This is a genomic window from Proteus penneri (genome assembly GCF_003144535.1).
GTDB lineage: Bacteria > Pseudomonadota > Gammaproteobacteria > Enterobacterales > Enterobacteriaceae > Proteus > Proteus penneri.
Genome location: NZ_PHFJ01000010.1, coordinates 57,672 through 115,342, shown reverse-complemented (window position 1 = coordinate 115,342; position 57,671 = coordinate 57,672). Strand labels below are relative to the sequence as shown.

The 57,671-nt window shown below is 36.3% G+C and carries 57 protein-coding genes and 2 pseudogenes (2 of these 59 cut by a window edge); 22 read left to right on the top strand and 37 right to left on the bottom strand.

The features are described 5' to 3' along the window. The 5 genes from CUB63_RS12635 to CUB63_RS12615 form a co-directional block, all read left to right on the top strand. Positions 1-42 carry the final stretch of a DUF4056 domain-containing protein gene (locus CUB63_RS12635; RefSeq protein WP_006536245.1) on the top strand. Its footprint begins 1,113 nt before the window's first position, so 42 of the gene's 1,155 nt are visible here — the last part of the coding sequence; its start codon lies off the left edge, out of view; its stop codon occupies positions 40-42. A 275-nt stretch (positions 43-317) separates the two neighbouring features. Further along, entirely contained in the window at positions 318-1,112 is a 795-nt protein-coding gene (locus tag CUB63_RS12630) for a protein bax (RefSeq protein ID WP_109848176.1), read from the top strand. 171 nt (positions 1,113-1,283) lie between these two features. Further along, positions 1,284-2,702 carry an MBOAT family O-acyltransferase gene (locus CUB63_RS12625; RefSeq protein ID WP_072064423.1) on the top strand — a complete coding sequence of 473 codons (1,419 nt, stop codon included), beginning with the start codon at positions 1,284-1,286 and terminating at the stop codon, positions 2,700-2,702. Further along, entirely contained in the window at positions 2,689-3,891 is a 1,203-nt protein-coding gene (locus tag CUB63_RS12620; protein WP_109848175.1) for an SGNH/GDSL hydrolase family protein, read from the top strand. Before CUB63_RS12625 ends, CUB63_RS12620 begins: the two co-directional genes overlap by 14 nt. Next, positions 3,866-5,098 (top strand): SGNH/GDSL hydrolase family protein, encoded by a 1,233-nt coding sequence (locus CUB63_RS12615; protein WP_072064424.1) that lies wholly within the window; start codon positions 3,866-3,868, stop codon positions 5,096-5,098. The genes CUB63_RS12620 and CUB63_RS12615 overlap by 26 nt, the downstream gene beginning before the upstream one ends. Positions 5,099-5,179: 81 nt before the next feature. Here the strand turns inward: CUB63_RS12615 and CUB63_RS12610 are convergent, their stop codons facing one another. From CUB63_RS12610 to gntR, 4 genes are all read right to left on the bottom strand, one after another. Then, positions 5,180-6,106, bottom strand: a complete 927-nt coding sequence (locus CUB63_RS12610) for a methyl-accepting chemotaxis protein (protein WP_072064425.1) — start codon at positions 6,104-6,106, stop codon at positions 5,180-5,182. A 149-nt stretch (positions 6,107-6,255) separates the two neighbouring features. Next, positions 6,256-7,593, bottom strand: a complete 1,338-nt coding sequence (gene gntU / locus CUB63_RS12605; protein ID WP_072064426.1) for a gluconate transporter — start codon at positions 7,591-7,593, stop codon at positions 6,256-6,258. Further along, complete coding sequence (gene gntK / locus CUB63_RS12600) at positions 7,590-8,144, bottom strand: gluconokinase (RefSeq protein WP_072064427.1); 555 nt, start codon at positions 8,142-8,144, stop codon at positions 7,590-7,592. The genes gntU and gntK overlap by 4 nt, the downstream gene beginning before the upstream one ends. Before the next feature lie 289 nt (positions 8,145-8,433). Continuing rightward, positions 8,434-9,429: a gluconate operon transcriptional repressor GntR gene (gene gntR / locus CUB63_RS12595; RefSeq protein WP_072064428.1), complete on the bottom strand. Its 996-nt coding sequence runs from the start codon at positions 9,427-9,429 to the stop codon at positions 8,434-8,436. Positions 9,430-9,660: 231 nt separating this feature from the next. Between gntR and CUB63_RS12590 the strand changes: the two genes are divergently transcribed. The 6 genes from CUB63_RS12590 (at position 9,661) to CUB63_RS12565 (ending at position 16,313) form a co-directional block, all read left to right on the top strand. Continuing rightward, positions 9,661-10,692 carry an ABC transporter substrate-binding protein gene (locus CUB63_RS12590; RefSeq protein WP_109848174.1) on the top strand — a complete coding sequence of 344 codons (1,032 nt, stop codon included), beginning with the start codon at positions 9,661-9,663 and terminating at the stop codon, positions 10,690-10,692. Further along, complete coding sequence (locus tag CUB63_RS12585) at positions 10,689-11,684, top strand: FecCD family ABC transporter permease (RefSeq protein WP_109848173.1); 996 nt, start codon at positions 10,689-10,691, stop codon at positions 11,682-11,684. Before CUB63_RS12590 ends, CUB63_RS12585 begins: the two co-directional genes overlap by 4 nt. Further along, positions 11,684-12,478: an ABC transporter ATP-binding protein gene (locus tag CUB63_RS12580; RefSeq protein ID WP_109400081.1), complete on the top strand. Its 795-nt coding sequence runs from the start codon at positions 11,684-11,686 to the stop codon at positions 12,476-12,478. Before CUB63_RS12585 ends, CUB63_RS12580 begins: the two co-directional genes overlap by 1 nt. After that, positions 12,465-13,289 carry a class I SAM-dependent methyltransferase gene (locus CUB63_RS12575; RefSeq protein ID WP_109848172.1) on the top strand — a complete coding sequence of 275 codons (825 nt, stop codon included), beginning with the start codon at positions 12,465-12,467 and terminating at the stop codon, positions 13,287-13,289. The genes CUB63_RS12580 and CUB63_RS12575 overlap by 14 nt, the downstream gene beginning before the upstream one ends. Further along, on the top strand, positions 13,286-14,134 hold the full coding sequence (modD, locus tag CUB63_RS12570) for a ModD protein (RefSeq protein ID WP_109848171.1): 849 nt from the start codon (positions 13,286-13,288) through the stop codon (positions 14,132-14,134). Before CUB63_RS12575 ends, modD begins: the two co-directional genes overlap by 4 nt. A 220-nt stretch (positions 14,135-14,354) precedes the next feature. Beyond that, positions 14,355-16,313 (top strand): TonB-dependent receptor plug domain-containing protein, encoded by a 1,959-nt coding sequence (locus tag CUB63_RS12565; protein WP_109848211.1) that lies wholly within the window; start codon positions 14,355-14,357, stop codon positions 16,311-16,313. 99 nt (positions 16,314-16,412) lie between these two features. Here the strand turns inward: CUB63_RS12565 and CUB63_RS12560 are convergent, their stop codons facing one another. The 17 genes and pseudogenes from CUB63_RS12560 to CUB63_RS12480 all read right to left on the bottom strand — a co-directional run bounded on the left by CUB63_RS12560 (position 16,413) and on the right by CUB63_RS12480 (position 34,107). After that, positions 16,413-17,498 (bottom strand): IpaD/SipD/SspD family type III secretion system needle tip protein, encoded by a 1,086-nt coding sequence (locus CUB63_RS12560; RefSeq protein ID WP_109848170.1) that lies wholly within the window; start codon positions 17,496-17,498, stop codon positions 16,413-16,415. A 2-nt stretch (positions 17,499-17,500) separates the two neighbouring features. Further along, complete coding sequence (locus CUB63_RS12555; protein WP_006536270.1) at positions 17,501-18,352, bottom strand: hypothetical protein; 852 nt, start codon at positions 18,350-18,352, stop codon at positions 17,501-17,503. 22 nt (positions 18,353-18,374) lie between these two features. Further along, positions 18,375-20,654: a type III secretion system translocon subunit SseC family protein gene (gene sctE, locus CUB63_RS12550; protein ID WP_157955984.1), complete on the bottom strand. Its 2,280-nt coding sequence runs from the start codon at positions 20,652-20,654 to the stop codon at positions 18,375-18,377. Position 20,655: 1 nt separating this feature from the next. Beyond that, positions 20,656-21,163: pseudogene (sicA, locus tag CUB63_RS12545) on the bottom strand (type III secretion system translocator chaperone SicA). Positions 21,164-21,298: 135 nt separating this feature from the next. Then, positions 21,299-22,357 carry an EscU/YscU/HrcU family type III secretion system export apparatus switch protein gene (locus CUB63_RS12540; RefSeq protein ID WP_109848168.1) on the bottom strand — a complete coding sequence of 353 codons (1,059 nt, stop codon included), beginning with the start codon at positions 22,355-22,357 and terminating at the stop codon, positions 21,299-21,301. Then, the gene (gene sctT, locus CUB63_RS12535) at positions 22,350-23,123 is read right to left on the bottom strand and encodes a type III secretion system export apparatus subunit SctT (protein WP_006536278.1); all 774 of its coding nucleotides are present in this window, start codon (positions 23,121-23,123) and stop codon (positions 22,350-22,352) included. Before sctT ends, CUB63_RS12540 begins: the two co-directional genes overlap by 8 nt. A 5-nt stretch (positions 23,124-23,128) precedes the next feature. After that, positions 23,129-23,383 (bottom strand): type III secretion system export apparatus subunit SctS, encoded by a 255-nt coding sequence (gene sctS, locus CUB63_RS12530; RefSeq protein WP_006536279.1) that lies wholly within the window; start codon positions 23,381-23,383, stop codon positions 23,129-23,131. Then, positions 23,383-24,042 (bottom strand): EscR/YscR/HrcR family type III secretion system export apparatus protein, encoded by a 660-nt coding sequence (locus tag CUB63_RS12525; protein ID WP_109400090.1) that lies wholly within the window; start codon positions 24,040-24,042, stop codon positions 23,383-23,385. The genes sctS and CUB63_RS12525 overlap by 1 nt, the downstream gene beginning before the upstream one ends. Before the next feature lie 4 nt (positions 24,043-24,046). Further along, positions 24,047-24,988 (bottom strand): FliM/FliN family flagellar motor switch protein, encoded by a 942-nt coding sequence (locus CUB63_RS12520; RefSeq protein WP_109848167.1) that lies wholly within the window; start codon positions 24,986-24,988, stop codon positions 24,047-24,049. Beyond that, positions 24,988-26,271 (bottom strand): hypothetical protein, encoded by a 1,284-nt coding sequence (locus CUB63_RS12515; protein ID WP_109848166.1) that lies wholly within the window; start codon positions 26,269-26,271, stop codon positions 24,988-24,990. The genes CUB63_RS12520 and CUB63_RS12515 overlap by 1 nt, the downstream gene beginning before the upstream one ends. Positions 26,272-26,291: 20 nt before the next feature. Then, positions 26,292-26,714: a type III secretion protein gene (locus CUB63_RS12510; RefSeq protein WP_232240008.1), complete on the bottom strand. Its 423-nt coding sequence runs from the start codon at positions 26,712-26,714 to the stop codon at positions 26,292-26,294. Then, complete coding sequence (sctN, locus tag CUB63_RS12505) at positions 26,698-27,999, bottom strand: type III secretion system ATPase SctN (RefSeq protein ID WP_109848165.1); 1,302 nt, start codon at positions 27,997-27,999, stop codon at positions 26,698-26,700. The genes CUB63_RS12510 and sctN overlap by 17 nt, the downstream gene beginning before the upstream one ends. 2 nt (positions 28,000-28,001) lie before the next feature. After that, positions 28,002-28,415, bottom strand: a complete 414-nt coding sequence (locus CUB63_RS12500) for an InvB/SpaK family type III secretion system chaperone (RefSeq protein WP_109848164.1) — start codon at positions 28,413-28,415, stop codon at positions 28,002-28,004. Positions 28,416-28,424: 9 nt separating this feature from the next. Further along, positions 28,425-30,521 (bottom strand): EscV/YscV/HrcV family type III secretion system export apparatus protein, encoded by a 2,097-nt coding sequence (locus tag CUB63_RS12495; protein ID WP_109848163.1) that lies wholly within the window; start codon positions 30,519-30,521, stop codon positions 28,425-28,427. Positions 30,522-30,556: 35 nt separating this feature from the next. Further along, complete coding sequence (gene sctW, locus CUB63_RS12490; RefSeq protein ID WP_109848162.1) at positions 30,557-31,645, bottom strand: type III secretion system gatekeeper subunit SctW; 1,089 nt, start codon at positions 31,643-31,645, stop codon at positions 30,557-30,559. A gap of 4 nt (positions 31,646-31,649) precedes the next feature. Then, positions 31,650-33,368 carry a type III secretion system outer membrane ring subunit SctC gene (gene sctC, locus CUB63_RS12485; protein ID WP_109848161.1) on the bottom strand — a complete coding sequence of 573 codons (1,719 nt, stop codon included), beginning with the start codon at positions 33,366-33,368 and terminating at the stop codon, positions 31,650-31,652. Continuing rightward, a complete protein-coding gene (locus CUB63_RS12480; protein WP_109848160.1) occupies positions 33,352-34,107 on the bottom strand; it encodes a helix-turn-helix domain-containing protein in 756 nt (251 codons plus the stop codon). Before CUB63_RS12480 ends, sctC begins: the two co-directional genes overlap by 17 nt. A gap of 298 nt (positions 34,108-34,405) precedes the next feature. Here CUB63_RS12480 and CUB63_RS12475 point away from each other — a divergent pair, with 298 nt between their 5' ends. The 7 genes from CUB63_RS12475 to CUB63_RS12445 are packed head-to-tail and all read left to right on the top strand — an operon-like array spanning position 34,406 to position 38,531. Then, positions 34,406-35,485, top strand: a complete 1,080-nt coding sequence (locus CUB63_RS12475; protein ID WP_109848159.1) for a hypothetical protein — start codon at positions 34,406-34,408, stop codon at positions 35,483-35,485. A 50-nt stretch (positions 35,486-35,535) separates the two neighbouring features. Further along, positions 35,536-35,790 (top strand): type III secretion system needle filament subunit SctF, encoded by a 255-nt coding sequence (gene sctF / locus CUB63_RS12470; RefSeq protein WP_006536302.1) that lies wholly within the window; start codon positions 35,536-35,538, stop codon positions 35,788-35,790. A 24-nt stretch (positions 35,791-35,814) separates the two neighbouring features. After that, a complete protein-coding gene (sctI, locus tag CUB63_RS12465; RefSeq protein ID WP_006536303.1) occupies positions 35,815-36,096 on the top strand; it encodes a type III secretion system inner rod subunit SctI in 282 nt (93 codons plus the stop codon). 2 nt (positions 36,097-36,098) lie between these two features. Beyond that, positions 36,099-36,869, top strand: coding sequence for a type III secretion system inner membrane ring lipoprotein SctJ (gene sctJ / locus CUB63_RS12460; protein ID WP_109848158.1), 771 nt, complete (start codon positions 36,099-36,101; stop codon positions 36,867-36,869). After that, positions 36,844-37,410, top strand: coding sequence for a type III secretion protein (locus CUB63_RS12455; protein ID WP_109848157.1), 567 nt, complete (start codon positions 36,844-36,846; stop codon positions 37,408-37,410). Before sctJ ends, CUB63_RS12455 begins: the two co-directional genes overlap by 26 nt. Then, positions 37,391-38,080 carry a type III secretion protein gene (locus CUB63_RS12450; protein ID WP_109848156.1) on the top strand — a complete coding sequence of 230 codons (690 nt, stop codon included), beginning with the start codon at positions 37,391-37,393 and terminating at the stop codon, positions 38,078-38,080. Before CUB63_RS12455 ends, CUB63_RS12450 begins: the two co-directional genes overlap by 20 nt. Continuing rightward, positions 38,070-38,531, top strand: a complete 462-nt coding sequence (locus CUB63_RS12445) for a hypothetical protein (RefSeq protein ID WP_072064455.1) — start codon at positions 38,070-38,072, stop codon at positions 38,529-38,531. Before CUB63_RS12450 ends, CUB63_RS12445 begins: the two co-directional genes overlap by 11 nt. On the opposite strand, the gene soxR is transcribed toward CUB63_RS12445, so the two are convergent. Next, the gene (soxR, locus tag CUB63_RS12440) at positions 38,532-38,981 is read right to left on the bottom strand and encodes a redox-sensitive transcriptional activator SoxR (RefSeq protein WP_006536309.1); all 450 of its coding nucleotides are present in this window, start codon (positions 38,979-38,981) and stop codon (positions 38,532-38,534) included. A 109-nt stretch (positions 38,982-39,090) separates the two neighbouring features. On the opposite strand from soxR, the gene CUB63_RS12435 reads away from it, so the two are divergent. The 4 genes from CUB63_RS12435 to CUB63_RS12420 all read left to right on the top strand — a co-directional run bounded on the left by CUB63_RS12435 (position 39,091) and on the right by CUB63_RS12420 (position 44,382). Then, positions 39,091-39,513 (top strand): DoxX family protein, encoded by a 423-nt coding sequence (locus CUB63_RS12435; protein WP_109400105.1) that lies wholly within the window; start codon positions 39,091-39,093, stop codon positions 39,511-39,513. 46 nt (positions 39,514-39,559) lie between these two features. Beyond that, a complete protein-coding gene (locus tag CUB63_RS12430; RefSeq protein ID WP_109848155.1) occupies positions 39,560-40,666 on the top strand; it encodes an efflux RND transporter periplasmic adaptor subunit in 1,107 nt (368 codons plus the stop codon). 12 nt (positions 40,667-40,678) lie between these two features. After that, the gene (locus CUB63_RS12425; RefSeq protein ID WP_109848154.1) at positions 40,679-43,756 is read left to right on the top strand and encodes a MexW/MexI family multidrug efflux RND transporter permease subunit; all 3,078 of its coding nucleotides are present in this window, start codon (positions 40,679-40,681) and stop codon (positions 43,754-43,756) included. Positions 43,757-43,935: 179 nt separating this feature from the next. Next, positions 43,936-44,382 (top strand): hypothetical protein, encoded by a 447-nt coding sequence (locus CUB63_RS12420; RefSeq protein WP_109848153.1) that lies wholly within the window; start codon positions 43,936-43,938, stop codon positions 44,380-44,382. Between the two features lie 108 nt (positions 44,383-44,490). Here the strand turns inward: CUB63_RS12420 and CUB63_RS12415 are convergent, their stop codons facing one another. The 15 genes and pseudogenes from CUB63_RS12415 to CUB63_RS12345 all read right to left on the bottom strand — a co-directional run. Then, positions 44,491-44,817: a DMT family transporter gene (locus CUB63_RS12415; RefSeq protein ID WP_109848152.1), complete on the bottom strand. Its 327-nt coding sequence runs from the start codon at positions 44,815-44,817 to the stop codon at positions 44,491-44,493. Positions 44,818-44,897: 80 nt separating this feature from the next. Then, positions 44,898-45,314, bottom strand: coding sequence for a DMT family transporter (locus tag CUB63_RS12410; protein WP_006536318.1), 417 nt, complete (start codon positions 45,312-45,314; stop codon positions 44,898-44,900). 35 nt (positions 45,315-45,349) lie between these two features. Further along, entirely contained in the window at positions 45,350-46,054 is a 705-nt protein-coding gene (locus CUB63_RS12405; RefSeq protein WP_109848151.1) for a hypothetical protein, read from the bottom strand. A 17-nt stretch (positions 46,055-46,071) separates the two neighbouring features. Then, positions 46,072-46,659: a phosphate propanoyltransferase gene (locus CUB63_RS12400; protein ID WP_373273826.1), complete on the bottom strand. Its 588-nt coding sequence runs from the start codon at positions 46,657-46,659 to the stop codon at positions 46,072-46,074. Between the two features lie 56 nt (positions 46,660-46,715). Next, entirely contained in the window at positions 46,716-47,207 is a 492-nt protein-coding gene (locus tag CUB63_RS12395; protein ID WP_109848150.1) for a BMC domain-containing protein, read from the bottom strand. A gap of 13 nt (positions 47,208-47,220) precedes the next feature. Continuing rightward, positions 47,221-48,173 (bottom strand): annotated as a pseudogene (cutD, locus tag CUB63_RS12390) (choline TMA-lyase-activating enzyme). 100 nt (positions 48,174-48,273) lie between these two features. Further along, positions 48,274-51,702: a choline trimethylamine-lyase gene (gene cutC / locus CUB63_RS12385; RefSeq protein WP_109848149.1), complete on the bottom strand. Its 3,429-nt coding sequence runs from the start codon at positions 51,700-51,702 to the stop codon at positions 48,274-48,276. Positions 51,703-51,758: 56 nt separating this feature from the next. After that, positions 51,759-52,907, bottom strand: a complete 1,149-nt coding sequence (locus tag CUB63_RS12380; RefSeq protein WP_109848148.1) for a 1-propanol dehydrogenase PduQ — start codon at positions 52,905-52,907, stop codon at positions 51,759-51,761. 7 nt (positions 52,908-52,914) lie between these two features. Then, complete coding sequence (locus CUB63_RS12375) at positions 52,915-53,178, bottom strand: EutN/CcmL family microcompartment protein (RefSeq protein WP_072064466.1); 264 nt, start codon at positions 53,176-53,178, stop codon at positions 52,915-52,917. Between the two features lie 26 nt (positions 53,179-53,204). Further along, positions 53,205-54,872 carry an acetaldehyde dehydrogenase (acetylating) gene (locus tag CUB63_RS12370; protein WP_109848147.1) on the bottom strand — a complete coding sequence of 556 codons (1,668 nt, stop codon included), beginning with the start codon at positions 54,870-54,872 and terminating at the stop codon, positions 53,205-53,207. Positions 54,873-54,945: 73 nt separating this feature from the next. Then, positions 54,946-55,224: a BMC domain-containing protein gene (locus CUB63_RS12365; RefSeq protein ID WP_006536328.1), complete on the bottom strand. Its 279-nt coding sequence runs from the start codon at positions 55,222-55,224 to the stop codon at positions 54,946-54,948. 14 nt (positions 55,225-55,238) lie between these two features. Beyond that, the gene (locus CUB63_RS12360) at positions 55,239-55,523 is read right to left on the bottom strand and encodes a BMC domain-containing protein (protein WP_006536329.1); all 285 of its coding nucleotides are present in this window, start codon (positions 55,521-55,523) and stop codon (positions 55,239-55,241) included. 20 nt (positions 55,524-55,543) lie between these two features. Continuing rightward, entirely contained in the window at positions 55,544-55,822 is a 279-nt protein-coding gene (locus CUB63_RS12355; RefSeq protein WP_004249182.1) for a BMC domain-containing protein, read from the bottom strand. 730 nt (positions 55,823-56,552) lie between these two features. Next, a complete protein-coding gene (locus tag CUB63_RS12350; RefSeq protein ID WP_006536331.1) occupies positions 56,553-57,071 on the bottom strand; it encodes a FidL-like protein in 519 nt (172 codons plus the stop codon). Continuing rightward, positions 57,071-57,671 carry the 3' portion of a transcriptional regulator gene (locus CUB63_RS12345; RefSeq protein ID WP_109848146.1) on the bottom strand. 254 nt of this gene lie beyond the right edge of the window, so 601 of the gene's 855 nt are visible here — the last part of the coding sequence; the start codon falls outside the window, past its right edge; its stop codon occupies positions 57,071-57,073. The genes CUB63_RS12350 and CUB63_RS12345 overlap by 1 nt, the downstream gene beginning before the upstream one ends.

Below are 57,671 nucleotides of genomic sequence, written 5' to 3'. Positions count from 1 at the left end.
ATTGATAATAAAACTAGACCAAAAACAACAAAAATTGACTAAATAACAAACAAAATTGACACATTAAAAATGCTTAATTTTGCTAAATTTAGGTTAAGTCAGGTCTTTTTTTATAAGATAAATTTAAGTTTAGAACAAAAAAGCACTTTTTGTTAAAAGAAAAAAGCGATTATAAAACGAGGCTTTCCAGTAAAACTTATACACTTTTTTAACAAATCACTCGTAGTTATCCTAATGTGAGGCGATATTTTGTAGATATGAAAAAAGTAATTTGCTAGTATTCGTTCGATTTTTATCCAGTTAAACGAGGAGAAGCAATGCCCTCTCAATTGATGAGGACAAGTGCCGTCTTCGCTTTCTTGATTTCACTACTCTTTACTGGTGTAAGTTTTGCTTCAACCAGTACCGGCAGTTCCCATATACTGCAAGCGTATTCTTTCAAAAGCACGTCAACACCGTTGCCAGATTTGAAAAAATACCCTTCGGGAACACAGCGTAAGAAAGCGTTTTTAAATGTCATAGTTCCTATTATTGACAATGTTAATAATAAGATTTTGAAAGATCGTGAGTGGTTAACCGCCCAACGTAAAGCCCAGCACTGGGGCAGCGCAGATTTGAAAAAATTGCGTGAGATCTGTCAATATTATGGCGTTACATGTACCAGCCCGAAAAAGGTAAATTGGGATTCGTTATTAACTCGCGTTGATATTATTCCGACACACTTTGTCGCAACGCAAGCTGCAACAGAATCTGGCTGGGGAACATCGAAGTTGGCACAACAAAATAATAATCTATTCGGTATGCGATGTGGGAGTCAGTCTTGCAATAACGTTCCATGGAAAACCAAAGGCTATGCAGCCTACCCTGATATTGAAGGCTCAGTGATTGCTTATATGCGTAATCTCAATACGCACCGCGCCTATAATTCATTGCGCTCCTCAAGAGCACAGCAAAGAATGACGCAGCAACAACTCGACTCTCGCCAGTTAATCACTGACTTGAAAGGTTACTCAGAATTGGGTTCAAGTTATAACGATTATCTGACCGAAATGTTCGACTCAAATAAAAAACTGATCACTCAAGTTCAGTTGCAGTCGAAGCAAGATAGTTAAGCTATTAAGCTTTAACAAGCTTTCATCTGACAAAAAGCCACTTTTCTTTTTAGAGAAAAGTGGCTTTTATTTATCACAAGATAATCTTTTGATTGAAAGCCTGCTTAGAATTCATAATATATGTGGTAACACGTTTGGTATGACTTTTAAATCACACCCTTAGAGCCATTTATGAATTTTTTTTCATTCGAGTTTCTCGGAGCCTTTGTTAGCTTTTTTGTTCTATATTGGCTCTTCCAAAAGCACGTCAAGATCCAAAATATTCTACTGATTACAGTTAGTTATGCTTTTCTGTTTTATGCAGATTATCGTCCTGCGATTATCTTATTAAGCTATACACTGTTTATTTATTTACTGGCGAACATATTAACTAAGTACACATCTTCTAAAGTCATATACTGGCTATTAGGGTTACTCGTTGCGGTCTATTTTACCGCCTTTAAATATTACTCATTTTTTCAAGAAACACTGACGCAAACATTCCAGCAATGGGGGCTCAGTATTGAGCTGCCTCTTATTGAGTTGCTTGCACCATTAGGGCTCTCTTTCTATATTTTCCATTCAGTCAGTTATGTCGTTTCTGTTTGCCGAAAAGAGATCCCTAAAGCGCCATTTTTGGATGTCGTTCTTTATTTATGCTTTTTCCCAAGTATTGTCGCGGGACCAATTAATCGCGCTAAAGAATTTCTCCCGCAAATTCAGGCGCCAACACGTAAAATCATTGATTATAAAGGGGCGATAATGCTGATTGTTTTAGCTATCGCAAAACTCTTTTGGTTAAGTGGTTGGTTCTCAACAAACTATGTCGATCCGGTATTTAATGCCCCCGATTTAGCGCAAAGTGGGCAAGTATTGACGGCTGTTTATGCCTATGCATGGCATATCTATTTTAACTTCTCGGGTTACACCAATCTTGTTACAGGTATTGCCTTATTACTAGGTTTTGTCGTACCTCGTAATTTTAATGCGCCTTATTTAGCGATAAACTTAGCTGATTTTTGGCGTCGGTGGCACATCAGTTTATCTACCTTTATTCGTGATTACGTCTATATTCCTTTAGGAGGTAATCGTAAAGGAGTGATTAGACAGAACTTTAATGCCTTTGCTGCAATGGTGATTTCTGGATTATGGCACGGCGCTGCCATGACTTTCATTATTTGGGGCGCTATTCACGGGATTGGTGTGGTGTTATTGAATATTAAACACCGCCTCTTTCCAACGAAAAAAAATGCTCCTCCTAGTGCGTTATCGTCATTAAACATGTTGTTGTCGTGGATAATCACTTTTCACTTTGTTTGCTTTGCATGGATATTTTTCCGCAGTCAAACCGTGGGAGATGCGTTGGTCTTGATCCAGCAACTCTTTAGTGTGGGAGCTTGGGCATCACTACAAGCTGAAGGCTTAACCCTCTTTATGTTCTGGGGACTTTTTTTACTTTACCCTTGCTTTGTGACATTAAGGGATATTGTGGCTCGTCTTGAGAAAAGAGTGCCGTGGTATGTTTATCCTCTACCACTTGCGTTGATCCTCACGATTATTTTTATGTTGTCTCCAGATGGGGTGCCAGGATTTATTTATGCCAGCTTTTGATTTCTGCTCAAATTTAAAAAAGACAGCAAAAGTCGCCTTAATGGTACTCTTTAGTACTATCCTGTTGATTTGGCTAAACCAAACATCACTAGAGCGCTTTTGGCAGCAACAATATCACCGCCCAGCACCTTGGTCTGGGCTTTCTCACTATTATGCTTGGCAAGTCGGGGGGCAGCTGCGTGATGGCGTATTCGTTGCGGTAGAAAGCTATGGTGATTACCTGCAAGTTAATCATCCTGATAATCAGGCAAAACCAATAGTACAAACCTCAGCGCCTGAGCAACTTCCTGAAGGCTTTGCTGTTGGCCTACACTTCTTTAACGGGTATACGCGACCAGCAACTCAATTAACGCAACGCTTCCCTCAACTGTTAGAGCGTAAGCAAGCAATGAGTGGATTACCCTACCATTCGGTTACGGATGTGTCTGATGACGCCTTACAAGCCTTAAAACCCATCGTTCAGAAAACAGAAATTACCTTATCATCAGAAGACAAAGTGTTATTTGCAGGCGATTCAATGATGCAAGGTGTTGCACCGTTACTTAAGCGTCAACTGAAAACAGATTACAACATCAACAGTATCGATTTAAGTAAACAAAGTACAGGACTTGCTTATCCACGCTTTTTCAATTGGCCACAAACTATTGCGACACGTTTAGCCAGTGATGACTCTATCAAATTATTAGTGGTCTTTTTAGGTCCTAACGATCCTTGGGATATGCCACCTGATGGCGGAGGACGTTACTTAAAATTTGCGAGTGAAGCATGGGAGTCAGCCTACCGAGCGCGTATTGCAAGCATTATAGAAAATGCTCGACAGAATAATGTCACTGTTATTTGGGTTGGACCACCTAATATGCGCAAGCAGAAGTTATCTAAAGGTATGGCATATCTCGATAAACTTTATCGTGAAGAAGCTGAGAAAATGGGCGAAATTTACCTTTCCGTCAATGATATGTTTAAATATGAAAAAGATATTTATTCTGATTATATGGGTGATGGTAGTAGCGGTGTTAAGTTAAGAGCCGGTGATGGCATTCATTTTAGCTTAAAAGGTCAGCAAATTATTGCTCAGCACGTATTCTCACGTATTCATCTTCAAGAAGAAAGCAAAGAAGATAATGCAGCCGATGATATAAAAGATAAAAACACGGTTATTGTAAATGAAACAAATAACGCACATCCTTAAGCGTAAAACGTTAATCAGTAGCTCAATCATACTGGCTTTAGTTTCACTCTTAGTCGCTTGTAACCAAGACACTGAAAAAACAGTAAAGCTCCCCACACCATCCGTATTACCTGCTGATGGTTCAAGACAGCTTTATAACTATCATGATCCTCACTTTGCAGACTTTGTTAAGAAACTCCAGCAAGGTCGCCAAACTGTTCACATTGTCCAGTTAGGGGATTCCCATACTGCGGCTGATTTTTTCAGTGGTAAGTTGCGTGAACGTTTTCAGGCTGACTATGGTAATGGCGGTATTGGTTTTATTCCCCCGACGAATGTAGCTGGTCAGCGTATTGCAAACGTACAATACCAAAGTGACAAAAAAGCATGGACACTGCTTTCTAGCAGAAAAGATAGCGATCCTGATTTCCCATTAGGGGGTTTTATTAGTGAACCTCAAGCGAAATGGGCAAAATTACAGTTATCTGAAAACCCAATAACTCAGCAACGTTATCAGTTACAAGCACTTTATAAAACGCCAACAACAGCGCAAGTGAATGTACAGTCATCGACAAGCAAAGTCCTTTCACTCTCGCAAACACAAGGTAAATGGCAGTTTTCAACCCCGACAACGATGACATTCCCTGTCAGCATTACCGTTAACAAAAACCAGCCTGTTAAATTAGGCGGTTGGTTGATCACCAATCAACAACCTGGGGTAATGCTTTCTTCATTAGGCATTAATGGTGCCACTATCAATATGATGGATAAATGGGGCGCACAGTGGACTGAAACGTTAGGACAATTACATCCTGATATGGTGATTTTAGCTTATGGTACAAATGAAGCTTTTAATGACACCTTTGATTTAATTGCTTATCGCCAACAGCTTACGGATAAAATTCGTCAAATTCGCCAGCAAGCGCCTAATAGCACTATCTTATTAATTGGGCCTTCTGATTCAGTTAAAAATAAAGAAGCCCCTGATTGCCGTTCACAACAACCTCAATGGCTAAGTGATATCATCCGTATTCAAAAAGAGGTGGCACAACAAGAGAAAACACTCTTTTGGGATTGGCGTGATTATATGGGAGGCGAATGTTCAATAAAGGTTTGGGCTCTCTATGATTTAGCAAGACCTGATGGTGTTCATCTTTCTCGTGAAGGTTATGAAAGTAGTGCAAACACACTTTATAGCCAATTAAATACCTTAATAAACAAAAGCTGATCTACGCAGTGCAACACACCAAAAGGAGCTTATCGCTCCTTTTTTATGTTCTTATTTTTATTTATCTAATTAGTCAGCCGCTCAGTTTAATAAAACGTCCACATACTTGATAACATCAACACTGGCTTGTTCCATCTGTTTTATATATTGCGTTACTGCGTCTTGATCACCATTGATATTGGCGCTTAGTGCTAAACGTCCACACTCATGGACTAATTTATGTGGCTCTTCTAAACGACGAAAGGCTTCTTTACCCGCGAATTTCCGTCCATCACCTTGGTAATACCACTTTCCTAATCGACATTCAGTGTGCTGATTAACGCAGTGCTCATCATCATGATTTAATAAATGGATATAAATCGCTTCTTTCCATAAAACATGATCGAGTTTGACGGTATTAAAAAATTGCTGCATCGAAATAAAGGTAAAAATATGTTTAAGCTCGCTTGCTTGCTCTGACAATGATGTTAAATTTTGATGCCCTTCTTCAACCTGTATTTTTATTTGTTGAACCTGCTCTTGGTTTTTTTCTGTAGTTTCTTTAACGGGAATAAAGCGCGCACCTAGATTATTATTAATGCTAGCAATAGAAGAAGCCTGATTTTGGATTTCTAATGATAATTTTTTCATCTCTTGGGCTAAGACGGAAAATCCCGCACCTTCTCGCCCTATATGCCCGGCTTCAATCGCTGAATTGATTGATAAAAGGTTCGCCTGACTAGAAAGCCTATCAATATTGCTAGCGCTCTCTTTAATTTTTTTTAGCCAATCTGAGAAATTTTCTATCTCTCCTCGGCTATGCGTAAAATGTGTATCAACTTCATTTAAAAATTGAGTTAATAAGCGGGAATTATCTAACATCTTGCTGAATAGAAGTTCCATTTCATCGAGTAAATTAAGCTTATCTTGTAGCTTATTACTTGATGCTAAAATCGAATCACGTATAAGCGTGATTGTATGAATATTACAATCCGTGTGTTTAATAAAAAGCGAATTATAGTCAACCATATATGATAGCCCTAAATATGCCCACCGAATAAAGAAACCTATAGGTTAATGAGAAATGAGATATTTTCTGTCATATTTGATAGTTATTTATAGCAATGAAAAAGCGCGTCAAAAGACGCGCTAATAATTTGAAACACAAAGATTAGGTATCAAAGAAATGCGAAGAAAATCATACCAATCACAGCACCTGTTGTGCCAAGAATAGTTTCCATTAATGACCATGTTTTTAAGGTTTGTGCTTCTGTTGCACCAGTAAATTTACCAAACAACCAGAAACCTGAGTCATTGACATGGCTAAGAATAATAGAGCCACCCGCGATACACACTGATAATGCCGCCATTTGAGCGCCACTGTAACCCAACTCATTAATCACTGGTAAAACTAAACCCACTGCGGTTAAACAAGCAACCGTTGCTGAACCTTGAATAACACGTACTGCACCTGCCAGAATAAAACACGCTACTGCGATTGGCATACCTGCGCCAATTAAGGCATTCCCTAATGCAGGGCCAACACCTGAATCTACTAATACTTGCTTAAAGACACCGCCAGCCCCTGTTACCAGTAAAATGATCCCCGCAGGTTGGATTGCAGCAGAACAAATCTCCATTACTTTTTCTTTGCTCATACCACGACGGATCGCAAGACCGTAAATAGCCACTAAACAAGCCACAAGGATTGCAATAAATGGATGACCAACAAATTCAAGAATATTATAGAGCTGAGAACCTTCCTCAACGAAACGTGCACCGATGGTTTTGCATCCCACTAACACTAACGGTAATAACACAAGCGCAAGACTGAAACCAAAAGAAGGCATTTTATTCTGACCTAAACTAGGCTCAGTTAAATCTTTTGGTAATTCTAAGGTAACGTAACGGCTAATAAAGTTACCGAAGATAGGGCCAGCGAGTAACATGCCAGGAATAGCTGCACATAAACCAATTAAAATCATCCAACCAAAATCAGCGTTCATTTGGTCAGCTAACAGCATTGGTGTTGGTCCCGGTAATAAGAAGGCAGCAGCACCTGCAACACCAGCAAACAGAGGGATAGCCATTTTCACCACATTGCCACCAGTACGGCGAGCAACGGCAAATACAACACCAATTAATAAGACAACAGCAACATCAAAGAACAAGGGGAGAGCACAAATTAAACCGGCAATACCTAATGCGTAGTTGGCACGTTTCTCACCAAAGTATTTTAATAATCGGACTGCGATTTGGTCTAATGCTCCTGTTTCATGTAGCACTTTACCAAACATCGCCCCCAGAGCGACGACGATAGAGAGGAAACCTAAAGTCCCTCCCATTCCGTTTTGCATGGTTTGGGTAATTTTCTCCAAAGGCATACCCGAGAAAAGACCCGCGCCAATTGCAACAATCATTAATGCGATAAAAGCATGCAAACGTGCATACATCACAAAAAAGAGCAGTAATAAAACAGAGCCAACTGCCGTTAGCACCAGTGTTAATGTACTCATACCGTTTCCCCTTCAAAAGTCCCTTGAGTGACTGAATTTATCTTATTAATTGCACTTTCAATCACATCATCGAGTGGCATTGAAATATCAATTTCATACACATCGTTTTCAGCTTTTGTTGGCTCTTCTAAGGTTTCAAATTGAGTCACTAACATTTGAGGTTTAAAGAAGTGCCCTTTACGTGCTTTTAAGCGACTTTCAATCAGCTCATAGTCACCTTTTAAATATAAAAAGTGCAGGCATTGATTACCGTCTCTTAACATATCTCGATACTGTTTTTTCAATGCAGAACAAACAATTAACGAAACATTATTAGTTCTTTGCATTGCAAATGCGGCATCATTTAATGCTTGTAACCAAGGTTTACGATCTTCATCATTTAAAGCGTGGCCTGATGCCATTTTAATAATATTTGAGCGAGGATGGAGGAAATCACCGTCCAAAAATGCAGCACCTGTACGTTGTGCTACACCACTTGCGACCGCAGATTTACCGCTGCCTGATACCCCCATTAAGATAAAAACATGGTGTAGGGATTGGGTATCGTTCATAGAATGCTCCTTTAAGGCAGATATTAAGTCTTTTTTGTAATGTTACCCGTAACTGTTACGGGTAACATATCCGAAGTGATAAGGTAAATACAACAACGAAAATCAACTAAGAAGTGAAAATGTGAGGCGACTCGCAAATGAAAGTAAGATGATCTACATACTGACAACAAAATATTGGAGAAGTAACTCGATATTTATTTAAGGCTCAATAAAAAACCCTACTGTTAATTATTTCATAACAATAGGGTTATTAAATGATAAATGTGAATATTATCAATAAGTTAAATTATTATATGCTTTCACCTGTAATAATGCGAAAACCAACATCAATAACTTGTCCTCGAGCAATTTTACCTTTCATTCGTTTAAGCAATAAATCAGCAGCTTGTTGCCCCATTTCATCACGGGGAGTCAAGATACTCGCCAGACGAGGCGTCATTACTTGCCCTACGTCATGTCCGTGAAAACCTGAGATGGCGATATCATTAGGCACTGAAATTCCTAAACGTTGGCACTCAAAAACAGCACCAATAGCGATATCATCATTGGTACAATAAAGTCCGTCTAAATCAGGATATTGTTTACGTGCTGCATGTAATAATTCAGCCCCTAATGAGTAAGATGAGCTTTTTGGCGTCATCACATTACCAATAGGTAAGCCTGCATTTTGCATTGCACTTTCATAGCCTTTTAAACGCATGAGAGTACGTTCATCCTGTCTTGCTCCAAGATAAATAACACGCTTACAGCCACGCTTGATCATTTCACTGACCATCTGTTGTGATGCTTCAATGTTGTCTAAGCCCACAGCAGAGTCAAAACAAGGTGAAACACTATCCATGATTTCCACCACAGGGATCCCTGCTGTTTCTAGCATTTTTATTGTTTTTGGCGTGTGTGTTCTTTCTGCAAGAATAAGTCCATCAATATTATAAGAGAGCAATGAAAGTAGGCGTTCTTCTTCTTTTTCAGCACGATATCCGTAGTGCGCTAACATGGTTTGATAACCGTATTTATCGGTCACTGATTCAATACCACGAATAACTTCAGCAAAAACTTGGTTAGTTAAAGAAGGTAGTAATACCCCAATCGCATGACTGGTAGAATTAGATAAAATATCAGGAGCACGATTAGGAATATAATTAAGACTATCTAACTCGCGCGCAATTTTTTCTCGTAAAGCTTCAGAGACCTGTTCTGGGTTACGCAAAAAACGACTAACCGTCATTTTGGTGACACCAACACGTGAAGCTACATCCTGTAATGAGGGGCGTTTTTTCTTCATTTTATATCGCAACTATCCAAAAACATTCGTATTAATACGCGCTTTAATTTTCCAAGAACACTGATTATAGCCTTAGGTTATACACTATTTCGAATAAAGTTTTTCAGATGTGTGCCTAGATTTGATTTTGACTGATGATCCCTTGACTTAAGCCAAAGGAAATATAGTATTCATCGCTATATAATAAATGAAATAACGATACCAACGTAAAACAATAAAAAGTGTGAACTTATGGCAATCTGTAGACGACAATTTCTAACTTACCTCACAACCATTGCGACATTATCAGCGCTTCCACATTCGGTAAGAGCCGCAATAACCTCGCGTATTGCAGCACAATTTGGCCATGTTCCAGCATCAACCGCGATCCATCGCGTGATCAGTGCGGGACCGCCTACTGATCAATTGTTACTCGCATTAGCCCCTGAAAAACTATTAGGTTTTTCCTCACTTAATTTAGAAAAAAGTTCTTTATTTTCAGATGAATCGCGTAAATTACCCCGTTTAGGACGTTTGTCAGGACGAGGAAGTACCCTCTCTTTAGAAACTTTACTGATGTTAGAGCCCGATATCATTATTGATAGTGGTAATGTAGATGAAACCTATCGCTCATTAGCGAAACGTGTTTCCGATCAAACGGGTGTGCCTTATGTGTTAATTGATGGCACATTAAAAGACAGCCCAGCTCAGTTACGTCAAACAGGCGCTTTATTAGGTGTTACAGAAAGAGCAGAAACATTAGCGCTAATTGCAGAGCAATACCTTAATGATGCAGCCCTATTTGCTTCTGAACAAAAAGCGCACCCGCGTTTTTATCTTGCTCGTGGTGCAAAAGGATTACAAACGGGTGCAAGGCACTCAATTCATACAGAAGCCATTGAGGCATTAGGTTTTGAAAATGTCGTCGATGTTCCTGATTTCACCGGGTTAACGGATGTATCACCAGAACAACTGTTAATGTGGAACCCTGAAATTATCATCACACAAGATGAAAACGCCTATCAGCAAATAATGCAAGACTCTGTATGGAAAAGCATTCAAGCCGTTAAAAACAACAAAGTATTACTGTTTAAAGGTTTACCATTTGGTTGGTTAGATGGCCCTCCGGGTATCAACCGTTTAATGGGAATGCGCCGCCTACAGGGCCATTTCGATCCTCGAATCGAAAAACAAGCGGTTCGCGATCTGCAAAATTACTTTGCTCATTTTTACCATACGCAATTAAGTGCGGAGCAATGTCAGCAATTGCTGGGGTATTCATGAGTCAATCGGCACGCATCACACTTCTTTTGGCGTTATTTTCCATTGTCGCGTTAATTGCGATCACAAGTGGTAAGTATTCACTTACTACCAATGAGCTGTGGACGCTAGTGGGTAATAAATTAACCGGCAATGTAGAATACAGTCGAACTGAAACTGTCTTTTGGCAAATAAGATTTCCTCGCGTTCTGGCGGCAATCTTAATTGGTGGAGGATTGGCGATCGCAGGTGCGGCTTATCAAGGCATGTTTCGTAACCCTTTAGTATCACCTGATATTCTTGGTGTTTCGTCCGGTGCTGGTGTCGGCGCAGTTTTAGGTATTTTTCTTGGGCAATCAATGTTGTCGATTCAACTTTTCGCTTTTGCGGGTGGTTTAGCAACGGTTGCTCTAGTCTACTTTATTGCGAGACTTGCGAAACAACATGATCCAGTGCTTTCGCTTGTATTAGTCGGTATTGCTATCAGTGCACTATGTGGCTCCGCAATCTCATTAATGAAAATTCTCGCCGATCCTTATACTCAATTGCCTTCAATTACCTTTTGGCTCTTAGGTGGGCTTTCGACCATTACAGCTTCTGATCTCATTTCTGTTGCGCCTTTAATGTTAGTGGGTTTTATTCCGTTAATTTTACTGCGTTGGCGTATGAATATACTCAGTTTATCTGATGAAGAAGCCCGAGCATTAGGTTTAAATGTCGAGGTCACACGGCTTATCTTTATTTTGTCTGCGACATTAATCACCGCAAGTGCAGTTTCTATTGCGGGTATTATTGGTTGGTTAGGTTTAATTGTGCCTCATATTGCAAGGTTGTTAGTGGGTGCTAACTTTAGCCAGCAACTGCCTGTTTCCTTGCTTGTTGGCGCTATTATGTTATTAATCACTGATACATTAGCCCGCACGATTGCCAATATTGAACTTCCATTAGGTATTTTAACCTCTGCCATTGGTGCGCCATTCTTCTTAATGTTGTTACTTAGAACGAGGAAAGGCTGATGATCATTGCTAATGCCAATCGACTTTCCATTGGTTACAAAGGTAAATCCTTAATTAAAGATCTCTCCTTTCGTATCGAACAAGGGCAAATAATTTGCTTATTAGGTGCCAATGGTTGTGGAAAAACGACATTAATGCGCACGTTATTAGGTTTGATACCTTGTATTGATGGTGAGATTAATATTGCGGGTAAAACACTAAGTGAGTGGTCACCAACAGAACTTGCCAAAGTCGTGGCGTATGTTCCTCAAGCAACACATATCCCCTTTTCTTTCAATGTTATTGATATGGTTGTCATGGGGCGAGGTGCGCATCTCTCCTTTTTTTCGATGCCTAGCTCACAAGATAAAACGATGGCAATGGAAACCTTAGAAATGCTCTCGCTTTCTCATCTTGCTCACCGAACTTTTGATACCTTAAGTGGCGGTGAAAAACAGATGGTATTAATTGCACGCGCTTTAGTGCAACAACCCAAATTGTTGATTATGGATGAACCCGCAGCAAGCCTTGATTTTGGTAATCAAATCAAATTGCTTACCCAAGTTAAGGCATTAAAAGCATTAGGGATCAGTGTTTTTATGTCTACACATCACCCTCAACATGCCGCTTCTTTGGCAGATGATGTCATTTTACTGACACCTCATGTGCCCGTTTTGCAAGATAGGCCTGACATTTTGCTGACACCCGACAATTTAGCGCACCTTTATGGTGTACAACCAACAGATATTCAGGCGCATTTTCACGCTTACTCTGATAATAAAAATGACCATAGGCAAGAATATGAACACAATTGAAACCACGGATTTTGCTGAACTTTATAAAAACCACATGGTACAGGCTGAAAGAACCAAAAAAGAGCCAGAGCATTGGGATAAACGTGCTGAAAAAATGGCAGAAACCTGTGCCAATCCTAACGATCCCTATTTAATAAAATTCCGTGAAATGATGGATTTTACCGGTGCTGAAACCCTATTAGATGTAGGTTGTGGTCCTGGCTCTATCAGTATTCATGTTGCAGATAAATTCAAAAAAATAATTGGCATTGATTACAGTACAGGAATGTTAGCGGTCGCTAAACGCAGAGCCGAACAAGCAGGCATCAACCACGCAGAATTTATAACGTGTTCATGGGAAGATAGCTGGGATGAGCTTCCTCGTTGTGATATCGCCGTCGCTTCACGTTCAACTTTAGTGATGGATTTAAAAGCTGCATTAATCAAACTTAATCGCCAAGCGAAATTACGTGTTTATACCACTCATACTGTTTCACCAACCTTTGTTGATCAACGCATTATTCGCTTATTGGGTCGTGAGGTTCCTACGCTTCCAACGTACATTTATGCTGTGAATATGCTAAACCAAATGGGTATTCACCCTAAAGTGGATTACATTCGTAGCCGTAATTGTCAGAGTAATTTCAATAGCCTTGAGCAATTTATTGAAGGCATCAACTTCTCCGTAGGGCCTTTAAGTGAAGACGAAATTATACGCCTAACAAATTACTATCATGAAAGCATTGAAAAAGGTGCTTCATTGATTTCGCCAACTCGTGATTGGGCAATGGTTTCTTGGGATGTTGTTCCTGAAAGTGAGCTAACTCTATGATTTATTATCCTGATGCCTTTCTTGATAATTTGTTGATGGAAGATATCCAATATGGCGATCTCACCAGCCGAGCTCTGAATATTGGTAACCAACTAGGCACAATGACTTTTACACGCCGTGAAGCAGGTTGCGTCAGTGGGATCACTCTAGGTTGTCGCTTATTGGAAAAATTAGGATTAGTAGTCATCGCACATCAACAAGATGGCGATTTTGCTAATGCAGGTGATTGCTTAATTATGGCTGAAGGCCGTGCTGATGCACTACATCAAGGCTGGAAAGTGGTACAAAACGTTCTTGAGTGGAGTTGTGGCGTGAGTGATTATATGGCAAGAATGCTAGATATTTATCACCGCTATCAACCTAAAGGGCAAATTGCGTGTACACGTAAAAATATCCCTAATACTAAATTACTCGCGACCCAAGCCGTACTGGCGGGCGGTGGTGTCATTCATCGCCAAGGTTGCTCAGAAACTATTTTGCTCTTTGCTAACCATCGTCGATTTTTGTCAGAGCCTAATAATTGGGCGCAACATGTTAAGCAGCTACGCCAAGCGGCACCTGAAAAATGCATTGTTGTAGAAGCTGATGATATTGAACAAGCAAGAGAGGCGTTAAAGGCACAGCCTGATATTTTACAGCTCGATAAGTTCTCTATTGAAGATATCGCACAGCTACAACAAGAAGTGCCTCACATTGCACCTCACTGCCATCTTTCCTTGGCTGGTGGTATTAACTTAAACACAATTGAAAAATATGCACAGACAGGCATCAACTTACTGGTGACATCTGCGCCTTATTATGCTCCACCGACGGATATTAAAGTTCGCCTTTATCCAAAAGATTAAATAAAGACAACATCTACTGAATGTAAAAAAAGTTATAACAAGGAAATAGTTGTAGTGGCATAGAGGAACATCTTTGCTGAACTTCTTTTATATGAATTTGTTGCTTTATTTTATAAAAAAGCCGAGTGCTAACAGATGTTAGCGCTCTTTTTATTCATTTATTTTTACGCATATCGTTATATAAAAGATTATATATTGATTATAAACTGAGATTGGAATGATGAAATTAAAACCTCTATGCTACTGTTTATCTCTTGCTCTATTACCCAGTATTGCACTTGCTGACACCACTTATGGGCAATCCACTCCTGATTTATTAACTGTTTGGAGTAGTCCTATTGCAGCGAATCCAGATATATTAACGCAAGAACAAATGCTTGAACAAAATAAGGTCAATGCGGCGCAAGCCATTGCAACATTACCCGGTGTTGTAATGCAAAAATCGGGTAACCGTAATGAGTACACCATTAAAATACGTGGTTTTGATAGCCGTCAAGTACCTGTATTCTTTGATGGTATCCCGACTTATGTTCCTTATGATGGCAACTTAGACTTGGCTCGCTTTACCACAAACGATCTGGCAAGCATTGAAGTCAACAAAGGCTATACCTCATTACTGCAAGGCCCTAACTTAATGGGTGGTGCAATTAATATCACCACCGCGACACCGAAAAAACCCTTAGAAGGCAGTATCGCTTATTCTCAAGGTTTTGCCCGTGGTGCTGATTATGCACACAATATGAGTGTACGCTTAGGTGCGCGTAATGATTTAGGCTTTATTCAAATCAGTGGTAGCCAATTAAAGCAACGTTTCACGCCAATCCCAGGTGCTGATGAAAATAATGCAGCGGCAGGAACTCATGGGCGTCGTGATAACTCTGCAACTGATGATAAACGTGGCATGATCAAAGTGGGTTGGACGCCACGCGCTTCTGACGAATATACCCTAACTTATGTAAAACAAGACGGTGAAAAAAATAGCCCACCGAATACAGATCCTAATGCGAAAGGTAAATATAAATATTGGGCATGGCCAGATTACAATAAAGAAAGCTATTACTACAGTGGTATAACACAAATCACCGATGGTATTAATCTACAAAGTCGTGCATACCACGATAAGTTTGAAAATACGCTCTATATGTACCCTAAAAATAATAAAAAAGATGATGTCAGCTATAGCCACTATGACGACTACAGCACAGGTGCCGCATTACAATTAGGCATCGATACGCGTGAAAATGATCTGCTCTCTTTCGCTGCTCACTGGAAAGATGACGTTCACCGTTCTCAAAAAGAGAAAAATGGTGAGTGGATGCGTTATAAAGACAGAACATGGTCTTTAGCAACAGAATATCAATGGGCTGCCACTAATGATCTCGATTTAGTGGGTGCAATTAGCTATGACTGGCGCGATAGTGTTGAGACTGACAAAGGCGCTGATGATAACAAACAAACAGCCTTTAACTGGGAAATGATGGCAAAATATTCATTAGCTAATGATGATGCTGTACGTTTCTCTGTATCTGATCGTAGCCGTTTCCCTACACAAAAAGAGCGTTACACAAGTGAAAAACCCAAAGATGGCTCAAAAGGGATCATCAATCCAGATTTAGATCCTGAACGCGCATTATCTTTCGACTTAACTTATGAAGGACACATTACAGATAAATGGGGTTATCAAACTAGCGTTTACTACAATCGTGTCAGTGATGCAATTATGGCGCATACCGTTTATCGCAATGGCAACGCATTCTTTCAAAACCAAAATAGCGGGCGTGTTGACTATATTGGTTTAGATTTAGGGACTAAAGGTAATGTGACAGATTGGTTAGAGCTTGGCTTAAATTACAGCTATATCCATAGCGATCCGAAACAAGTAACACACATTGAAGGTTTACCAAAACATAAAGCCTATATGTGGATAGCATTTATTCCTGTAGAACAGATTCGCTTTACCATTATGGAAGAAGCACAAAGTTGGACCTATAACCGCATTGATGAAAATGACAAACTGGCAGGCTATGCAAAAACAGACCTCCGTTTAGATTATGATTTTGGGTATGGTGTTTCTGCTAATGCTTCTGTAAATAATCTTTTTGATAAGTCTTATGAATATACTCAAGGTTATATGGAAGATGGTCGTAATTACTGGTTAGGTGTTGAATATAAATTCTAAATTATTTTTTATCAATGTAAGAGCTGATATTTATTCTAATATCAGCTCTTTTTTATCCCTAAAATCACTTTAATTTCCATAATATCACTTTATCAAAAATTAGAAACGTAGAAATCCTTTTGCCATTTCTAGTAATGTATTCATCGTACTACTTACTATTTTAACAAAATTATCATAATTGCTATTGGCAGCACTGTATTTTTTAGAAAGCTCATCAAGATTACTATTTATATTTTTTTCAAATGCATCCATACCATTTTTTAGTAAATTAAATTCTGATGATAAAAGTTTAACAGTTGCATTATCAGGGGACTTATTCATCTCATCCTCTGATGATCCACCTAATACTAAATCTAATAATTTATCAAAACGAGATAAGTCCACCTTGAAATAAATTTCAATTTTAACTGGTGGGCCAGGTAATTGATTTGTACTAAACTTGCCACTTTTAACATCCTTTAATAAATCTTCTATAGCGTCAATAGGCACCATAATTCCATTAGCATATATTCTTTCTCCTCCAATTTCACGATAAAAACGACCATCACTATCTTGTTCGAAAACAAATTCTCCGAAATAAAGATTTTCATTGGAAATAGAACTATATTTATCAATAAAATCTTTTATTTTTTTATAAAAATCTTTTCGTTTAAAATTAATATGGTTATCATCACTTGCTGCACTAACATATTTACTGATACTTGCTAATATCTCTCTTAATTCATTAACAAATTTCATATAATTAGAAAAGGTATCTTTTAAAACATCTAAGTAATCATTTTTACCTGTGATTATAGAATCTTTGACTTCTTTAAAAAAATCATGCAATGAATCAGCATTAGAACTGCTTCTGTCATTAAGTTGAGAGTCTACATATTGAATTTGAGATATATTTTTCTTTAGAATTCTGGCATAAATATTATTTATTTCATATTGACTATCGCAAGAATAAATAGATTCTTCTAATAAATTAACATATTTAATGTTTTTCGGCACTGAAAATAAACCGTCAGCAAGATTATTTTTTAATTTTAATTTAACCCTCTCCTTTTCTATATAAAAATCTTCAATTCTTTTATTTCTTTCATTATTAGATATCAGATCATGTTGTTTATCATTATTATTTAACTCAAGATTGTTATATTTTATTTTATAATTCTCATTATAGTTAATTGAATTTATCACTATTAACCTCTTACATTACTAGAAATCGTTGAAGCAGCATCTTGATTGGCCCGAATAATTGCCTCTATTGCTTGTATTAATGCTTTAATAATATCTGAGGCTTCGCGTTGGATCTCAGAGTTATTATTATCAATTTGTCCTATTGCGTGACCAGCAGATTCTAATGTCTTAATATTTCCATCTATACGTAATGCGTTATTTTGAACAGTATTATCAACTATTTTTGATGTAGGATCTGCCGCTGCTGAAATAAATGAACCTTTAATCATAGTTTTATTCGTTGTCTCATTTGGTGATTTCAACTCACCCATTCCTTTTATAGAGGTAAAAGCACCAATACCATGAATAACCATAGAAACAGCGGCACTTGAAATAGCAGCAGATAATATAAAGTCTGCTTTTTCATATAGATCATCTTTTATTTTATTAGCAAAATCTAATTGCATTTTTATAAAAAAGTTTCCTAACTTTCTTGATGAATCATATTTTTTTATCATAAACAATAGATAATCAATCATTAAGTTAATAATGTTTATCATTTCTTTAGAAATAAAATTAAAAATATTATTATTTATTATATTGTTTTCCTTTAACTGTTTACCTTTGTCTAACTCAATAATTAAAAATTGTAGATCAGGTTTTTCTATTTTTGGTTTCTTTAACTCAGGTATTACAGTATTGACCTGATTTTTTTCTCTTTCTATCCGTTCATTTATCTCTTTTGACCGTCCTCTACTATCAAATATAAAATTATTAATTTTGGTATTTTCCTTAACATTATCATCAAAAATATTTTCTAACTGTTCTTTTATTACAGGTATATTATTCAGTTGATTACTTACATTGAAAGCCATAATGTTGCCCCTATAAAATGAATTAAATATTCATGTTTTTTACAATAATTGCTCGAGTTTTATTACTTGCAGATAAATTATCACTCATGCTCTGCAACATTTCAGTTAATGTGTCTACTTGTTCATGATAACTATCCATAATTTTCTCTATTAATGCTTGGATCATATCTAATATAACTTGTAATTTTTTAGAATCTGCAACAGCTCTAATAATGGCATCAGTAATGAGCGCTGTATATATATTAATAATACTTGAAACTGCTGCTGTGATTAATCTTGATATTAAAAGCATTCTATTCAAAGTATTTAATCCAAATTGGGCAAGATCTTTAGTTAGTAGTTTAGTAATTGATTTTAGAATATCCTTCAATGTCTCCATAATTATTTCTTTAACCATTTTACCTAACATGGCTTCAAGATAATCATTCAAGATTTTCTTTAATATCATTTTAGTTTGTTCAGTAAAAATCTTTTTAGCTACATTAGTCACTGCATTAGCCGCTGGACCAGCAACACAACTTAATGCAACCCCTCCCACTAAAAGTCCAATAGTAATGACAATTTTTACTGCCATTCTTATCTTTTCTTTTATTCTATCTTTAGATTCTTGGATCATTTTTTCAATAGCTTCTTTACTGATACCCATTTTCGATAATATATAAGCCGAGGAAGCATTAAAACAATCCTCAAGTGCATTGGTAATAGCATCAACAAGTTTATCGATAAGTTCACTTACCGCTTTTGTAACAGGAGCCATTGCCTCTTCCATAAATGATTTGTGAGTTATCGCTTGATAAATTTCATCGGCAACCATTAAAGAGACACTAGCTACCATCATCACAACAGCAACACCAAGCAAAGCCAATGAAGCACCCGCCGTGAAAATAGAAGCAGCACCCGCAATAAGTGTTAATAAGGCACCAAGTATCTTTAAGCCAATTCCTGCCCAAAAGTCAGTTTCTCTCTTTTTTTCAAGTTGAGTTTTTTGATCTTCAATTTTTTGTTTTAATGATTTAGTAGTAACTTCCTGAATATCATTAAATATTTTCTGTTCACCCTGAACACGTTGTAAGGTGACTCTTAATGTCAACTCTCGTAATTTTGCTAATAAAAAAGTTAATAATGCCATTCCCGTTAGTGCATGTGATGCAACTTCGAGTTCTATTTTACTTTGCAATTTTGTTAGCTTGTTATAAATATCTTGTGCGCTATCTAATCTGCTATTGATTGATTCATCATGTTTTTTATTAATTAATGAATTTAATTCATCTCTATGTGATGTAATTGAATTAATTTTATCATTACTCAGAGAAACATTTGGTATATATTTAAATGCTTCGTCTAAAAAATTAGTTAATTTATTATATAGTTTATAAATATCATCCAAAGTATAATTTTTAGTGCTCTTAGGTAAACGCATGAAAGGAAAATTATCTTCAAGAAAAACCGCCATTTCCTCTCTGCTATTAATTTTTTTAGCAAGTAATTTACTAACAACCGCATCAGGAATATTATTATTTTTTAAAAAAATAATAATTTCTTTTTTATTTTTAAATTTATTAATCTTAATTTGATTATAGATTTCCATCCAATAATCAGTATAAGCTTCTTTATATTTATTTACATCATCTAAAATAAATTGACAATCATTTTTTAGTCCATTAAAACCTTGAGATAATTTATCTAATTTATCTAGATAATAATCAAGATTATCAATATTTTTTAATTTATCTAAGATACTTTTATTTATTAAATTTTGATATGATAATTGTAGAAAGAGGTAATCATTTGTTCTTTTTGAAGAGGAAATTTTTGATTTATTTGATTCAGTATATAATAGTTGAATTTCTGTTTCTGTTTCTTTTTCTGTAGAATCGATTGAAAAAGTATTTTTGTTTTTTACAATATAATGACTATCATCATATAGATGCTTTTGATTAGCTAAAATCTCTTCTTTTCTATTTGCCTCAATTGGGCTGTTTAATACATCTTCTTTCTTTTGAGGATATTGCTGAGTCTGATATTCTTGCTCTGACGCTGCTTTAATATTAAAATTTAAATCCGATTTAGTATCGATTTTTTTACTACTTTTTTCTTGTTCTATGGGTACTCTTAGAATAGGGTATTCAAAGTTATTTTTATCTTTTAAAATAACCTCATTAATTAACTTCTCATTAGTAACCGTATTAATTATTTGAGCTTGTTTTACACTTTCTTTATTAACTTTTTCAATCTCTTTAGAAGGTGAAAAAGTAGAAACTTTTCGCTCATAGATAATATCATTATTAACTTTACCATTCATATTATTCATCCTTACTTTCATCGATGACTATAAGTGGAATATCTTTTAATGACTCTAAATAAACTATTGCTTTTTCTTTTATTGTTTCATCATTAATATTTTTAACCACTTGATCGAAGCAATACTTTGCTTTCTCTTTTTCACCTAAAGACAAGTTACATTGCCCTGCATAAAATACCGGGCAGATAATCTTTATCTGCATTTAAATAAGCTAACGCATATAGATCAACCGCCGCTTGATACTGTTTTTTTAATTGATTAACTGCAGCAAGTCCCATAATGTAATCAACATTATAAAAATCGTAGAGACATAAAAATTTGAAAATAGCCTCGGCTTCATCCAACTTTCCCTTCTGGTAGAAGTCATAAGCAAATGAGTAGATTCCTTCCATAAATCCTTCTGGAATAGTGCTTTCATCCTTAAGTGTTGTCCCATTTTGAACAATAGAAACAATATAGTTTGCTAATTGATCAATTTCTTTTTCTGACATTTTTTCATATACTGACATAATGTTAATCCTTTCATCTTAGATGAATAATTAATAATAAAATCATAGAATAATTTTCGTTCAATTACTTTAATAAAACACACGCTACTATTTATAAAAATTAATTATTTTTTTTTATATTTATAAAATTATTTATTAATTTATATAATCTATTTCTTCTCTTAATCTTCCATCAATTTCTATTTTCTTCAACCAGATTAAAATATCCATAATATCCAATAAATCTTGATCCATCATGACTTCAAAAAGGTGATATCTATGATAAATTTTCCGTGCTAATTCGGGATATCTTACAACTGGTGTTCCCACTTCTTTTGCATAGGATTTAACAGCTAATGCTTTTGCATTAACGCATTTCAATGAAACTAATGGCATAATTCCATTATCAGGATCGAAATAGATCCCAACTGCTACATGGGTTGGATTAACAATTACCGCAGAAGAATCTCTAATTACTTTCTTCATAGGCTCATCAAGTAATTCTTGATGTAACTGTTTACGTGTTGATTTTATTTCTGGATCACCCTCCATATTCTTATTTTCTTGTTTAACCTCATGCTTTTCCATCATCATATCTTTTAAGAAAAGAAAGAAATCCGTTATAATATTTAAAATAAGAATAGGTAAAGACAATATAAAAAAAACAAATATAAAACTAACAACTAGCGAGCCCCATTTATCAATAACTTGATTTAATCCAGAACGATATAAAAAAAAGATTTCTCGCCCATATACAATAATAAATAAATAGCAAGTAATGATAAATACTACTATAAAAAGCAGTGTTTTTATAAAATCTTTTACTGTTCTTAAACTAAATATTTTTTTAAATCCAGAAATGGGGTTAATACGAGTTAAATCTAGTTTTATTGCTTCAGTGGCAAGTTTAAAACGTGATTCAAATAAAGAAGGAATAGTACCAACTAATGCGGTTACTACTAATATTGGTAAAATGATATCAAAAAAAACTTTTGATATTACTTCAATATAACTTTTTAATGTAATATTAGTAGGATGAAGTAAAAGTGATTGGTAAAAACGAATAAACTCTGTGAAATCAGTCTGATGAAAGATATACATCATCCCAATAATATAAACTAACCCCGAAGTTAGCTCTTTATTTTTAAAGCTTTGCCCTTTTTTAGCTGAATCATCCAGTTTTTTCTGGGTTGGCTTTTCCGTTTTTTCAGCCATGATAAATTTCCATAAATAACTCATAAAAATATCTGTTGTTAAAAAATTCAGATAAATCATTCGTTAACGCAGAGGAAAAAAAGAGGAGCAACGCCGAAAATGCAATGATCCCCTTAATACACAGTGATAAAGAAAAGGCGTTAAGTTGTGGGCAAAATAGAGAATAAACACCCAATGCAACTTCACTTAAAAACATAATAATAAGTACAGGTGAAACTAACACAATTGCTACTCTCACCATCTCGGTTAACCATTTACCAATAAAAGAGTAGCCAATATTTTGATTAAAATAACCGATAGGAAAAACATCATAACTATCTTTTAAGGTATCCATTAAAATAATTAGACCACCAGTATTCATAAAATAGGCAACGCAAAATAATCCTGTCAGAGATGCAAATTCAGAAGATTCAATACCTGTCGTTGGATTGATGGTATCACCAATGCTTGCACCTCGTTGATTATCAATAAACTCACCAAACGCTGAGGCAATCCAAAAAGGTGTCGCTATGAGCATCCCAATTAATATGCCAATCACTAACTCACTGATTAGAATAATTCCCCAGCTATCTCTAATATTATCAGTAATAGGAATGCTAGCTTTTATTCCCATAGCAACATAAAACACGATAATGTATTTCAATAGCTGACTATTTAATACACGGCTATTCAGAAAGGGAATAAACATAAAGACAGGAAATAAGCGAGCAACCAAAAGTAGTAAATCGACCAAATAAACTTGTAAATACCCAAATAGTATCGACATGTTATTTATCCAGATAATCCTATGACTAACATCTCTTTTGCATAGACTAATATTTTATCGCCCATCCAGCCCATTGTTATCAGCAAACAAACAAAGACGCTTACTAACTTTATACCGAAAGGTAATGTTTGCTCTTGAACTTGCGTAATAGTCTGTAATAAACCAATAATTAAGCCAACAAAAGTTGCTACTGCTATCGGAGCAGCGGAAAGCAAAATAACCAGATAGACTGCTTTATTTGCTGCATAGACCATATCCATTAGCTTACCGCCATAAGATCAAGATATTGATTAATCAATCCTTTTGATAATAAAGTCCAACCATCCATTGCAATAAACAAAATAAGTTTTAATGGTACTGATAAGGTTATAGGGCTCATCATCATCATCCCCAAGGCTAATAAAATACACGACACCACCAAATCAATAACAATAAAAGGAAGATAGAGATAAAACCCGATAATAAATGCAGATTTAATTTCACTTAATGCATAAGCTGGCAATAATGAAAGCAAAGAGCTTTCAATATTTTCACTATCACCATGGCTTTCAGGTCTATTTCCTTGTGCTTTTTCAAAAAACTCAAGTAATTCTGGTTCTGAATAACGATATAAATAGCGTTTGTATTCACCTAGCGCTTCATCAGAAAAGCGTTCTAGTGATTCTGGTGATGTTATGCTAATAGGTTCATCAACTAAATACTGATAGCTATTTTTGGCAATTGGCGTCATTACAAATAGAGCCATCATCAATGCAACTGCATTAAGTACCATATTTGACGGAACTTGTTGAACACCAAGCGCATTGCGTGTCATCACTAATACAATTGAAAACTTTAAATAGCATGTACCTGCTGCAATAATAAAAGGTGCTAATGTTGCAAAAGCAAGCGTCAAAATTAAGGTTGTTGGGCTATCCATAAATTTACTCTTGAGCTGAAAAAGAACGTTGTATTTCAACAGCAAAGTTATCGCCAATTTTAACTAATTCACCTGATGCAACGGATATGCCATTTACTTTTATAATAATATGTTGATAAGCATTTTCTGGTAATTCTATTTTATCACCAGGAGCAAGTGCCTCTATCTGTTCTATCAATAATGTCTTACTCGCTAATAAAAAAGAGACAGTAACAGGAATAGAGTTAATAGATTGTAAGTTGACAGAATTATCATGCACTAGAGTTGGTGAAGTAACATCATTATGATCATCAAGATTTTCTTGCTGAAGTTGAATTAGATCATCAAGATCATTTTCATCAGGATCAAACATTTCATTTAATTCCACGCTATTTTCTCCTTTCCATTCAAATCTCATCCATTTCTTTTGCCCAATAACTAACATTGGAAATACTGTCTTAATTAATAAAATATCGCCTTGTAATGCACTTTTAAGTAATGAAAGGGAAATTTGGCTATATCCCCAATAAAAATCAGCGATAGCACCAATTTTCTTTTCTGATATGTTCATCCATTGAAATTTACCTTTAATTTTGTCAATAAATAATTCACCAATATCACTATTGACTACGGGATAACGAATATCAGCAGATTTTCCCAAGCAGACAGTATTTATCTTAAGAGACATCGGCTCTTGTGAAAAAGGAAGCGTAATTTTTGAGAATTTTTCTAATAAAAAAGCACATAAATAAGATGCAGGAACTTGTGTCCAATCAATATTTTTTTCAGGGTAGATCTTAGCCATAACAGTATTCACTAAAATGAACCCACTTAAAGTGCCTAATGTATTTTCACCTTTAATATGAAAATAATAGCTTGATATATCAGTAGGCAATGAATCAAATGATGCGGATAAATATTTCATCGCACTGCCATCATAATCTTCACTATCTAATGACGTATTCATCAATACTCATCCTCTTTATGCTTATCTGCATCAATTGAATTAATATGTGTATAGCTATTTTTCTCATTATTCTCTAAAGATAGTGTTGAACGACCTTGATACTGATTTAAATTTTCAAATGATGCTTGATAAACTCGTCCAGTTGATGCAATTAATCGAATTTGATTTTCTAGTGCAAAGCGAATTTGCACTTGATGATTATTATTTCCCCAACGTTTAAAAACATAAGTTATATTATTAGGTCCAAAGGACGAAGTATCTATTTTATGTAAAATATTCCATGTCGGTAAATTAAGTAATTGCTTACCAGAAAACGATGTTTTTATTTGAGGTATTAACTGAGATTTTGATACATCATCTAAAAACATATTAGCATTTATCAAAGATATATTTTGCAATTGTTCTTGCTTTCTATTTTTTATTTCTGACTTAAGGTCAGAGTCTAAAAAAGCATGATGATCTTTCGGATTTAATTTATTATTTAACAATAACCCTCCATTCTCTAACGAAGTGATTTTATTATCTTCATTCATAGAGCCATGATGTAGTTTTCTCTCTATCAAACTATCATCTAATTTATTTTTTGAGCTTGAGCTTTTACTTAATATTAAATCATCTATATAAATTTTCTTATTACCATCAATATATTTACTTCTATTTTCTGACTCTAGTTTATGTTTCAAGTTATTATTTTTTAGTAATGGTATTGTATTTATATCTTCTTTTTTATCTAATTGACTATCAAATACCAATTTTTCTTGTTGATTTATGTTCTGTTTTTTATTTTTTATTTTACTATTCAGCGTAGACGACACATTTTTAAAATCTATCGGTCTATTTTTTTTATCAATATTATTTATGTTATTATATAAATTATTAGCTTTTATATTGATACCTTGTTTAATTAGCTGCTTTTTTAAATGCGATGGGATAGCTGGCTGCATTATTTGCTGATTGAGTAATAATCCCTCTAGATTTTTAAGCTCATCACTATCCACTTCTAATTCATTTTTGGTGTTTTTCTTTGTGGACAATTTTTCTTTTTTATCCATAACTTCTGCAACATCTTTGTGCTCAATACTATTATCTTTTTTACTTATTAATTGCTGTTGAAAAATAAATTCTTTTTTACTAATTAGAGATAATAGTTGCAGTTTATGTTTAAATTTCTGTAGATTTTTAGACGTTATAGTTTTTAGTTGATATTCATTATTTTTAAAATGAACATCATCATTATAAGTAATCTGAGTTAATCTAACACTATCAGGTATTATTTTGTTCATACAACGCCATCTCCTGTATCTCATTCTGTTCTAAACGTTCTAGATATAGTGTTTTTTTCTAACAGCTTTCTATCAAAATAACGTTGCATTTTCTTTTGTTTCTTAACAGCTACAAGATACTCTTTTTGCAAAGCAATCTTATCTTCTTGTAATTGAATTAATTTATTTTCAATTTCTTTAATTTGGGCATAACATATATTTAATGATGATAAAACAATAGCTTGTTTTCGTCGCTGTTGATTTAATGAGATAAAAGAATAGATACCAACTTTTTCATAAGTCGGTATCTCATTTTTTAACGCATTAGCTAATTGTTGTTGTTCTATTTTTTTATTTTCAGCTTCAATTAATAATTGTTGATATTGGTGCTGTTTTTTTTCTATTTTTTGTTGACGTTTAATAACAGCATTAATAAGAGATTGTTGTTCAAGAGGTAAGCGCATATAGCTTTTCCTGAGTTTCTTGGAATTCAGCCTTTTCTTTAAATGATTGAACTAAAAAACGTTCAATTAAAGCTTGTTTATTGACGGCTTCGTCATTAAGTGCATTATCACCAGCATGATATTCACCAAGTTCTTGCAGTAATTTAATATCTTGTAAACGCATTAAAATTTGTCTTACTTTTAATGCTGCTTGTTGCTGTTTTTCACTCGTGATTTGTTGAAAAACACGGCTTACACTGCCTAAAATATCAATAGCAGGATAATGGCCAGATGCTGCAATTTTGCGCGAAAGATAAATATGACCATCCAAAATAGATCGTACTTCTTCACCTATTGCATCAGGTTCATCATCGCTCTCCAATAAAACAGTATAAAAAGCAGTAATCGAACCGACTTTAGTCACGCCAGGCCGCTCTAAGATTGCAGGTAACTTATCAAATACAGAAGCGGGATAACCTTTACGTACAGGTAATTCACCCGCGGTAAGTGCAACATCACGTAATGCTCGACAATAACGTGTTATAGAATCAATAAATAAGACAACATGCTTTCCCTGCTCACGAAAATATTCTGCAACCGTTGTTGCCACGAGCGCAGCATTACAACGATCAACCGCAGGTTGATCAGAAGTAGAACAGATCAAAACTGTTTTTTTACAGCGACTATCACTTTTCAACTCTTCAACAAATTCAGTGACCTCACGTCCCCTTTCACCGATTAAACCAATAACAAAAATATCAGCTTGTGAAAAACGGATAAACATATTCATTAACATGGTTTTACCTATTCCTGCACTCGCAAATATTCCCATTCGTTGCCCTAATCCACAACTTAATAATCCATCAACAGCTCGCACTCCTGATTGAAAAAGTGTGTTAATAGGCAGTCTGTCATTAAATGATGGAGGATTTGCGTCAACAGGAAATAACTCATTATACGTTTCTTCAGGTGGCTCACTGTGATCAAACCTCAATAAGCAATGCCCTTTAATATCAATCATGCTACCTAATACATTGTTATTTAACGCAACGGAAAAAGATTTTCCTGTTGGCTCTACGACTATCTGTAAAGAATATCCTTGAGAGCTTCCCATCATACTAAGTATTGTTATGCCATTACGAAACCCAATAACAATAGCTTCACCAACAACCTGTTTATTTTCTATACCTGTTTTTATTTGGCAAATTTCGCCAATAAAAACATCACGCAACATCACCTCCAAAATATTTCCTTGTATTCGTGTGGGATGAGCTGCGTAACGAAATGCTGAAAAAAAGTTGTTCATTGTTAATTAATAAATTGCTGATGAATTTGATTCATAACTTGAAAAAATTCATCAATTGCTTTTGCCATTGTTTCACCATTTTGTAGTGCAATAGGCATAAAAGAAGCTCTCAGCTCTAAATCAGACTCCACTTTAACTAAAGCAGGCTGTCCAGGATAAAAACTTTCTGTCTGTACATTAATTTGGTCTAATAAAATACCACTACTATTTTGCTGTAATTGATTTTCATCATATTCACGTAATACAGACCAAATCATAGGAACATCGTCGACAGTTAATAAATTAATATCGGGCATTTCACCAAGGCTAATCGTAATTGTTGAATGGTTATCGATAGATTTTCCATTAGAAAAAAGATCATTACGACCAATGACATTCATAGAGTCGATAATTAAACTAGCAAGATCACAAGACATATTCTTCCCCTAAATAGATTGCAAGACATTTATTTCAATATCTGAAGATAATTCGTCATAGGATAAAACTGAAAGCTGTGAAAACTGCGTCTCTAATAATTTTCTGACAAATCGCCTTATATCTATTGCCGTTAAAACAACATAGTTTTGAATATATTTAATTTCATCAAAAGCAACTGTCATTTTTTCCATAATAAGATCAAGTTCAGCGGGTTCTAAATTAAGAAATGTACCAGAAGAACTCTGTCTTATCCCACTACGAATTATCTCTTCGACTTCGTTAGATAATATAACAACATTAATCTTTCCATTTTTAGAAAAAAAACTACTTATATACCGTGCTAACAATGAACGAATATGCTCAGTTAATAATATTGGGTCTTTTTCCTTTCCACCCCATTGTACTAACCCACCAACAATTGTCTTTATATTTCTAATAGGTATTTTTTCTTGTATTAGTCTTTGTAAAACTTCATTAATGCGTTGGATAGAAACTTGTCTATAACACTCTTTCATTAACTCAGGAGCTCGTTCTTCAACTTTATCAAGGATATTTTTAGTTTCTTGAATACCTAAGAATTCGATGATATTAGATGTCATCAAAGATGAGAACTTATTATAAAAGTAATTCTCTGATTTAATAATTTGATAATCTAATTTGGTGAGTTTCTCTTTTTCTATTTCTTTTACCCAATATCTTTTTATTTTATTGTCTTCTTTTTCAACATACTTTAATCCTAACGAAAAAAATTCATCATTCGGTTCTTCTATATTGATAAGAGAAAATGGGCAATCAAATTCGTCGGCTTTTACTTCATTGATTAAAATGATTATCCTGTCTTCTTCAATTACATCAGAATAGTGGATCACAATATCAGGTAGCAAAACACCATATTGTAAAATAAACTCTTTTTTAAGCCATTTCTCAAAAACAATTTTAGTTAGGTAATCTTTTTTTGTCGTGGAAACAGTAACAATTAAAGGTAAAGTTTCTGCTTGTTCTAAAGAGATCGTTTCTGTAAGTAAACTATTTTCTTCTTCATTTTTCTTTCCTGAAAAAAGATTAGAAATAAGTCCTTTTTTATTTTCTCCCTCTTCATTTTTTCCTCCTTCTTCTGTTGTCGATGATGCTGTGGATTTCTTCTTATTTCCCCTATTTTTTTTAAAGAAATAAAAGGCAATGATCGCAGAAAGAATAAGGAATACCGGTGTTGGAAAACCTGGTAAAAAACCAATAATAAATGCCAGTACCGCTGTCACCAATAAAGCAAAATCTTGAGCTAATAGCTCATTCATTATGCTAAAACCTAAATTTTTATTTTCACCACCAACACGAGTAACAATAAAACCAGCACTAATAGAGATAAGTAATGCTGGAATTTGAGCAACTAAGCCATCACCAATGGTCAGTAATGTGTAGGTATGTAAAGCCTGTGAAATCGATAAATCCATTTGAGCCATACCAACAGAAATGCCACCAATAAGATTGACAAAAATAATAACAATACCGGCAATTGCATCACCTTTAATAAATTTCATTGCACCATCAAATGAACCATAAAGTTGACTCTCTTGCCCTAATTCTTTACGCCTTATTTTTACTTCATCATTAGTAATGATGCCGGATTTTAAATCAGCATCAATACTCATTTGTTTACCTGGCATACCATCCAATGAAAAACGTGCTGCAACTTCTGCAACACGTTCAGAACCTTTGGTAATAACCAAAAATTGCACAATAGTGACAATTGAGAAAACCACAAATCCGACGACCAGATTCTCACCAATAACAAACTCACCAAATGAAGTAATAATTTCACCTGCATCAGCATCAAGTAAAATTAAACGGCTAGTACTAATAGAAAGTGCTAAGCGAAAAAGAGTGGTTATCAGCAATAATGCAGGGAATGTCATGAAATTTAAGATTCGGGTAATATAAAAAGAACTCATAAAAATCAAAAGAGAAATAGTAATATTTAACCCGATAAGAAAATCGACGATGTAAGTTGGAAGCGGAATAATTAGCATCATGATTACTAAAACCATAACAGCTAATACAATAAGTTCAGGACGATTTCTAATGGCAGAAAGAAATTTATAAACCATAATTTATATCCATTAAAATATGTTTAACATTATATTTATATTGATTTTCTTAAGTGGTATTTTTCTATATTTATATATTTATCTATAATATTTTGAATAATCATTTGGCACTCAATTCTAAACTCATCAGATAAAAATAAGTTCTCCGGAAACTTATTAAACATGTTTCTTATTCCCTGTAATAACTTCATTTTTATAGTTATTAATAACTTTTCCCACTCACCTGATAATAATGAGATTAAATATTTATTCATATCTCCTGGATATGTCATGCCATATAATATTAATTGATAGAGTTGTTTTTCTGATATGGTGTTTTTTAACTCTATATTCTTAAAAAAACTCATACTTAATTCTATAAAACTATATAATTCCCTTAGTTTATTGACTCGCTCTAACAATTGTCCAAATTCAGAACTTTGAGCACAACTTGGCATTAAAGATTGCATATCACATAACAAACTTTGGGAAAGAAATGTCAAAATAATTGTGCATTGTTTAATATCATATTCTTCCATCCACATCTGAAAGAAAAAGATCGGTTCTATATCTAAATTAATATAACTTCGATATAAATCTCGTAATACTGTGGGGTTTAATGCTAATAACTTAGCAAATGTTTTGGCTTTTAAAGCAATATTTATCCCTGCTTTAATATTCTTGGCATTTTTCCCCTCAAGTAATCGAGCGATTTCATTTTCTATTCCAGCATCTAACTGAGCACCGAGTTTTTTCTTTCTTAATAACTCGCGTAATACCATAACGAGGTCACTTTCATCAGGAAACATTTGCCGTAAATAAGCAAGAAGCTCCTGAAGACTTTGACCTGACTTTTTAAACATTAACAAAGCTTTATTGAGTTTTTTATCTGATCCATCTTCCGTTATATAGAGTGTACTTTTTCCCCGATTGGCTTTTTTATCTAACCACTTTCCATAGCGTTGAGAAAATTGAGTCACAACCATCGACATATCATCAGCAATATCAGCTAATTGATTTTGGTAATTTTGCTTTTCTGAAATTTTAGGTTGCTTATATTCCGTTTCTTGCTGATTTTTACGGCTAACGTTATTTTCTTTTGTTTCCTGTCTAATCGGTATGGAAGAGTTAATTGGCGCAATCATCACATTACCCCATAAAAGCTTGAAGTTGTTGCAATGCTTGTGTTGTTTTTTTATCCATTGGTTGAAATGGATTTTGGCTTATTGATTCGGATAAATCAGTTTCTGTATTATCTAATAAACGAGGTTGTAACATAAAAATGCGCACCATCTTTTTATTATTATCTGATTTATAACTAAATAACCCGCCAATCAAAGGTATTGAACTTAATACGGGAATTTTAGTTTCAGCATTAATATTATCTTCACGAGTATAGCCACCAATTAGTAAGCTTCCCCCTTCTGAAACTCGTGCGACGGTACTAATATTAGTACGGTTAATTACAGGTAAACTTTCAACCGTCTCATCTTTTGCTTTATCATCTTTTTTTTCTGCCCCATCTTCCAAATTGATGATCATTTCAATTTCTTTATTAGAATTGCCAATTCTTGGCAATACGCTCATCATCGTCCCAAAAGTTGTCGATTCTAATGTTGCAACACGCTCACCTTTAATTTGAGTATAAAAGGTGGTGTTATTATCAAAAATTGCTGGAGTATTTTCTTGAGTTAATAAAATAGGACGAGAAACCATTTTGGCATCGCCATCTTCTGTCAATGCTCTTATTTTTCCTAAGAAATTCAAACCTGATGCAGCACTTAAACTTGATGTATTAAAAAAGAAAGAGTGATTGCCTGAGCTATATCCTGCTTGCCAATCAATACCTAAGCTATCCGCTTTATTTTTTGAAATATCAATAATCCATAGAGATAGTTCAACTTGTCGTTTAGGTTTATCCAGTTGGTCAATCAAGGAACCGACTAATTCCAATCCTTCTCGACTGGTTTTAACTAATAAGCTATTTGCTGCAGGTAAAGGAACCAATTCAACATGATATCTCCCCATTTGTGTAATAACGGGTGTGACTGATAAGTTATTGTCATTATTATCTGTAGGCTGTGAGACCTCACTTTCCCTTTCTACAGTATTATTTCTTGAAGAGTAAGTGCGCTTTATTGGTGTTCCTGCTTGAGACATAAATAACTGCTGGAGTACCGTTGTAATACCTGGTAATACAATTTTTTCATCTCGTAAATAATAAGTTCTATCTTGCACAAAGGTATTTTTTAGTGCAAATACTTGCACAAATTCCTCTCCATAACGAGAGCTACCTGTTGGTACTTGATTACTTATATTTTCATAGATTTGTTCCTGAACCGCATTATCTAGATAGTCAGCAGCCGCTTTAACTAATTTAAGATAAACAGGAGGTCCTGAAATATAAAAAGTACGCTGATCCTGCCCTGAACGTAATGGGAAACGAGCATCAAATAGACCCACATCTTGAAGATATTCTTTGATTTCACTCATTCCAATATTTTTTACTTGGAATAGTTCTTGTTGGATCTCACTATTATCATAAACATAAATAGATTCCCCATCATTGAAATAGAGTAATGACATTCTGCGCACCATCAAATCAAAAGCATCCTGAGGTGAAGAAATATCAAAATTCCCTGTCACTCTTTTTTTCTTTACAGCGTTACTTAAAATAAATGGTTTATCTAATTTATCTGATAACACAAAGAAAAATTGCTCAATACGAGTATCAACAGCAATAAACATATCAGGTTTTTTTACCTGATGTGTGTAGATAACTTTTCCCTCTGCACCTTGAACAGGAAAAGTTAAACTACAACAAATTGATAGCCCAATAGCACAGCAAATATTATTTTTTATTTTCATAGAGAAGGTGACCAATTCGACGAAATTCCGTCGGTGTAATACCAAACAGTGTTTTTATTTCATTAGAAAAATGGGATGCAGAGCTAAATCCATTATCTACTGCAATTTGTGTCAAAGATTCACTTGTTGATAAAGTAGTCAGAATCGATGATGCTGCTCGCCATGAACGTAATTGGCTTTTACCACAATTACCTAAATAACGTTTACAAAGTCTTCTAAAATGCGTGCCTGATACACCATAGCGCTCTCCAATTTGAGCAATATTACTCTTTTTCTCATCTAAATAACTGATGAGATGTAATACAAGCCAATAGCTTTCGCTATGTCTTATGGTGACAAAAAGAGGCTCTAATTGGCTATTCTCTTTTAAAGCTTCGCTAATTAATATGTACTCTAATGATCCCTCTCTACTTTCTATATAAAAAATCTGCTGATTAATATCAAATTCAGTGCCTATTGCTGTCATTTTTGAAAAATCACGAGCATAATCAATAAAGGCTAATAACCTGGCGCAGATAAAAAAAGATCTTTTTTCCATTTTCCAACTTTGATTATCAGACTGAAAAACAACATCACTATTTTTAGCATTATAAATAAAAGCACTTCCTTTTATCATTTTTGTAAATTGTCCATCTCTTATTTTAATTGATGATTCATTATTCAAGGGAATACAAAAAAATAATGAATTCCCCATTAAGATATTTCTATCTCCACTTATTTTTATATCGTTTATCAACATAATTTAAACCTCAAAAATATAAATCAACTCAAAAATGAAAAAGATAACGATACAATATCGCTAACGGAATACAATTTACGTGTTATGATTTGCATGTTCTTCGAATAATACCATCAATAATTAGTGATAAAAATGTATAATTAAAGCAGAAAGTTTATATTTTACAAAATATTTTTATAAAACACACCTTAAATTAGCAAATAAAAAACCTGTTCTTTTTTTAAAAAAAACATTTCAATATTGAAGACCAATATTAATTCACACAATAAATAGGCACGATAACTTCTAGGATATATTTATGCTTTATTATTTATATATTTTGAATGGACCATTAAAGTATACAAAAATATCATTAACTCCAAATGAATATTCAATATCAACATACAACAAGAGAAATAAAATACATAATAATGATGCAAATCAGATTTACATTCCATGCAGTGATGAAGAATTGGTTAAAAAAGTGAATGTCAAACTAAAAAATACAGAAGAAGATCAAAGTACATTAGTTATAGAAGAGAGTGTGATAGCGAATGAAATAGGTGTTGAAATGGATATATATTTTAATAAACCTATTTATTTTAATAATATCCCTATGTTTTTAATTAGTAAAAATGATAACTTGGAAAAAGAGCTATTAGTATTTAAGAATAAATCATCTAACATTACCCCCCGAAAAAAGATAGCTATTATATTGATAATAGTTATCTTTTTTTCATTATTATCTATTTCATTTTTATTTTTTAACAAAAAAGAAGTTAACAACATCATACCAGAACCAACGTTATCAGTAGAAAACTATCACTATTTTTTAGGTTTAAAAAATCATTATTGCCTCTATGACGATAGCGTGCCTGAATGGGTTAAAACAAACAATAATAACAGTCGATATTCATATATAGATATTAAAAAATTAAATCTTATCTTTAATAAAGAGAGTAAAATAACAAACAATATAATAATTAAAAATAATTCAAATCCAATAATATCTTTTGTTTATCATAATAATCATGAAAAAGATAAAATCAGTTCAGTTATTCAACAACAGTTTTCTACCTTTTGCCAACCAACTATCAAAGCCATATCTATTCCTAGTTTAATTGAAGAGGTAAATACACTCTCTTTTATAAAAAAAGTCAGTTATCAAATAAAAGAAGATAAGAATGGGATCACGTTTATATTTGATGATGTTTTGAATAAAGAAAGCAAAATAAAATTTGAGCAATTTATAAAAAAACAAACCTTTATTTTTGGCAGAAAATTTATATTTTACCGTGAGAGTATAGGTAATCCTGATTTAATCAATAAAGCAACTTTACAAGAAGAGAACGGATATATTTTTATTGATAGCCAACACCGTTATTTTCCCAAGGGATAATATTCGGATTTCATTAACATAAAATCATAAATATTCAGAGGATTAATATTATGGCAAATAATTCAGTGACCGATGATGTAAGCTCAATTAAAAAAATAGACGATTACTTTCAAGACCCAGTTAAAAATCAAAGTGATGCATTAAAATCAGCACTTGATGCTTTAAAAGCAGATACCTCGAATGCCGCCGCATTAGCAGACTATCAAGCAAGGTTAGCTGAATACAATATTACACGTAATGCTGAATCAACATCGATTAAAGTCGTTAAAGACTTAGCCATGAGTATTATTGGTAATATGCGTTAATTTTAAATTATATAAAGGATATTTATGGCTATTTTACCTGTTTCTACAGTTAATTTATCTGCGTTATCTGAAACGACAGATAATGAAGATTCATTATCGTCAATAATAACAAAAAATATTGCCAGTAGTTTTCAGTATGAAACTCAAATACATGAAAAACTGGCAACATTAAGTCAGCTTTCTGATGTTCATAGCTATACCAAGCTACAAACCACGCTAAATGATTATACCATTACCATGAATTTAGCCAGTACCTTGGCAAGAAAATCATTGAATATCGTAGAAACCCTACTAAAGGCGCAATAGTGATGAAAACCAGATATTTATTAAGCATGTTATTATTTTGTCTGGTTTCACTATTAACTGGGTGTAAAGAGCAGTCATTATTAACCGGTCTGAATCAGCGTCAAGCAACACAAGTGCAAGCTGTATTACAAAAGCATCAAATAACCAGTACCCAAACCGCATTAGGCAAAGGATTATTTGATGTGTCAGTTAAAAAAGAAGATGTTGCTGTCGCGATTCAAATATTGGAACAGTATCAATTGCCTAGTAATACGCGGGTTGAAATTACCCAAATATTCCCTTCTGATGCATTGGTGTCTTCACCACAGGCAGAAAAAGCACGGTTAATTTCGGCTATTGAGCAGCGATTAGAACAATCATTACTCACCATTGAAAGTGTTATCGATGCAAGAGTGCATATTAGTTATCCTATTTCCCCCTCAGAGCGCATTATTCCTCCTCCTCACGCATCTGCCATAATTTTTTATGAAGACAGTGTGCCTGATGCAGAACAACTTGGTGAAGATATTCGCGCTTTTATTCATAATTCCTTTAACGATATGAATGAAGATAATATTACTGTTCTACTTTATCCACGCAATATCAATAAATTAAATGTATTAAAACCTCTCACTACTGATGAAAATAGTGCTATCACTTTTAATTATTGGTGGTTGTTAGGTCCACTTTTTATTGGCTTACTGTTCATTACAATATTTATTTTTATAAAGTATCGCCAAAAAAAGCTGATGATGAAGGAGAAAAAAGATGACATTCTCTCTTCAACAGTTTGAGAAAATTTCTACCGTGATGTATGAACCATTACAATACATTCACCCAGACAATAAAACAGTAGCAACTCTCGATGATAAACTTATTTGGCAGCAATTTGCTAATTATCAATTAATTAAAGAACATAAACTGATCACTGAAATAGACTGCGATATAGAAACCGACCTTGTCGCCCAAAAACTATTTACTCAATGGTCGTTATTACCTCAATGTGCTCTATTTTTAGGTTATTTTTACTCACCTCAATATATTTTACACTCAGGTGATTACTATCAACTGCCATCATCATTGCAAGCGTTTCTCTCTTTAAGACCAGTCATTTTGATAAATGAGGAAAATAAAAATGATAATAACGAGATAGCCCCTATCACAATAGGTTATCAATTATTATTTACTTTTATTCACTCTATTTCAGTCGCATTAGCACAACGGTTTAAACTCTGTTTTCCTATAAATCAGTCCCAATTAGAGTTATCAACGGATTTATCTTTATCACGCTCACTTTTTCTTTTGGTGCTTAATTATGCTGCGTTCTGTGCATGAAAAACTGCTAGATTATACCTGTGAAGGGGTGCTTATTCGCGCCCGTTATATCCGACAATTGGATAATATCCATAAAATAAATCTCGCGACAAAAAATAATGCGAAAAAACTTATTCGCGATACTGAGAAAAAACTTAAATTACATCATGATGCTGTGGTTAGGCAAGGCTATAGCGAAGGACTGAAAGCACTATTGGGAGATATATTAACCTTGTTCTCTCAGTATCAAACTCATTTATTCAACTATGAAATAAAACAAAGAGAGTTGATCACAAGGACAGTTGCTCAATATTTCCAGTCACCGGATATGCAAATAGAACTAACAAAACAACTTATTGCCGCAAGCCCTTTTGATCATAAACTCACACTTAATATTCCTAAAACCTTACAACCTTATTTAGAAGAAACACTGAGTGATCAAAATATTGAATTAATTCCCCATGATAATACGACAATTTCTGTCAGCGCAGGATCACAAATCCTTTTCTTTGATCCTCCTCTTTTTATGCAAGATCTCAAATCTCAATTTCATCGGCCTTATACTGAAAAAAATCAACTCGCATTTTCTCAAGATCTTAAAACGCGTTTAATTGATTATATTCAACAGTTTGAATTATTAGAAAGCCAAGATGAAAATCAAACTCAAAGAGACCTCCCTAATGAAGATTGATCCTTCCTATACACAGCCACTATCTCATTTATCTTCAAGAATAAATACAGATAAAACAGAAGCAATAGAGAATCAACCAGTGCCCCTTCCTAGGGCTACAGAAAGTGATATTTTAGCGCCTTTTCTTAATCGAGATTTTTATCAGCAATTACAAGATCAAGGCATCAATGATACAAAGGCTATCCTTAATTTCCTAAATCAATATGATGTTATGAATGATGGTAATCAAACACTTAAAGAGAATCGCCAACGAAGCATATTAATGTATGCGCATCAACAGAGTGTATTAGATGATACAGAAAATAAAGAGACTATTAATCAAGCGCTTATTTCATTTCTTTCTTACCAAGGTTTCTATCACCAATTCACACTTGATTTACTGGGTATGACTGATAACCAAGAAGACTATGAGGGATTTTTCAAACCAGATAGTGCATCGTTTTCATTTTGATTATAGGATCTGAGGCCCTGCCCCCTTTTCACCTAAAATATCATCAGGATTGCGCAACGGACAATCACTCAATGATAAACAACCACAGCCAATACAGTGGTCAAGCCCGTTACGTAATCGTTTAAGACGGCGAATGCGTTCATCGAGTCGCACTTTCCAATCCGTTGATATTTCGTGCCATTGTTCTGCCGTTAATTTACTATTTGGCGGGTACTTTCCCAATATTTCTTGGATTTCTTTTAACGGAATTCCCGTACTTTGAGCCGCCTTGATAATTGCCACATAGCGCAATACAACTGGTGGATAACGCCGCTGATTACCTGCACTTCGATAGCTTTCTATCAATCCTTTTTCTTCATAAAAATGTAACGTTGAAATCGCAACACCACTACGTTTTGCTACCTCACCGACGGTAAGTGCTCTATTGAAATCTATTTTCTCTTTTTTCATTCTTTCCTCTTGACCTCAACTTAACTTGAGGTTTTATAGTCCTCTCCTCTCATGAAGTCAAGTCAGTGGGATACCGACTTTTGTATTGAAGATTATTGAGGATAGAAAAATGCCTAATTCAATTGCACGTATTCTTGAAAGCCGCGCTTTATGGTTTATCGCCAGATTACTCATTCTTGTTTTATTTCTCTCCTCTGGTTTTGCCAAGGTGTTTGATTACCAAAATAGTTTGGCTGAGATGCGTGCAGCAGGATTAACTCCAGACTGGTTTTTTAATATTGCCACTGCGATCGTTTTATTTTCAGGTTCTTTATTAGTCCTTTTCGATCGTTATTTATGGCTAGGTGCTGGAGCGCTCGCTGTTTTCCTATTTTTGACCATTGTGATTGTACATACGTTTTGGAATATGACGGGAGATAAGGCCATGTTGTCGATGTATTTCGCAATCGAGCATACCTCTGTTATTGGAGGATTAATCACTACGGCAATGGCAAGTCATTTCAGAGCATTATGGAAAAAAACTGACGCATAAAAACGATAAAAAATATAAAAATAATCACTATGGAAACAACAATAGTATGAATAAAAAACTCACTCTCACGGTATGTGCCTCACTCTTTTTAATCAGTGCTGGTGCAATGGTTTATGCAACAACATCATCTGATGAAGATGCATCTCAGCAATTCGCTTATCCACCCACTAAAGTGGCATTAGCAACTGTACAATCATCAAAATTACCAAACAATATGCAAGGAGTTGGTGAACTAGAAGCCGCGCGCCAAGTGTATTTAGCCGCTGAAACCAATGGTCGAATTGCTGTGATTAATTTTGAGTCAGGGCAAACTGTTAAAGCCGGCCAAGTTTTAGCTAAATTAAATGATGAGCCTGAACAAGCGGAATTATTGCGTTTACAAGCACAATTAACTAACGCGGATAAACTCTACTCCCGTACAAAACAGCTTTATAGTAAAAATGTCGCAGCCGCTGCGCAATTAGACAGTACATTATCTGAGCGCGATATGATTGCCGCATCCATTCGTGAAGTAAAAGCGCGAATTGCACAGAAAGCAATAAAAGCGCCTTTTGATGGCATTGTCGGGATAAAACTTGTTCATGAAGGACAGTACCTCAATGCGGGTGAACGTATTGCATCTTTAGTCGATGCGAGTCATTTAAAACTCAATTTCTCACTTGATGAACAAGCTGCTCCCAAAATTTCCGCAAAACAGCCCATCAATATCGAGGTCGATGCTTATCCAGAGATGGTATTTACAGGCTCTATTAATGCCGTCGATCCTCTTATTGGTCCATCTCGCACCGTACAAGTACAAGCTGTTTTACCTAATACCGATAACAAATTAAAAGCGGGCATGTTTGCTCGTGTGCAAGTTACTTCTCCAGATAGTCCTATGGTATTAACCGTACCAGAAACGGCAGTTACTTATACTGCCTATGGAGATACCGTGTTTGTAGCGCAATCTGACAATCAAAAAAACCTTATCGCTAAGCGTGTCTCTGTGAAAGTTGGATTGCGCTACAACGGCATGATTGAGATAAAAGAAGGCTTAACCCTTGGTGATCAAATTGTCTCATCTGGCCAAATTAAATTAAGTGATGGCATCTCAATTGAACCTATTGAGCAAGATACATTAGCGCTAGCTCAATCTGCGACAACAAAACCATAACGGGAGTTAATAATGAAGTTTACCGATATTTTTGTTCGGCGACCTGTTTTGGCATTAGTTGTTAGCACATTGATCTTGTTACTGGGTGCATTTGCATTCAGTAAGCTACCCGTTCGCCAATACCCTATGTTACAAAACTCAACGATTACGATCGCAACAGATTATCCTGGTGCATCGTCTGAGTTGATGCAGGGATTTGTAACTCAGCCAATTACACAAGCGGTTTCCTCTGTTGAGGGAGTTGATTATATTTCTTCATCTTCAGTACAAGGTAAAAGCTTAGTTACCGTCAGAATGGAATTAAACCGCGACCCTACTCAAGCCTTGACGCAAGTAATGGCTAAGGTAAATCAAGTTCGTTATAAGTTGCCAGAACAAGCTTATGATCCGGTAATCGAGCTTTCATCAGGAGAGTCTACAGCCGTAGCTTATGTGGGGTTCTCAAGTGAACAGCTTTCTATTCCTGAACTCACAGACTACCTTTCTCGCGTTGTTGAACCGATGTTCTCATCCATTAATGGTGTTGCTAAAGTGCAAGTATTTGGTGGTCAACAATTGGCCATGCGCTTATGGTTAGATGCAGATAAACTGGCTGGTCGCAACTTAACAGCGAGCGATGTGGCAGAGGCTGTTCGCCGTAATAACTATCAAGCGGCACCCGGTAAAGTAGAAGGCGAGTTTGTCATTGCCAACGTTTATGTCAATACCGATCTCACTAATGTCGAAGAATTTAAAGACATGGTTATCATTAATGATGGTAATAATCTTGTCCGCTTACGTGATATTGGTACCGTCGAGCTAGGTGCTGCGGCCACTGAAACTAGCGGTATTATGAATGGTAAAAAAGCGGTATTTTTGGGTTTATTCCCGACACCAACAGGTAATCCGTTAGTGATTGTTGATGGCATTCGCGAACATCTTGTTGATATTCAAAAAACCTTACCGCCGAGCGTCGATGTAGAACTGGCATTTGAAACTTCACGTTTTATCAAAGCCTCTATTAATCAAGTAGTACAAACCTTAATTGAAGCGATTTTAATCGTTATCGCGGTTATTTATCTCTGTTTGGGATCGTTCCGTTCTGTTCTTATTCCTGTACTTGCCATTCCGTTATCAATGTTAGGTGCTGCCGGATTAATGCTTGCCTTTGGTTTTAGTATCAATTTGCTCACTTTGCTGGCAATGGTTTTAGCCATTGGACTTGTGGTAGATGACGCGATAGTGGTTGTTGAAAATGTTCATCGCCATATTGAAGAGGGATTATCACCTGTTCAAGCCGCTTTAGTGGGGGCAAGAGAAGTAGCCGGCCCTGTTATTGCAATGACCATAACGCTAGCGGCTGTTTATGCTCCGATTGGTTTAATGGCTGGATTAACGGGCGCATTATTTAAAGAATTTGCCATAACACTGGCAGGTAGTGTGATTGTATCCGGTATTGTGGCATTAACACTATCCCCCGTGATGAGCTCATTAATGCTAAAACCAAAAGAAAATGAAGGCAAAATGGCTAAAATAGCCGAGTATGTCTTTGATAAATTAGCTCATCATTATGGTTACATACTCAATTTTTCGTTAGCTAATCGCTGGTTAACTGTTATTTTCGCCTTAGCTGTATTTGTCAGCTTGCCGTTTTTATATAGCCAGACAAAACAAGAGCTAGCGCCTTCAGAAGATCAGGCGAGCGTTTTAACCGCGGTAAAAGCACCACAACATGCAAATCTTGCCTATGCTGAACGATTTAATCAAAAGCTTGATGAAATTTATATGAGTCTGCCTGAAACAGACAGCACTTGGATAATTAACGGTACAGATGGGCCTTCAGCCAGCTTTGGTGGTATTAACTTTGATGGTTGGGATTTACGTGATCGCAATGCAGATCAAATCCAAGCTGATTTGCAAAATCGCGTCAATAATGTGGAAGGTACCCGTATTTTTGCTTTCCAATTAGCTTCTCTACCCGGCTCAGTGGGTGGATTGCCTGTACAAATGGTGTTACGTAGCCCATTAGGTTATCCCGTTTTGTTTGAAACAATGGAACAAATCAAACAGCAAGCAAGAGAAAGCGGTTTGTTTGTCGTGGTGGATAGCGATTTAGATTACAACAATCCCGTTGTTCAAGTTGCCATAGACAGAGCTAAAGCCAATAGTTTAGGCATTCGTATGCAAGATATTGGTGAATCACTTTCACTATTAGTGGGTGAACACTATATCAATCGCTTTGGTATGGATGGTCGCTCTTATGATGTGATCCCACAAAGTGTACGCCATCAACGCTTAACGCCAGCAGCACTTGCAGGGCACTATATTCGTACTCAAGATAATGTGTTAATTCCATTATCAACCGTTGTGAATATTACGACTCAAGTTGAACCGAATAAACTGACACAGTTTAATCAACAAAACGCAGCTATTTTCCAAGCGATCCCCGCCCCCGGCGTCACGATGGGACAAGCGGTCGCTTTTCTTGAAACGGTGGCAGATTCATTACCCGCAGGTTTTAGTCATGATTGGCAATCTGATTCCCGCCAATTTACCCAAGAAGGAAATACACTAGTCTTTGCCTTTATTGCAGCACTTATCATTATTTACTTAGTATTAGCTGCGCAATATGAAAGCCTAGTCGATCCTTTGATTATCTTAGTTACTGTACCGCTATCAATTTGCGGCGCATTAGTCCCTCTCGCTTTAGGGATGGTAACACTAAATATCTACACTCAAATTGGTTTAGTCACACTAATAGGGCTTATCAGTAAGCACGGAATTTTAATGGTGGAATTTGCTAATGAATTACAAGTTCATAAAAATCTAAACCGTCGAGATGCCATTATTGAAGCAGCAAAAATCCGCTTACGTCCTGTATTAATGACCACGGCGGCAATGGTTATTGGGCTCATTCCACTTTTATTTGCCAGTGGTGCTGGAGCAAATAGTCGCTATAGTCTAGGGCTGATTATTATCTCTGGTATGTTAGTTGGCACCCTGTTTACCCTGTTTGTGCTACCAACGATGTATAGTTTCTTAGCGCGAAATCATCAAATCAGCGCTCAAACTGAACGTCAAAAACAGTTACAGCAAATCAGTGAGCAGTAAACCTAAAAAATAAAAAACAGTCATGTCGTAAAACCAATCCCCATTGTGAATGGCAATGGGGATTTTATCTTTAAAGTTATCAAGATAAACTCAGGTCTGTTTTGAAATAAAATTCGATTAACCTATTTAAAATAAGCTTAATTATTAATTTAAGTAAACTAAAGTTAAGGAACAACATAATGAACAACTGCTACCTCTATATCCGTATTTGGGAAAATAAAATGATTATTCGTGATATAGAAACACACCGAGAAGTTGTCGAATTAGCGGAAACACCTTTTACAACACGCCGTTTATTAATAGGTAATATGATACCCGCTGGAAAAACGTTATGTACGGGCGTAAAACGTCTTTTCGCCCCTATTCCTTTATGGTGGCATATTCTCCCTCCTAACTACGTTGTTATAGTCCATCCCAAAAGTATGTTAGAAGATGGGCTATCTTCTGTAGAATCAAAAGCTTTTCGAGATCTTACTCAGTTCATTATACCTAAACGTAAAAAAGTGATGGCTTATGTCTGCTCACATCCAGATGATTTAACTGATGAGTTTATATTAGAGCTCATGCTTAATGACTCTAAATTTTTTGGCTCAAATAAAAAGAACAAAAGTAAAATTATTAACTAAAATCAGATTATCAAATTGATATATAATAATTTATATATTTAAAAATAAAAACACTGAGTCTATTTCACCTAACACTCAGTGTTTCTATTAAAAATAATTAATATGCAACTACATAGTAGAGAAGGTATTCATAATTATCCCGCCAGAGATAATCAATGCCATAGAGAATATGGCTGGTAAATCTGGTTTTTGCTTATATAAAATCATCGCCACTAAGGTCACACCGACAATACCAAATCCACACCATAGTGAATAAGCAACACCAACAGGGATATATCCCATTGCGCGTGTTAAGGCGAAATAACAAATACAGTAAGCAGCAATAACTAAAACAGAAGGGGCTAATTTACTAAAACCGTTGTTTTTTTTAATCATTGACGTACCAGTGATTTCAGAACCAATAGACAGCGCCAACCATAAGAATCCGGTAAACATAATTGTTATCCTTATTTGTTTTAATAAAATAACTATTATTAAAAATAGATTTATTAAAAAATATTTATCAAGAAATAGACTTATTTATTAACTGGCGATGCAGTTTGTTTAATATTAGAGGTTTCAGTTGTTTCTTCTTCCTCTTCTTCAGAACCCATTTTCGAGAAGAGATTCATAATCACAATACCACTGGCAATAACAGCCATACCGATTATGGCCGCAGTATCAGGATGTTGGCCATAAAATGCCATACCTAATGTTGATACAACTAATATGCCTGTACCAGACCATGTTGCGTAAGCTAAACCAACCGGAATATTTTTTACTGCACGCGATAATGAGTAATAACAAATAACATAAAGAACAACAATTAAGCCTAATAATAATGTTTTAGTGGTACCCTCACTATTATCAAACATTTTTAAGGTAGAGGTTGCTGAGGTTTCTGAAATAATAACCGCCAACATCCAAAGCCATGATTTTGCTTTTGGGGACATAATAAGACTCCTGAGTTATCAGATATAGTTTAATATTAATTTTTTAAGCTTTTTAAATATTCAATAGCAGAATCCGTCAATTTATCTTGCGATAAATGATATTCTCCAGGATTATTCATTACTTCATTTAAAGTAATATAGCGATTATTATTCTCTTGTTTAATTTCAGGTTTATGTTCAGGTTTAGCTTGATGGTTAATATCATGGTTTATTAAATTAGCTTCAACATTATTTATAGAATGAAACATAATCCCCATTGATTTTAATCGGCTAATATTTTCCTGAATAAGCAGGTTGTATTCTTTATTTTTATTTAAACCTAAAATCTCATTTAATTCACTTTCTGGTTGGCAAAAATAAGGTAATGCTATAATAGGAATATTTTTAGCAAGCGCAGAATGAATTAATTTCCCTTCTTCACTGATAAATAGACCATTAATAATCTCTCCCACCAGCTTTTTATCGAAATAAGGAATGAATAAAGCGTGATAAGAAGATAACGTATTAATATCAAACTCACCCGCGTTATACATTTCTCCTAGATGACGCCATTTCGACAAATCATGACTGACTTGTGCCTGTGCTGTGACAAAAAGAGAAAATCGAACATGAGAAAATGTGTTGATACGCTGACAGATTTCATCTTGGTATCCCGGTGCAGGTGTAAGTGCTAACAACACCGACTTTTTCATTCTTTTTTCTATTTCAGCCACTATCCTTTCAATTAACAGATGGTCCATTACGTCACCTCATTGTCTTAACTGACAATAAATACGCTATCGTTGTTACGAAGCCCTGCCGCATTGGCCTCATCAGTATCTATATGAAATTCTAAAGAAAACTTCTCACTGACACGAACAACGACTTCATCAAAAATCAGGCTACGCTCACCTTCTGTTTTTACATGTACCTTTTGACCATTCGTAACGTTTAACATTCTGGCATCAATTTCACTCATATGAATATGGCGTTGTGCGCAAATGACTTGTTCTTTTAATTCCACATGACCCGCAGGCCCCATTAAAACAGCATTGCCAGAACCAACTAAATCACCCGATTCACGTACTGGTGCTTTTATACCTAATGCAAAACAGTCAGCTTTTGAAATTTCTAATTGGCTTTGTGGACGAACTGGCCCTAAAACACGAACTTTACTGATCGAACCTTTAGATCCCACAACAATCACACACTCTTTTGCTGCAAACTGACCCGGTTGTTTCAGATCTTTAAACGGAGTGAGTTGATAACCTTTGCCAAATAATGCTTCAACATCTTGTTGTGAAAGATGCACATGTCGATTAGAAATACCAACAGGGATTGCCATTCCTTGCGTCTCTCCCGACATCACGCCGTGAACAGGCAAACGAGAGAGGATTTTTCCCATGAGTTGTTGATTAATCATTATTTTTTACCTTTACGGCCTTCTGGTTTGATCTCTTTCTTACTGCTTTGTACTTTGTCTGTCGTAGCTTTAGTTTCAGCGGCAATATTTTGAGCCTGTAAATCTGCAACAGCTTTTGCAGCCTCTAGCTTCTCAACGTCGTTTTTAACAGGGTCTTCAACGACTGCTTCAAGTGCGGTTTCTTGCACTTTTTCAGCAATAGCGGGCGATTTTTTCTTACTTTTTATTGTCAGTAATTTAGTAATAACGCTTGGCTCTGGTCTTGCAATAACCAACGAGCCAATAACCAGCTCTTTTTGGCTAACCACATCAACACCATGATCAACCGCCGTTCTTACTGCACTGATCTCGCCTTGAAAACAGATTGATACCAACCCAGAACCTACTTTTCGGTATCCAATAATTTCCACGTTTGCCGCTTTACAAGCCGCATCTGCCGCCTGAATGGCTGCGGTTAATCCTCGAGTTTCAATCACACCTAAACTGTTCATCTTTCTCTCCTACTTAATGACGGACAAGACGGATATCGAAATCAAATTTCTTAAAGAAGGCTTCTAAGCTATCTAGCTCTTCTGGCGTATAACTTGGATCGACTTTTATTGGATAGATCATCTCCAATTTTTCGTACTTATTACGTCCAAATTGGTGATAAGGAAGAATATCGATGCGCTGAAGATTACCGCGTTTTGAGAGTTCCATTGCATAGTTAATCGCACCAGTGATCGCATCATAAGAATCGTTATAACCTCGCACTAAAGGCATACGAATAACCACATTGGCACCGAGATCCATTAAACGCTCTAGATTACGGCGGACATTCTCATTACCAATACCAAACAACGCTTTATGCTGAGCAGTATCAATGTGTTTGATATCAATCAGAAATTGATCAACGACTTCCGCTAATTTTTCATAATTCGCCACGTTAGTGGTCGCTTGAGTCTCCACAGCGGTATTGATCATCATCTTTTTACATTCTCGTAAAAGCGCAACCGCGAAATCAGTTTGTAAACTCATTTCACCGCCACCGATTGTGACCCCCCCCCTCCAGAAGAGATGTAAAAGTCATAATCTTGCATGATGATTTTCATTAACTCAGAGACAGAAACATCTTTTCCCATAATATCAAGCGCATCAGAGATACAGACCTCTTCACATTTACGACAACCGATACAATCGACGCCACGATCAACACGGTGAACTTGCTTACCATTTTCATTGGTTGTCATGTAATGCACACCCGCAGGACAAACATCAACACATTTACCGCAATCTACACATTTGTCGTGAGAGTACATCACTTGAAATTCACTGCTGAGACCTTCTGGATTGGAACACCAAGGGCAGCGGATATTACAGCCTTTTAAGAAAACGAGAGTACGAATACCATCACCGTCATAAATAGAGTATTTCTGGATATTAAATATCCGACCTCTTGTTTCTGCCGCCGTCTCCATCTTTACGCCTCCAAATCTGCATCAAACATCCCTGTTCGATAAATTTAAATCTTATCTTGTCGATTAAAAGGGATAGCCTGCGCCATCCCTATGGCTATGATTAGAATTTCTCAATCACAGTACGACTGATAATTTCATCCTGAACTTCTTTACATAATTCAACGAAGTAAGCACTGTAGCCAGCAACACGGACAATTAAGTCACGGTATTTTTCAGGCTCTAATTGCGCTTTTTTCAGTACTTCATTATCAACATAGCTAAATTGCATCTGGCCGTTACCCAAAATGGAAGCCGTTCTTAATAAGGTAATTAAACCTTGACGACCTTCATTGGTATCTAACAATCCCTTCAGGAATTTGAAGTTATGAACCATACCAATATTCATGGTTTCAACATTCATTTTACTGATTGATTTAATAATCGCTGTTGGGCCATGTTTATCCGCGCCTTGCGTTGGACTGATCCCATCTGATAATGGTTTCCATGCCAAACGACCATTTGGTGTAGCCGCGGTTAACTCGCCAATTGGCGTATTATTAGAGATAGATAGCGTGCCATGACTGAATGTGGAGTAGAGCATCTTATATTTACGACATTCACGCTCAGTCCATTCCGTAATATCTAATGCATATTGGTCAACAACATCGTCATCGTTACCAAATTTCGGTGCATTTAAGCAGTCACGTAAAAGCTCATCATGACCTTCAAAATTGGCTAATAGACCGTCACGAATTTGTTCTAAGGTGTATTTTTTATCTTCATAAACTAACTTACGAATAGCAGCCATTGAGTCGACATAAGTCGCTAAACCGGAGAAGATCAGACCTGGACCATGGTTAACCATTGCACCACCTGCGGTCACGTCTTTACCTTGCTCCATACAGCCTTCAACCAACAGAGACATTAATGGTTTCGGTGCAACATCGCGGTGAACACGTTGGCTGATCACCGTACCAATTGCAGATAAACGAATGATATGTGCCACTTGTTCTTTTACAGCGCGATCAAAATCTTCATAAGTACGCAGGTCACGTAAATCACCTGTATCTAGACCTTGATAGCTATCAAACAACACCATACGACCGCGGTTTAATACAAACTCAATCGCAATAGGCCATTGGGTGTAACCCGTTGATGTCCATTGATAAATACGGCCTGATTTTTGTGGTTCAACACAACCCATCAAGCAGTAGTCACGCGCATCTTCAAAATCGAAGCCTTTACGCAACATCATCTTGATATGAGAATCATCGAAGTGACATGCCGGGAAGCCCATACCCGCTTTCACCACATCAACAATTTTTTCCATATATTGCTGTGGAGATTGGTTATGAATACGACATGCAAGTGATGGTTGATACACTTTCACAAAGCGCACAGCATCCATAATTAAGTAAGTTAAGTCGTTACATGCATCGCCACCAGAGCGTTTTTGTCCGCCAATGGTTAAGTTGATAAATGGCTGATAACCTGCGAAATATTTCGCACCTAACTCACTCGACATCCACATTAACTCAGCACATTTGATGATAAAGGCTTGCATCATTTCCAGTGCTTGTTCACGCGTTAAACGACCTGATTTGATGTCGTTTTCATACATTGGGAAGCAATATTGGTCTAAACGACCTAAAGAAAGGCCCGTTTGGTTCTCTTCAACTTCAAACAGTGACTCAACTGTCCAGATACTTTGCAGTGCTTCTTGCAGTGTTTTAGGCGGGTTAGCTGGTACGTTTTCGTTGACCTGAGCAATCGTCAGTAACTCTTCACGACGTTGAGGATTGCTCTCTTTTGATGCTAATTCACGCGCATGCTCTGCAATGCGGTGAGCGTAAGCAATCACACCTTCACAGCTTTCAATCGACGCTTTATAGAAGTAAATACGGTCAATATCCGCTGGATTTTCCATGCTTAATTCAGCTAATTTAGCTTGCGCATCAGCTTTAATACCGTTCATACCTTTGGTGAATAACAGAACGTCATAACCTGGGCAAGTATCGCCACCACCATTGATTTGGTGATAAGAAAGATCACTGACAAAGGTTTCACCACTAAATTCCCACACTCCCGCTTCGCGATATTGAGCTTCACAGATCTCATCTAAAGAGCGCCCTTCCCAAAATGGAACAATCTCTTCACGAATAACTTTTTTGTCTTCTTCTGAAATTTGGAATGGATCTTGTGGACGCGTACTCATAGTATCGAGTTCATCACGAACCCAACGCCATGCAATATCAGGAGAGAAAGCGCCAGCACGCGGTTTTCCACAAGGATGTCCAACAATTAGCTCTTCATCTTGAATTAAGATAGGTGCGGTTTCACATGCACGACGGAATGCTTTAGCGCGCAGTAAAATGGGTGGTAACCCTGGGTTATTACGGACAATTTCAGTAAATGCTAATGCTCTATAAATGGAGACACTTGGACGTGCTTCTAAATAGCGATTACGTAAACGTTGTAATCGAGGTGTTAAACCTTCCATTACTTTGAATTCGCCAGCATCCGCACTAGGTGCAACAAAGTTTGCAGAAGGTGCAGCGTATTGAGGCTGTGAATTCGCACGACCATTATATAAACGTACTTGCAGTGAACTGTGTAAGGTTGACAGATTAGCGCGAGCTGATAACAGCATCTCTGACAGTTCGTTAATACTGACACGTGGATCGTTGATATCAACACCTTGCGTCATTGCATCAAACATTGGATAACCATCAATTTCTTTGGTCGCACGTACTTCGGAAAGCTCTGCTAATTTCAGCCATACACTTTCAATAATTTCATACGCTTGTGCTTGTGTTAAACGACCTTGGTCTATATCACGTTGATAGAATGGATAAATTGCTTTATCAAATCCCATTGGATTAATGGCATAGCTACCATTTTCCAGATGTAAGACTAATTGCAGCAAATAGAATACTTGAACCGCTTCTTTAAAAGTTTCTGCGGGTTTTGCAGGGACTTTACGTAATATTGCTGCGCTATCTAATAATTCAGCTTTACGGTATGGATTACCTTCCATTGCGGCTAAATTTTCTGCTTTTGCAGATAGAATTTGTGCAAAATATAGTGCTGCATCACATGCATAAATCGCTGATTTACAGTAATTAGCTTCATCCATACTGCTACGATTTACGGCACTGCCAATGCTTCTAATTCTATCTTCAAGCTGTGCTTTGATTGCTAAGAAACCTTGGTTTACCACCAGCATGTAATCAGGTGATGCAACGCTATTGTTAATACTTAAGAAACGGTAGATAGAGTCGCTACGCACTTCTTCTTCAGTGTGGAAAATCGCGCCACGTGGTGTTGATGACTGGCTACCGATAATCAGTTCATCTTGTGCAATGTAGCTTGGAAAATGGCGGATAAACTCATAAAAACGTTGCGCAGGTTTTATCGCTTGAGGCACACCTGCAATGCTGTTGTCTAATGAGTCAAAAATGGTTGCACGCTCTGCGCTGATGGAGCTATTACGTGAAACTAAACGTTCTGCCAGCATTTTTACGCGTGGCGTCAAAGAATATTTGGCCATGTGAGGCTCTCCTGATGTTCTTTACTTGACCTAATCGGTATTAATTCGGTTGAGCATTAACTGTGTGATACACCGGCAAATGCCTGACGATACAATGTTTCTAATTGGTGTGTGTTTACGTCACGCGGATTTGTCGGCGTACAGCTATCTCGTAAAGCCTGTCCGACCATTTCCGTTAAACGGGCATAAAAGTCCACTTCACTGACACCGGTATCGCGAATACTCTTCGGCATACCCATTTCATCTTTCAATACATTAATAGCGACGATTAAACTGGTGACCCCTTCTCTTACCGTATTAGCCGGAAGTCCTAGGCTTTGAGCAAGATAGGCGTAACGTTTTGCTGCTTCGCTATTGCAATCGCCATGAAAATTCGCATTAAAAGCAATAACATGCGTCATCAATAACGCATTAGCTCGACCGTGAGGAACGTGGAAGACACCGCCTAATGCGTGAGCAAGACTGTGTGTAATACCCAACGAGGCGTTAGTAAATGCCATCCCCGCAATGCAAGATGCGTTATGCATTTTTTCACGAGCGAATAAGTTGTCGCCTTGATGATGGCAATCAATAAGATGACCAAACACTAACTTGACGGCTTTCTCTGCCATTGCATCAGAAAAATCAGAAGCAGCTTTAGAAACATACGCTTCTAGCGCATGGCAAAGCACATCCATTCCCGTATCAGCAGTAATTGCTGGCGGTACAGACTTCACCAACTCAGGATCGAGAATGGCGACATCAGGCAACATAAACTCATCAACCAAGACCAATTTTTCACTGCGTGATTTGATCACTGAAAAAGAGGTCACTTCCGAACCTGTACCACTGGTGGTAGGGATCGCAATAAATTGTGGTTTTGTTCTGTTGCTCTCTTTACGGGTATGCCAGAGGGAGTACATAACGGCTTTCGCGGCATCAATCACCGACCCACCACCGAGTGCGATAACCAAATCTGGATAATGGGCATCCATGATTTTCATACCACTCACAATGGCTGAAATATCAGGATCTGACGCAACATCATCGTAAACTTGGAACTCGATACCCCGTTGCAATAATTTATCGGTAACTTTATTTGCAAAGCCAAACTTCACCATTGCTTTATCTGTCACCACAAATGCGCGGCGGGCAGTTAACCCAGAGAGAAAATTCAGTGCATTGGTGCCAAACTGAATTTTGGGTTTTATCAGAAACTCACTCATGTCGTTATTACTCCTTACTGTCCCGATAAACCTTCTCAACAATGGCAACCACTGACATCGCTTTGTAACGTTCTTTGTTCAGTGCAAAGTATTCTTCAGCCAACACAATGTCGTTGATACCTGCACCTACACTGTCCACTGCAACATAGGTTTTGTTTTTCAGTGGATTAAGCTCATCATCTAAAGTGGCAATCATTAATAAATTGCTACCTTTAAGTTCTGGGCTTTTTTGTGTCGCTACTACGTGTCCGATTACCTTTGCGAGGATCATGGTTTATATCGCCTTATATCAATGAGTTATTTACTCAGACGTCCGAGAACTTCCTTGATAATGCGTTCCACGTTTTCTTCAGTAATATCACCTTGTTCAATCACTTGTTGCGCGCAAGCACTTACCGTTGTTGCATAAGGAGATGCACCAAAGCGATCATCACCTTGAGTTTGGCGTTGTGCCGTAGCACATTCAGCATGAACAGGGGTTAAAGAAGGTGAACGAAAACGGTCATCATCAAGAATGCTGGTCTGGTGATTTGCACTGGAAACAGAGCAAGCAGAAACAGCAGATTGAGCAGCTTCTTGTGCTAAAGGACAAGGTTGTTTTAACTCTTCGACGGTACGCACGCCATAACCTACTTTACGAATATTCAGTAAGTTCATTGGGCCGACATTGTCAGAGCTAGAACCGCCACCTACAGCCCCACAGCCTAAGGTTAACGCTGGAGTAATATTAGTGGTTGCACCGATGCCGCCTAATGCCGCAGGGGTATTAATCAGAATACGGTTGACCGGTTTTTCTAGAGAGAACTGACGAATAACATCTTCATTTTTGGTATGAATAACTAAGGTATGACCTAAACCTTCATTAGTCAGTAATTGCACCACGCGATCGCACGCTGATTTCCAATCTTCTTCGATATACATTCCTAAGATTGGGCATAATTTTTCGCGTGAATACGGATTTTTAGGTGAAACGGTATCTTGTAATGCGATTAATACACGCGTATTTGCTGGTACACTAAAACCTGCACGCTGACTTAAATAAATCGCATCTTTACCCACGACGGCTGGGTTAATTGTGCCGTTAGCACGCAGTAACATTGAAGCCACTTTAGTTGCTTCTTCGTCATTCATAAAGTAAGCACCTTGCGCTAACAGCTCGCGGTGAACTTCGTTATAAATGCAACGCTCAACGATAATGGATTGCTCTGATGCACAGATAACTCCATTGTCGAATGTTTTACTAGTGATGATATCACTCACTGCTTTTTTGATATCAGCACTGCGTTCGATAAAAGCAGGACCATTACCTGGGCCACCACTGATGGTTGGCGTACCTGATGCATAAGCGGCACGCACCATACCTTCACCACCCGTCGCTAAAATTAATGACACATCTTTGCTGTGCATTAATTCTTTTGTTGCTTCCAGTGTCAGTAATGTCACACCATCAACAATACCTGCTGGTGCGCCAGCCTCTAAAGCTGCTTTTTTAACAATTTCTAACGCACGGAAACTGCACTGTTTTGCATTTGGATGCGGAGAGAAAATAATCGCATTACCTGCTTTCAGTGCAATTAGGGTTTTATAGATAATGGTTGATGTTGGGTTAGTTGAAGGGACTAACGCCGTGATAACACCTAAAGGCACGCCAACATCCATGACTTTTTTCACTTTATCGTCATTGATAATGCCAACGGTCTTCATGTCTTTCATATGTTCATACACACGCAATGACGCGAAGGTATTTTTCAGAACTTTGTCTTCCCACTTACCAAAGCCTGTCTCTTCGTTTGCCATTTTTGCCAGCTCTTCTGCGTGACGAGCCGCTTCAAATGCAATGTGTTTTACAATACTGTCGATTTTTTCCTGCGAAAATTTAGCATAAACAAGTTGTGCATTTTTCGCGTTGCGAACTAGCTCACGAGCCAGTTGTCTGGATTGCAAATCTTTATCTAATGCAACCATGTTTTCCCCCATACAGGAGTTAAAAAATTTAGCTGAATAACGTATTTCTTTGCTTTACAGCACGCCTGAATAATTAGGCTTTATGCTGTTGTGCGATTTTCTCGATATCGTTATGCGGTCTTGCAATAACACGAGAAGTCACCACGGTGCCGATACGTTTTGCCGCTTCAACACCTGACTCAACCGCTGCATTGACTGCACCGACATCGCCTTTCACCATTGCTGTCACTAAACCTGAACCGACGTTTTCATAACCAATCAGTTCAACATTGGCTGCTTTGCACATTGCATCAGCAGCTTCAATGCAAGCGACAAGACCTTTGGTTTCAACTAGACCTAGTGCTTCTTTCATATTTATTTCCTTCGTTATTCAGTCACTTTGTACTGGGCAACGATTTTTTGAATATCGTTATGTGGACGAGCGATGACTAATGAAGTCACAACAGTACCAACACGTTGAGCAGCTTCTAAGCCAGATTCCACAGCGGCTTTAACGGCACCTACATCACCTTTCACCATTGCAGTCACTAAACCTGAACCCACATTTTCGTAGCCGATTAACTCAACATTTGCCGCTTTACACATCGCGTCTGCAGCTTCAATACAAGCCACCAGCCCTTGAGTTTCAATAAGTCCTAATGCATCACCCATACGTTCTCCTAAGGCAAAAACTATGCCTTGTGTTTGATAACAATCTTGTTGATGTCATTGTGAGGACGAGCAATCACGAGCGATGTAACAACTTCACCCACGCGTTGTGCTGACTCCACACCTGAATCTACTGCAGCTTTCACTGCGCCTACGTCGCCTTTCACCATCGCAGTCACGAGACCTGAACCCACATTTTCATAGCCAATAAGTTCAACGTTCGCGGCTTTACACATAGCGTCAGCGGCTTCAATACATGCCACCAGACCTTTGGTTTCGATCAGACCTAATGCATCACCCATTTTCATTTCCTCCGAGAAGCCGTTTAACGGTTTACGTTTGCCCATTGTGTCTGCGTGGTGATTTTTTAAACGCAGACGTTGGTTTCAAAATCACTATAACGCGGAAAAACAAAAACAAAATATAAATCCATGATGTTGCAACATATAGAATTTAACTCTGGGATTTAGTGTTTTTTATCTCTCTATTTATCGTTCTATGCTGTTAATTTGTTTTTTTCATCGTTATAAATTTACCCATTCTCATAAAAGATAGATTAAAAAACAGGCAAATTAACTTTGTTAGGAGGATGTTTAAAAGGTGCAAAAAGCCAGTACATATCGGTGGGAAAGATGTGCGGAATATCACTGATAATTCAACGTAAGATCAATAATTGAAAAAGGCTAAATCAAGTCTATATACAAATCGTGCTCTTTTTTTGTCATGAGGTCTTTATCAAGGTAAATATTGATGTGCTTTGTATCAGTAGCAAGACACAGAATCACTATTACTACACTCTATTCAAATAATCAGCAGACAACCTGCAAAGAATAAGCGTATTAAACCGTTACTCATTAATGAGCAAAGTGAGTGAACCTCACTGTTATCAATTTTAATTACTGTCATTCAACTAAGCCGATAAGCACTGATAGAAAGAAGAAAGAAGAGAGTTATAAACGAAGGGGATTAAATCAAAAGGTGATTATAATGCACCACCTTTTGATAAAAAGAACATGAGATAAAACGTCAAAGTTAATCGAATTTACTACCCGGTTTTAAGGTACAAATATAGAGAGGTGAATTAAGCGAACTTAATAGTAAGGTTTTCTCATTAAGCTTTTGCGCATTAATAAATAACCCATCATGACTATCTGACATTTCGCGCATAAAATAATCAAAAATAACGTCTGGAGATTCATCAATTGATGATGCGCTAGCATCCCATTGGCTAACAAAATAGTGACGTTCTGTCGGTGAAACACGCTTGGTCGTATAATCAAATTTCACATAACGTTGTAAATACAACCACCCTGCTTTTGAAGTGGTATAACCTTCAACAACAATTGATCCTTTACCATTGGCTCCAAATGAAAAATGAATATTACCATTCACATTTTCATCTTCCATATTTTCAAAACGCATAATGCCTTTGGTTGAGCAAACCATGACACCTTCATTTTTAATCGTTAATAATCTTGTTGCTGCATAAGTGGCGACCAAGATAAAAATCAGGGCCGATAAAAAACATAAAAGTTTCCCTGAGATTTTCATTAGTATTTCCAAGAATAGTAAAAGTAATTATCGCAATAACTGAATGGGTTATCTTCGTTCTTTGCACAATGAGCTAAAAATACCCGCCCTAATCCATTTGTTTGTAATTTATCACCATAAAAGAAAACAAATCGCTCACCTTTTACACACTGTAGATTAAGCTTCTTTCTTACCGCGTCAAAATTACGCACATAATTATCACTTACCGCGGAATTAATCATGGCTTCATTAGAAAGTAGCTCACAATCATTGTGTGTTAATGGTGTTAGTGAAATTGGCTTTGATTGGTGTTGGTTAAAAAAGATGATCACTGCAAGAAATACCGCACCTAATAAAAAACCAATGCTGGCTAAATACCAACAAATTTCTGGTTTCTGTGTTTTTTGAGGCGCTTCTTCTTGCGTAGACGCTAAAGGTGTTTGCGTTAAAGATAAAGGTGTCACTGTTTCAACAGCTATTTGATTTTCATCGTTAACTAAAATAGGCACTTCTTCATTTGTTTTAGTTGAAGGTAATAGCGTTGAATCATCAATCAATTCAACTGAAATATCTGGATTAAACTCTAATCGTCCTTTCGCAATGGTAACAATGATATTTTCA

What these genes read in the sequence shown, in the direction of transcription:
- CUB63_RS12630 (WP_109848176.1), top strand. Translation starts at nt 318, where the DNA reads ATGCCCTCTCAATTGATGAGGACAAGTGCCGTCTTCGCTTTCTTGATT.
- CUB63_RS12625 (WP_072064423.1), top strand. Translation starts at nt 1,284, where the DNA reads ATGAATTTTTTTTCATTCGAGTTTCTCGGAGCCTTTGTTAGCTTTTTT.
- CUB63_RS12620 (WP_109848175.1), top strand. Translation starts at nt 2,689, where the DNA reads ATGCCAGCTTTTGATTTCTGCTCAAATTTAAAAAAGACAGCAAAAGTC.
- CUB63_RS12615 (WP_072064424.1), top strand. Translation starts at nt 3,866, where the DNA reads ATGAAACAAATAACGCACATCCTTAAGCGTAAAACGTTAATCAGTAGC.
- CUB63_RS12610 (WP_072064425.1), bottom strand. Translation starts at nt 6,106, where the DNA reads ATGGTTGACTATAATTCGCTTTTTATTAAACACACGGATTGTAATATT.
- gntU (WP_072064426.1), bottom strand. Translation starts at nt 7,593, where the DNA reads ATGAGTACATTAACACTGGTGCTAACGGCAGTTGGCTCTGTTTTATTA.
- gntK (WP_072064427.1), bottom strand. Translation starts at nt 8,144, where the DNA reads ATGAACGATACCCAATCCCTACACCATGTTTTTATCTTAATGGGGGTA.
- gntR (WP_072064428.1), bottom strand. Translation starts at nt 9,429, where the DNA reads ATGAAGAAAAAACGCCCCTCATTACAGGATGTAGCTTCACGTGTTGGT.
- CUB63_RS12590 (WP_109848174.1), top strand. Translation starts at nt 9,661, where the DNA reads ATGGCAATCTGTAGACGACAATTTCTAACTTACCTCACAACCATTGCG.
- CUB63_RS12585 (WP_109848173.1), top strand. Translation starts at nt 10,689, where the DNA reads ATGAGTCAATCGGCACGCATCACACTTCTTTTGGCGTTATTTTCCATT.
- CUB63_RS12580 (WP_109400081.1), top strand. Translation starts at nt 11,684, where the DNA reads ATGATCATTGCTAATGCCAATCGACTTTCCATTGGTTACAAAGGTAAA.
- CUB63_RS12575 (WP_109848172.1), top strand. Translation starts at nt 12,465, where the DNA reads ATGAACACAATTGAAACCACGGATTTTGCTGAACTTTATAAAAACCAC.
- modD (WP_109848171.1), top strand. Translation starts at nt 13,286, where the DNA reads ATGATTTATTATCCTGATGCCTTTCTTGATAATTTGTTGATGGAAGAT.
- CUB63_RS12565 (WP_109848211.1), top strand. Translation starts at nt 14,355, where the DNA reads ATGAAATTAAAACCTCTATGCTACTGTTTATCTCTTGCTCTATTACCC.
- CUB63_RS12555 (WP_006536270.1), bottom strand. Translation starts at nt 18,352, where the DNA reads ATGGCTTTCAATGTAAGTAATCAACTGAATAATATACCTGTAATAAAA.
- sctE (WP_157955984.1), bottom strand. Translation starts at nt 20,654, where the DNA reads ATGAATGGTAAAGTTAATAATGATATTATCTATGAGCGAAAAGTTTCT.
- CUB63_RS12540 (WP_109848168.1), bottom strand. Translation starts at nt 22,357, where the DNA reads ATGGCTGAAAAAACGGAAAAGCCAACCCAGAAAAAACTGGATGATTCA.
- sctT (WP_006536278.1), bottom strand. Translation starts at nt 23,123, where the DNA reads ATGTCGATACTATTTGGGTATTTACAAGTTTATTTGGTCGATTTACTA.
- sctS (WP_006536279.1), bottom strand. Translation starts at nt 23,383, where the DNA reads ATGGATATGGTCTATGCAGCAAATAAAGCAGTCTATCTGGTTATTTTG.
- CUB63_RS12525 (WP_109400090.1), bottom strand. Translation starts at nt 24,042, where the DNA reads ATGGATAGCCCAACAACCTTAATTTTGACGCTTGCTTTTGCAACATTA.
- CUB63_RS12520 (WP_109848167.1), bottom strand. Translation starts at nt 24,988, where the DNA reads ATGAATACGTCATTAGATAGTGAAGATTATGATGGCAGTGCGATGAAA.
- CUB63_RS12515 (WP_109848166.1), bottom strand. Translation starts at nt 26,271, where the DNA reads ATGAACAAAATAATACCTGATAGTGTTAGATTAACTCAGATTACTTAT.
- CUB63_RS12510 (WP_232240008.1), bottom strand. Translation starts at nt 26,714, where the DNA reads ATGCGCTTACCTCTTGAACAACAATCTCTTATTAATGCTGTTATTAAA.
- sctN (WP_109848165.1), bottom strand. Translation starts at nt 27,999, where the DNA reads ATGAACAACTTTTTTTCAGCATTTCGTTACGCAGCTCATCCCACACGA.
- CUB63_RS12500 (WP_109848164.1), bottom strand. Translation starts at nt 28,415, where the DNA reads ATGTCTTGTGATCTTGCTAGTTTAATTATCGACTCTATGAATGTCATT.
- CUB63_RS12495 (WP_109848163.1), bottom strand. Translation starts at nt 30,521, where the DNA reads ATGGTTTATAAATTTCTTTCTGCCATTAGAAATCGTCCTGAACTTATT.
- sctW (WP_109848162.1), bottom strand. Translation starts at nt 31,645, where the DNA reads ATGATTGCGCCAATTAACTCTTCCATACCGATTAGACAGGAAACAAAA.
- sctC (WP_109848161.1), bottom strand. Translation starts at nt 33,368, where the DNA reads ATGAAAATAAAAAATAATATTTGCTGTGCTATTGGGCTATCAATTTGT.
- CUB63_RS12480 (WP_109848160.1), bottom strand. Translation starts at nt 34,107, where the DNA reads ATGTTGATAAACGATATAAAAATAAGTGGAGATAGAAATATCTTAATG.
- CUB63_RS12475 (WP_109848159.1), top strand. Translation starts at nt 34,406, where the DNA reads ATGCTTTATTATTTATATATTTTGAATGGACCATTAAAGTATACAAAA.
- sctF (WP_006536302.1), top strand. Translation starts at nt 35,536, where the DNA reads ATGGCAAATAATTCAGTGACCGATGATGTAAGCTCAATTAAAAAAATA.
- sctI (WP_006536303.1), top strand. Translation starts at nt 35,815, where the DNA reads ATGGCTATTTTACCTGTTTCTACAGTTAATTTATCTGCGTTATCTGAA.
- sctJ (WP_109848158.1), top strand. Translation starts at nt 36,099, where the DNA reads ATGAAAACCAGATATTTATTAAGCATGTTATTATTTTGTCTGGTTTCA.
- CUB63_RS12455 (WP_109848157.1), top strand. Translation starts at nt 36,844, where the DNA reads ATGACATTCTCTCTTCAACAGTTTGAGAAAATTTCTACCGTGATGTAT.
- CUB63_RS12450 (WP_109848156.1), top strand. Translation starts at nt 37,391, where the DNA reads ATGCTGCGTTCTGTGCATGAAAAACTGCTAGATTATACCTGTGAAGGG.
- CUB63_RS12445 (WP_072064455.1), top strand. Translation starts at nt 38,070, where the DNA reads ATGAAGATTGATCCTTCCTATACACAGCCACTATCTCATTTATCTTCA.
- soxR (WP_006536309.1), bottom strand. Translation starts at nt 38,981, where the DNA reads ATGAAAAAAGAGAAAATAGATTTCAATAGAGCACTTACCGTCGGTGAG.
- CUB63_RS12435 (WP_109400105.1), top strand. Translation starts at nt 39,091, where the DNA reads ATGCCTAATTCAATTGCACGTATTCTTGAAAGCCGCGCTTTATGGTTT.
- CUB63_RS12430 (WP_109848155.1), top strand. Translation starts at nt 39,560, where the DNA reads ATGAATAAAAAACTCACTCTCACGGTATGTGCCTCACTCTTTTTAATC.
- CUB63_RS12425 (WP_109848154.1), top strand. Translation starts at nt 40,679, where the DNA reads ATGAAGTTTACCGATATTTTTGTTCGGCGACCTGTTTTGGCATTAGTT.
- CUB63_RS12420 (WP_109848153.1), top strand. Translation starts at nt 43,936, where the DNA reads ATGAACAACTGCTACCTCTATATCCGTATTTGGGAAAATAAAATGATT.
- CUB63_RS12415 (WP_109848152.1), bottom strand. Translation starts at nt 44,817, where the DNA reads ATGTTTACCGGATTCTTATGGTTGGCGCTGTCTATTGGTTCTGAAATC.
- CUB63_RS12410 (WP_006536318.1), bottom strand. Translation starts at nt 45,314, where the DNA reads ATGTCCCCAAAAGCAAAATCATGGCTTTGGATGTTGGCGGTTATTATT.
- CUB63_RS12405 (WP_109848151.1), bottom strand. Translation starts at nt 46,054, where the DNA reads ATGGACCATCTGTTAATTGAAAGGATAGTGGCTGAAATAGAAAAAAGA.
- CUB63_RS12400 (WP_373273826.1), bottom strand. Translation starts at nt 46,659, where the DNA reads ATGTCGGGAGAGACGCAAGGAATGGCAATCCCTGTTGGTATTTCTAAT.
- CUB63_RS12395 (WP_109848150.1), bottom strand. Translation starts at nt 47,207, where the DNA reads ATGAACAGTTTAGGTGTGATTGAAACTCGAGGATTAACCGCAGCCATT.
- cutC (WP_109848149.1), bottom strand. Translation starts at nt 51,702, where the DNA reads ATGGCCAAATATTCTTTGACGCCACGCGTAAAAATGCTGGCAGAACGT.
- CUB63_RS12380 (WP_109848148.1), bottom strand. Translation starts at nt 52,907, where the DNA reads ATGAGTGAGTTTCTGATAAAACCCAAAATTCAGTTTGGCACCAATGCA.
- CUB63_RS12375 (WP_072064466.1), bottom strand. Translation starts at nt 53,178, where the DNA reads ATGATCCTCGCAAAGGTAATCGGACACGTAGTAGCGACACAAAAAAGC.
- CUB63_RS12370 (WP_109848147.1), bottom strand. Translation starts at nt 54,872, where the DNA reads ATGGTTGCATTAGATAAAGATTTGCAATCCAGACAACTGGCTCGTGAG.
- CUB63_RS12365 (WP_006536328.1), bottom strand. Translation starts at nt 55,224, where the DNA reads ATGAAAGAAGCACTAGGTCTAGTTGAAACCAAAGGTCTTGTCGCTTGC.
- CUB63_RS12360 (WP_006536329.1), bottom strand. Translation starts at nt 55,523, where the DNA reads ATGGGTGATGCATTAGGACTTATTGAAACTCAAGGGCTGGTGGCTTGT.
- CUB63_RS12355 (WP_004249182.1), bottom strand. Translation starts at nt 55,822, where the DNA reads ATGGGTGATGCATTAGGTCTGATCGAAACCAAAGGTCTGGTGGCATGT.
- CUB63_RS12350 (WP_006536331.1), bottom strand. Translation starts at nt 57,071, where the DNA reads ATGAAAATCTCAGGGAAACTTTTATGTTTTTTATCGGCCCTGATTTTT.